Here is a 56,553-nt window from a genome sequence, read left to right on the forward strand (position 1 = left end):
CAAAATTTTTCCGGTACTATTTTTCGGTAACGTCTCGCGTTGAATAATGCGACGTGGACATTTATAACGTACGAGTTTTTGCGCGCAATACGCCTGTAGCTTCACTTCATCTAACGGTTGTGCGCTAACGACGTACGCGACGACTTCTTCTTCCATCGACTGCCCCATTTTCCCGACGACTGCCACTTCTTGGACACCTGGATATGTATAGAGCACTTCTTCGACTTCTTTCGGATACACGTTGTAACCACCTACGAGAATTAAATCTTTTTTCCGATCAATAATCGTCACATAACCATCTTCATCTATCATCGCTAAATCCCCTGTACGTAAATAACCGTTCGCAAATGCATCTGCGGTTGCTTGTTCATTTTTGTAGTACCCTGTCATCACATTCGGTCCACGAACGACAAGTTCTCCGATGCGTTTTGGTACTAACACATTTAACCCTTCATCGATAATCATTAATTCCACATTCGGAATACGCGTCCCGACAGTACCAATTTTTTCAGCACCTGGTGGATTAAAACACGTAACAGGTGATGCTTCTGATAAACCGTACCCTTCAGAAATCGATACGCCAAACCTTTCATAAAACAGTGTATGAATTGCGCGCGGTAACGGTGAACCACCAGAAATGGCTAATCGTAATGACGACAAATTAGCCGCTTCTTGAAGTTGCGTCATATGGTTGTACATTAGTGGTACCCCTGCAAACAATGTGACGCGATGCAGCGCGATATCGTGCAATACCGCCTTCGGACTAAAACGGCGGTGTAATACGAGCGTCGCACCGACGAAAAGTGGTGCGTTGACAGCGACCGTTAATGCAAATACGTGAAACATTGGAAGCGTCACAAGCATTTTATCGTTCGGTTCGTATAAGAAAAATGTCGCAACATCACGTGCATTGCTATATAAGTTGCCATGGCTTAACATCGCGCCTTTTGGTTGACCAGTCGTACCTGATGTATATAAAATGAGCGCCGTATCATCGCTTGCTAGTGGATGATGGTCGCAACTTGTCGGACGAATCGCTTCAAGTTGTGAAGCGATAACGTACGGCACTTCTAACGGTTGTTCACTAATTGCAAACACGACATCGCCATCTCGCAATATAAATGCGCGCTCCGTTTCGGTGTAATCTGGATTAATCGGTATCGCTACTGCACCAATCGTCCAAATCGCATATAAACTTTCAATAAACAACCGATCATTATGCATACATAAAGCGACATGCGTATGCGGTTGAATGCCGCGCGTCACTAAATAAGATGCAATCGCTTCAATCCGCGCGTGCATCGCTCCATATGTTACAACTTTCCCCTCATCAATTAACGCAGTACGCTCTACACGTTGCGAAAATAACTGTTGTCGTAAATTCACAATCCGTCACCCCTTTTGTTGTATTATACAAAAAAAGGAATCGTTATAACAAAAAAAGACGACCTTATGATAGGCCGTCTTATGTTCGTTATTTTAAATGCGCTAAATAACGCCAACGAATCATATAAAAATAGAGCAGTTGTAAGCCGGTCATCACACAGAACACCATAATCAATGTTTGCGCAATCGACATATCGGCAACACCTTCCCAAAATACTTGTAAACCGATAAAAGCAAAACTACTATTGATGACAGCAACGCCCCACGGCAAGAAAAATTGAGGAATTAATTGACGATTGACGAGATGACGAATTTCACGATCCGTCACCCCCATACGACGTAACGTTGCATATTGTCGTTGGTCACCGTCTAAGTTCGCATACAATTTAAAGTAAATAAAACTACCCGCAGCCATAAAGAATACCGATGATGCGAGAATACCAATAAACAAAATTAACGCAAATGTTGAACGTAGCACTTCGTAATCGATACCGGTGTTTTTATAATAAAACGGCAATACATTTTCGCTTCCAGAAATGAATGATTCCGTCATCAAGCGGTCTAACGACTGACCGACGTATTGTGTGTCTGTCCAATCTTCTAACGTGAAAGCAAACATTTTATCGACACGTCCATTGACATGATAACCGTCTTTATTGTAATACAGCTGATTGAAATCCTCCGTATCGACAATGATCGCATTAACGCCGAGTTCATCTTTCGAGAAAAATGTATTCGGATAGGCGCCTTTAATGCGAATGTCTACCCCATTTTCAACGAGCGTCGTTTGCACATCTTTGTTTTTTAACGACTCATATGAATCGTACGAGTACGGTAAAAAGATCGCTTGCCCTCGTTTCAACTTCACCGTTTCTTCATCGAGCGCTTTCGCTAAGTCGTTAAATTGCGCCTCACTTAGCACTTGAACGGCTTTATTTGTAGCTGATGACGTTTGTGGTTTCACGACGAGCGTTGTCATTTTGTACTCTAAACTTTTTTTATTCAACTCGCGCTGTAAACTAATAATATGTTGTCGTTCATAGCTGTTCCCGAGCTTACTAATGTAGAGCATATTCACTGGATTCAGTTGATGATATTGATGCGTAAATGCTGACATCGAACCGAGTGTACCAATCGCTAAAAATGCGAGCGTCGACACGACAGACGATAAGAAAAACATTTTCGAATTTGCTTTTAACATTTTCGCATATTCAGACCATGCGAGTAAGTGATATTTACGCCAATATAAAAACTTCATTTTGCGTAGCAAGTCCACAATCATCAACGTCGAGTCAATGAAGAAAAAGTATGTCCCGACCGTCATAATGGGCGGTACGGCGAGCGATAAAAATAGTAAATTGTTTTTATCGACGTTTAACATCATATAATACGTCAAACCGAGCAATAAAAAACCTGTTAGTGCAGCTAGTTTTGAATAGTCTTCTGTCTGTTCTTCTTTCTCGGTACCTCGTAAAAGATGAATGAGCGCTTGGTCTTTAATCGTCCAAACGCTTAATTGTGACACGACGATAAAGAGCGTCGTAAACGTCATAATCGTCAGCGCAAACGGCTTCCATGAAAAATAAATCGGCAATGCGGAAATTTGTAAAATTTCACGAATGACCATAAAGAAAAATTTCGAAAATGCAAAACCGAATAAAATCCCAACGAACGTTGACGCCATTCCAATTAACATCGTTTCAAACGTGACGAGTTTATTAAGCTGTTGTTTTTCCATGCCGAGTTGCATTAAAATACCGAACTCTTTCGATCGCGCTTCTAAAAACGCTCGCATCGAATAAAATAAGAAAAATAACATGAACAGCACTAAAATAATTTGGGCAATATACATACCGCGAAACGCGATATCAATCATAAATTCATTTTCAACGCGTGGATGATACATGAGCATTGAATAAATGAAAAATACCATGACCGATGATACACTCGCTAAAAAAAATGCTGCATAAATACGATAATTTCGGACAACATTACGATAAGCGAACTGACGAAAAGTCACCGACATGACCTCCTAAAAGGCTCAACACATTTAAAATGCGTTGGAAAAACGTTTGACGATGATCTTCGCGATAAATTTCATTGAAATATTCACCATCTTTAATAAATAACACGCGGTCACAATAACTTGCCGCAATCGGATCATGCGTCACCATTACAATCGTCGTATGGTCACGCTTATTAATTTTCCCGAGCAGTTCTAACACATCCTTAGATGAATTAGAATCTAAATTCCCGGTCGGCTCATCTGCTAAAATGAGCGATGGCTTATGAATAAGAGCGCGACCAATAGCCGTTTTTTGCGCTTGCCCGCCTGAAATTTCGTTCGGCAAGCGGTGTAAAATTGAGTCTAAGCCGAGATGTTGTGCAAGTTCTTTCACACGCGCTTGCATCTCTTTCACATTCATATTGTCTAACGTTAATGGCAACACCATATTTTCTTCAACATTTAGCGTTTGCAATAAATTAAAATCTTGAAAAATAAAGCCGAGCTGACGACGACGGAAAAAGGCCAAATCATTTTTCTTTAAACTATGTGGATTGACGCCGTCGACTAAAATCTCGCCAGCTGTCGGACGATCGACCGTCGAAATCATATTCAGTAACGTCGTCTTTCCAGAACCAGAAGGCCCCATGACAGCGATAAACTCGCCCTTTTCAACTTCAAAACTTAATTGATTGACCGCACGATGTGTCACTTTACCTTCATATACTTTCGTTACATCATTAATCGTTAAAATCGCCATGAAAAGTCCTCCTTCCTATGACAGATTGAACGTCACCGTCACCGTTGTACCGACATCGACTGTCGATGAAATCGTTAACGCATGACCGAGTTTTTGACAAATTTCATCTGCTAAATATAAGCCCATACCTGTTGATTCACCAGATTTACGCCCATTTTCTCCTGTGAAAAATGCTTTCGTGACGCGTTTTAAATCTGTCGGTGGAATGCCAATCCCTTCATCACGCACGCTTAGCGATACTGTATCGGCTGTGACATCCGCCGTAATATATACTTTCTTCCCACTATCAAATGTGTATTTCACTGCGTTCGTAATAAACTGTCCGATAATAAATTTCATCCATTTTGAGTCCGTCGTCACCATTAAATTTTCTGGCAACGTCACACTCGGAAAGACACGATGCGTAATAAACAGTCGCTTATGTTGATTGACGACTGACATGACGAGTTGTTGCAAGTCGACTTTTTCGATATGCATATCTTCTTCGAACGTATCAAGACGCGCATTCATGAGTACCATTTCTAAGCCATGCTTCAGACGTTCGACTTCTTCTTGTACCCCTTTTTTATCAAGCGGTTCGTCATCTTGTAACATCAATTCTAATACTGAAAGTGGTGTTTTCATTTGATGTACCCATTGATTCATAAATTGTAAATGACGATTTTGCGCTGCATAGAGCTCTTGCGCTTCTAATTGATAAATACGATACAGCTCATGAATGTATTCCTCGCTTTGGACATGTTCTGGAGATTTCCCTGTCGATTGCAAAGCGTCTTCCATCTTTTGAGGGACATTCGTAATTTTTTTATAATATTGCTTGCGAATGACGTAACGCACAATTAAAAACGTACCTGTTAATACGAGCGTAATGAGCATCGAATAAATAGCGGTATTCATATCGCGGAAACCGTCTAACCAATAGAGCAATAAAATAAACATGACGACAAATACTTCAAAAAAGACGATTGGTAAATGTTCACGAATAAAGAGCATCATAATTTGCATGACTACACTTCCTCGCTACTCAATACAAAACGGTACCCAGCGCCACGAACGGTTTCAATCGTCGACTGTACGTGATAATCGGCCAACTTTTTACGCACGCGCGTCATATTAACATTCAGCGTATTTTCATCAACAAACGCTTGATCATCCCATAGTTCTTCTAATAAGCGTTCACGAGAAACGACTTTCGGTGAAGCGCCCATGAGCAATTCTAAAATGACACATTCTTTTTTCTGTAGTGCAATGTGGTCGGTTTTCGTATGCAATTCCATTCGCTCTAAATAAAGCGTTAGTTGGCCTTGCTTAATCGTACGCTCTTCTTGCTTCGCCGCGTATTCTCCGTACGTACGACGCAGCTGACTTTTAATTTTCGCGAGCACAATTTCATAATGAAATGGCTTCATAATAAAGTCATCGCCACCATTTTCAAGCGCAAAAATTTGATCCATCTCGCCCGAACGTGCCGAAATATAAATAATTGGTACCGTCGTAAACTGACGTAGTTGACGGCACCAATAAAATCCATCATACGATGGCAAGTTTATATCTAATAAGACGAGGTGAGGATCGAACGCTTTAAACGTTTCGATAATTTGATCGAAATGCTCCACTGTTTTTACTTCGTAATGATATTTGCGCAGCGTATCCGCAAGCATCGAAGCAATTTTTATATCGTCTTCAACGATTAAAATACGGTGGGTGTTCATCATTTCCCCTCCTAGTTGTTAATACAATAAATTAACGAAATCTTCGAGTGATGTTCCGCCGAAGTAGCGTGGGACGTCAATCGGTTTTAACGCCTCTATAATCGCTTCTTTTTCATAGCGCACACCAGTCAGTACTGTTTCAATGTCTACCATATCACCAATACCGAAGAAGTCGCCAAAAATATGAACGTTTTGCATGATGCCTTTGTTCACAGTTAAGCGTAAATCAATAAATCCTGAAGCGAATTTTTTCGAACGTTGAATGTTGAACTTCGGTGATTTACCATAGTTCCACTCCCATTTTTGATAACGTTCTTCTGAAATTTTGTGGATATTCGCCCAATCTTCTTCTGTTAAATCGTAATATTGAACGTTTTCTAAGCCACCGAAAATTGATTTTAAAATTTCTAAACGAAAATCTTCAACGGTCATCGATTGGTCTGCTAACATTTCTTTAACATTTGTGACGCGTGAACGCACAGATTTGATACCTTTAGATTCGATTTTTTCTTTTTTCGGACGTAACGCATTTACAACTTCATCAATATTCGCGTCGAACATTAATGTGCCGTGGCTAAACATACGACCATTTTTTGAAAACATCGCATTCCCTGAAATTTTACGACCGTTCGCTAAAATATCGTTACGACCTGATAGTTCTGAATCGATGCCCATATTTTTGAGTGCATCTACTACTGGTTGCGTGAACTTTTTAAAGTTTTGGAAGTTGTCGCCTTCGTCTTTCGTTAAGAAACTAAAGTTTAAGTTTCCTAAATCATGGTACACCGCACCACCACCTGATAAGCGACGTACGACGATAATGCCGTTTTCATCTACGTAGTCGGTATTGATTTCTTCAACGGTATTTTGATTGCGACCGATGATGATAGATGGTTGATTAATGTAAAACAGTAATAACCCTTCATCTACATTTAAATGGTTGAGTGCATATTCCTCAATCGCTAAATTAATGCGTGGATCGTGAATGCCTTTGTTGTCGATAAATAACATGGAAAAAATCCTCCCTTTTTCAATCTATAAATATTTTAACTTAATTTTGAATTTTTGTATTGACTTTTAATCTACTGTTATAATACAATTAGTTACATCAAATCAGTAATATAACAGAATTGAAGGAGGAGAAGTAATATGTTAGAAAACGTAGTAGAATTTTTCAAGAACTTACCAGAAAAGCATTGTGCAGAATGTGGTGAAAAAATTGAGGAACAAAGCGAGTGCTACGCTAACACTTGTGAAAAATGCAACTCTCTATAACCCTCAGACACTGATATTACTGCATTAATCGCTATCTTAATAGCTTTTAATATGCGCTCGTTCATAAACAGTTTGGACCATTGTTTATGAGTCTATAAGTAAATTGCTTAACAAAAACGGACACGCCCCCAACGTGTCCGTTTTTCTTTTTATACTAATACAGTTATGAAAAAGTAATACACTTTCTAATAATTTTTTGATTGAATCCACCTGTTATATTACATTATTTAAATCATTTCTAATAGTGGTAAATACACCGTTACCGTCGTGCCTTGTCCAACTGTACTATCAATCGTCCAATGACCATGATGTGCTGCGACTAATTGGGCCACAATGGATAATCCTAAGCCACTACCACCATCGCTCCGACTACGCGCTTTATTGACGCGATAAAATCGCTCCGCTACGTGCGGTAAATCCTCTGTCGGAATACCGATTCCATGATCTCGAACGATAATTTCAGCAAATGCACCGCTTTCTGTCGCACGTAACTCAATCGTGTGATGCGGTTCTGAATAGCGAATCGCATTTTCAATTAAATTGACGATAATTTGTTTCAACTTCTCATCATCTGCTTCTACGATCAACGATTCATCAAGCTGTACATCAAAAGTCATTTGACGGTCATGCGCACGCTGTGTCGCAATGGCAACCGATTCACGTAACGCTTCGGCTAGTACGAGTGGCTGTTTGTCGAGCTGTTCGATTCGTTCTGCACGCGATAGCTGTAATAGCTCTGTCGTTAATTTTTCCATACGCGTCGCTTCTTTTGAAATGAGCATCAATTTTTCTGTGCATTGTTCTTTCGGAATCATCCCTTTTGCGAGCGCTTCACTATAGCCTTTCACATAACTAATCGGCGTGCGCAATTCGTGAGAGACGTTTGCTAAAAACTGCTTCTGTTGTTCATCGCTCCGTTGAATAGAGGCTGCCATTTCGTTAAACGTTTTGGATAACTCGCCAATTTCATCTTGGGCGGTAATAGCGACGCGCGTATCATAATTTCCTTGTGCCATTTTGTGCGATGCTTGTTGAAGCTTTTTCAATGGCTTCATAATGACGTTAATTCCTTTCATCGTCAGCACAGTCATTAACGCTAAAAACGATAACGCTAACACAACAATGATTAAAATATCTTTCGCGGCGAGCTCTGTAATTTTCTCCAGCGGATAATACAAATAAATAATACCTTCTAAACGATTTTGATCGACGAGTGGTACGACGACAGAAATCACTTGGCGGTCAAAACGTTTTTCATATCCTTGCTTCGTTACCGTTTTCCCACTTAACAATTGCTTCCGTTCCTCAGAACCAATCAACGTATCATAATCGATATCAAACGGCACACAAGCACTAAGCTCACGTGGGTTACGAACCGCAAACACATTCATATTCGAATACATGTTGTAGCGATCTACATCATCTACAAACGTATCGGTTACTTTCCCACCTTCATACGTACCCGCTAGTTTCGTTCCGACTTCAATCATTGCACTTTCCGTATCTTCTACGTATAGACGTTCATACAAATAGTGCGTCATCCCATACATAAAGCACACTGTAAATACTAAAAAGGCGACGACGAGCAACCAAATTTTCGTCGACAGTTTCCGCATTATTGACCACGTCCAAATCGATAGCCAATGCCCCAAACAGTTTGAATATAGCTACTTACGTCTTTTCCTAACTTTAAACGCAACGTTTTAATGTGCGTGTCGACCGTACGCGTACCGCCTGCATAATCACCTGACCAAACTTGCTCTAGCAACTGGTCACGTGTGTAAACGATGTTCGGATGCTTCATAAACAAATGTAACAGTTCAAATTCTTTCATCGTCAATGTCACTTTTTCATCACGTACCGTTACGTTACGACCAATTTCATCTAATGCAATTTCGTCATACGTCAACATTTGTTGTTGCGGCATCATTTGTGTCGTCCGACGTAACACTGCTTCGATACGTGCAATTAATTCTTCTCCACTAAACGGTTTAACGATATAATCGTCACCACCGATACGAAGTCCATGCACTTTGTCTTCATCCGCATCTTTCGCCGTTAAAAAAATGATCGGTACATTTGATGTTTGACGCAGCTCTGCACAAACGGTAAATCCGTCTTTTTCAGGCATCATCACATCGAGTAAAACGAGGTCGATATCGAGTTGCGCCATTAAATCTAGCGCTTCTTGTCCGTTTGATGCTTCATACGTGTGAATTTGTTGTTGCGCTAACATAATGCGAATCAATTCGCGCATCGGTTGTTCATCATCTACGATTAAAATAGTTGTCATCATTTTTCCCTCACTAACAATTGAAATGGCCCTTCTCCAACATCCTGACTTTTTTCAACTTTCATCTGTTTCGTCCAATATATTTTATGATCGTCATATCCTGCAACAATAATGCTTCCCGCGAAACTTGCGAGCGCAAATGGATTCGATGCGACTTCTACTTTCGCCACGCGTTTGCCGTCATTACCGAGTTGATGCAACACATTTTCACCATGGCTTAATACATATACGTGCTGTTGCTGTTTTAAAAAAGCAATCGGCATCATCGGCAACGTTAATTTCGCCATTTTTTCACCGTTATGAATGTTAAGGCGTTCTACGGTGTCGTTCGGTTTACTTCCGCTACCGTGCCCACCAATCCATAATTCATCACCAACGACGATTAATCCGTTTGATGATTTCGGAATCTTCCATTCATCTTTCAAAGCGAGCGTCTGCGCATCTAATACGCTTAGCGTCGTATCTTTAAAATTGACGACGAATAATTGCCCATCATACGTCAACATCGACATCGGATAAATGCCCGTTTTACGCGTTTGTTGCTGCTGTCCATCTTCGTCGTATGCAGTGACGTTATTCGTCCAACTATTTGCTACGTAAACGCGTCTCGTTTTCGTATCATAAATGGCATTCGTCGTCCCTTCACCTGTTTCTATTTTGGCAACGTGCTTCCCGTTACTTAATTGCACAAGGTCAGCATGATCCATATTGTGACCGTACAGCAATATACGGTCGTCCCCGACTAGCGTCGCACCGCTATAAGATTCAGATAACGGCCATACTGCGAGCTGTTTGCCATTTCTATCAATAAAATCAATCGACGGTTCTTCAATGTTGACAGATGCTACAAAATCGGTTGATTTATCAATCGGTTCATAAGCTGTATGATTGCAAGCTGCAAGTAAAAAACTCATCACTATTAGCCCTAATATCGTCGTTCGCACAATGATCACTCCTTACGTTTATTGTACAAAATGTATGTGAAATGTGTGTGAAATCTGAATGGCATTAAAAAGAAGCCGCCCTATTGGACGACTTCTTGCGTTGAAAACAATTGCGCTAGTATTTCCTCGGCGTTGTTAAACCCTTGTTCAATACAATTTGCGAGTGAAATACCTTCATATGAATTTCCTGCTAAACGAACGGTCGGAAACGCTCCGTGTAAATTCGCTTTTGCGCGCTTCACACGTTCAATATGTCCAATCGTATATTGTGGCATCGAATCTTTCCAACGCGATACAATCGTTTCTATAGGTTGTACGTTTAGTCCACTCAGCTGATGTAAATCTTCAAGTAATATTTTTTCAATTTCGGAATCGGACAATTCAACAATCGACGCATCACCTGTACGACCGATATAGCAATTGACTAATGCATAGCCTTCCGGTGCAATGTGCGACCATTTTTTATGCTCATACGTCAGTGACGTTAATGAATAATCGCTATTACGCGACATAAAAATATCCGTTCCATCAAATGACGGTAAATCCGCCTCTTTAAAAATCATCGATACCGTCGCAACGGTATTCGATGGAATGTCTTTTAAATCTTCTAATAAATGATCTTCAAACAACGTACGTGCCGATTGATGTGGAATCGCCACAACGACGCCATCTACTGCTAACGTCGATTTATTGTTTAACGATAAACAAACTTGTTGTTCGTACGACGTGATTGATTGTACGCGTACGCCTTTCATCAATTGACACGTCAGATGTGTTGCGAGCGCGTCCACCAACATATCCATCCCTTTGGCAAAAGTTTGCATGTTAAACGCATTATATTCTTTTGTAAATGCACGCCCTTCAATCGATGTTAATTCACGTCGAATACCTCGCATTAAGCTACTCGACTGCTGTTCATAGTCGCGTAAAATTGGTAATGTTGCTTCCAAACTTAACTCGTCAATATCTCCTGAAAAAACACCCGATAAAAAAGGTTCAATAACATTTTGTACAAACTCTTCGCCGAAACGTCGACGCACAAATTTCCCAAGCGATTGATCCCCATCAACGCGACTTGGTGGCAGTATCCAATCTGCCGTAGCTCTTACTTTTCCGCTCCACGACACCAAGCTTGATGCCATAAATGGTTTGATTTGTGTTGGAATCCCTAGAATGTTACTCGTTGGGACTGGCTGTAATTCTTTATTGTTAATCGCAATATACGTTTTCGCATGCGCCGTCTTGATCATATCATGATCAATGCCAATCTTTGTCGCTAATGACGAAATGATACCACGACGGTCAATGAAAGAATCTGGCCCGCGTTCAATTATAAAACCATCCTTGCGCAGCGTTTGAAGCTTCCCGCCTAAGCGATGAGAAGATTCGAGTAATACGATTTCTAATGGATAGTGATGTAATTTCGCCTGTTCCTGCAAATAGAACGCCGCCGCAAGACCGGTGATTCCGCCACCGATTACGGCTACCCTTCGCTTTTTGTCAGTCACATGTATCATCACTTTCTATATTATTTAGCGAATGCCTTTTGTACCGCATCAGCCATCGCATCGATGAATAATGGATTGTCATTTGGCATTGCTGGGCGGTGATAGTTTGCACCTAGTTCTTCACAAACTGTTTTACATTCGTAGTCGTTATCGTAAAGCACTTCTAAATGCTCTGCGACGAAACCGACTGGTACGTATGTGAATGAACGATAACCTTTTTCGTTGTAAAGGTCGCGTGTTAAATCTTGTACGTCTGGTCCTAACCAAGGATCTTTCGTTTGACCTGCTGATTGCCAACCGAATTCAACGTTTTTCACGCCTGTACGTGCTTGTAGTAAATCTTTCGTTTCAAAAAGTTGTTCCGCGTATGGGTCACCCATTTTAATAATTTTTTCTGGTAATGAGTGCGCACAAACGACAAGACATGCTGTTTCGCGTTCTTCATCTGACATGCCATCAAATTCAGCATTAATTTTTTCAGTCCAGTACTGTAAGAATTTTTCTTCTTTGTACCAGCTATCGATGCCTGTAAATTTGAAATCTGGATCGATTTTTTGCGCTGTTTCAGCCGCACGTGTATGATACGCTTTCGTTGAGAATAATGAGAAGTGTGGCGCTAACACGATACCAATTGCTTCTTTAATGCCGTCGTTGATCATTTGTTCAACCGCATCTTCAATAAATGGCGCGATATGTTTTAAACCGATATACACTTTGTATTCCACTTCATCTTGTACTTCGTTTAAACGGGCACCTAATGCGTGTGCTTGTTTTTCAGTCGTTGCCGCAAGTGGTGAAATACCACCGATTGATTGGTAGCGGCTACGTAAGTCTTCGATTTGTTCGTCAGTTGGACGGTGTCCGTGGCGAATATGTGTGTAGTAAGGAATTAAATCTTCATCTTTTTGTGGTGTGCCGTATGCCATCACTAATAAACCAATTTGTTTTTTCATTATTTGTCACCTCAAAGATTATTTTGCAGCGATTTGTTCGCGGCTGTAGTCGTGGATTAATGCTGTTAAACGTTTTAAAACGTCAGGATCAACTTCTGGGAAGACACCGTGACCTAAGTTGAAAATGTGACCTGGTACTTCAAGACCTTGGTCAATGATTTCTTTCGTACGCGCTTCAAGTACAGACCAATCTGCTAGTAAAAGCGTTGGGTCTAAGTTTCCTTGTACAGGTTTATGAATACCCATTTGACGTGCCTGTTTAACAGGTAAGCGCCAATCAAGGCCGACAACGTCAATCGGTAACTCTTGCCAATCTAATACTAAGTGGCTTGCACCAACACCGAACATAATCATCGGTACGTTTTCACCTTTTAATTCAGTGAAGATACGATCCATCACTGGTTTAATAAAGATTCTATAATCTGCTTCGCTTAATGCGCCAACCCATGAATCAAAAATTTGGAACGCTTTTGCGCCCGCTTGAATTTGTGCTTTTAAGTCAACGACGATCATATCCGCCAGTTTATCCATTAATTTGAACCAAGCTTGTGGATGTGACACCATAAATGCTTTCGTTTTTGCATAGTTTTTAGACGGGCCACCTTCAATCATGTAGCTCGCTAACGTAAATGGTGCCCCTGCAAAACCGATTAATGGCACATTTAATTGTTCTGTCGTTAATAATTTAATCGTCTCTAACACGAATGGTACGTGTTCTTGCGGATTAAATTCACGTAAGTTATCAATATCTTTTTCCGAGCGAATCGGATTTGAAATGACAGGACCTACGCCTGCTTTAATTTTGACATCAACGCCCATTCCAGGAAGAGGCGTTACGATGTCTTTGTAAAGAATGGCGGCATCCACATCATAGTTTTGTACAGGTAAATGTGTCACGTATGCACAAAGCTCTGGTTGGTGCGTAATTTCCTCTAATGAATATTTCTCTTTAATTTTACGGTATTCTGGTTGTGAACGGCCTGCTTGTCGCATGTACCACACCGGTGTATAATCTGTGCGCTCCCCACGTGCTGCACGTAATAAAGTATCGTTAAAAACTGTCATTCTTTTTGTCTTCCCTTCTCTCATCTATAAAGTTAATATAAGAAATCCGACATTCGTATCCATCATTTACTATAGTCCTTTGAATAATGAAAAGTATAGTTTTCAGCTCATTTTGTCATACAAAGTTCTGAAAACGTGACAGAATTTTGTCAGTTTCGTTTTATCGATTGTTTTTAAGGTAATATGTAAACAAATAGATATTAAAGGAGTCGTTTTTCATGACTAATTTGTACATTGCCCTTGGCACACCTAATTTTATGCAAACGTTAAAAGCAAAATATAAAAAAGAAAATATGATTGTCGCTTTTAATGAAGTAAATACCATCTTAATTCATGAAACGGAAAAGAAAACAAAATTTGCTGCACCGAAAAAATATGAAGTCGTCGCACAAGAAGGTACACTTCAAGAACATGGCTATTTTGCGCTCATTTACGTGTCCATTATGGCCGAGCAACACCGCGTATTTGAAGATCGTTTCGAACAACGCAAACATGGCATTAAAAATGAGCCTGGGTTCGTCGCTTTCCGCTTATTACGCCCTATCAATGATACGGATTATTTAGTATTAACGGAATGGACTGGCGCCGCATCATTTGAAGCATGGAAATTAACAGACGACTACAAAGATGCCATCGCAAGTTACCAAGAAGCTGGCACAATGAATATGAATAGCCAAATGTTTGAACCAACGTTATTTACGAAAACGTATACGACAAACATTGATGACGTTGAGTTCCCAGATGAGGACGAAGAGCGCCGCTAATACATGAAGCTGTCGATGAGGCAGCTTTTTTTTACACATATAAAAGGTGGGGATAACGATGAACGTTTACGAAGATCTTGCAAAAGTTTTTACCGAGATGCAACAAACGCGCCGCTATTTACATATGCACCCAGAATTATCATTTCAAGAACAGCAAACAGCCGCGTTTATTGCCGCACAGTACGACGCATTAGGCATTCCATACGAAACGAATGTCGGCGGTGGATACGGTATCGTCGCCCGCGTAACCGGCGCAAAACCCGGAAAAGTCGTAGCGTTACGTGCTGACTTTGATGCATTACCGATTCAAGACCAAAAGGACGTCCCTTATCGCTCACAAGTCGACAATGTGAGTCACGCATGTGGACACGATGGGCATACCGCGATGTTGCTCGCAATTGCACGCGTTTTAAAGCAACATGAAGCAACGCTCGCTGGTGAATATGTACTCATTCATCAACCTGCAGAAGAACATCCACCAGGTGGCGCGAAAGATATGATTGAAGCCGGTTGTTTAGATGGTGTCGATGTGATTTTTACGACACATTTATGGTCATTATTCGAAAGTGGTCACGTCTACGTAGCAAAAGGCCCGATTATGGCTGCCGCTTCTAATTTTGATATGACGATTACCGGTGCTGGCGGTCACGGTGGTGCACCCCATACGTCGATTGATGCCATTTCTTTATCTGCAACGGTCATCTCGCAGTTACAACAAATCGTTGCGCGCCGACTAGACCCACTTGCGCCTGCTGTATTATCAATTGGTGCCATTCAAGCTGGCGAAACGTACAATATTATCGCCGAGCAAGCGCATATAAAAGGAACGGTACGCGCCTTCGATACGACCGTACGCGATCAAATTTATGAAGAAATTGACCGCGTCTTAAAAGGGATTTGTTTCAGTGCCAATGCTGATTATACGTTTCACATGATCGACGGTTATCCCCCAGTCGTTAACGACGATGAGTACGCGGCCTTTTTATATGATGTCGCACAAACGATTCCTGCTGTTAAAGGCCACCATTGGGTTGCACCGATGATGATTGGCGAAGACTTCGCCTACTATTTAGAACGCGTCCCTGGCGTATTTTTCTTAACAGGTGCAAAACCTATAAACGGTGAACCGTATCCACATCATCACGCGAAGTTCGATTTCGATGAACGAGCGATGCTTACAGGCGCACAAACGTTATTAGGTGCCGCCCTTGCCTATCAACAGCAATAAAAAAAGAACGCCCCCTACTCGGGACGTTCTTTTTATTTTGATAAACGTAATGTCACTTCACCGACGATGACAATAATCAATGCATATGCCCAGCAATAAGGATGCATAATGCTCGCAAGTAATACGACGATGGCCTGCGCAATAATAAAGTAGCGAACGACGTGCACCGCTGCTTTTTTACGCGCATTTTCTGGCAATGGGTATAACATACTCATCGTAAATTCATGTGTCGACGCAATTGCCTGTTTTAATTGTAAAGCGACCGCAAAACCGAGTGCCGCACACATTACCATTGCCGCAATAGCAATATCGACGAAACCGACAACGAGTGCATTAATGAAGACGAGACGTAACCATAAATAAAAATGGTCATCGGTACGAATGACGCTACGGAATAAATAGTATTCAAACGTTTTCGCATGTTTTTTCGGAATAAGCTTATACAATACATCGGCATATTTACGGCGCTTAATGCTGCCATGTACTTGTGGCACGTCCGTAAAGTAGTTCGCAAAACGATAAATACCCATCATACGATTTTCTTCTAATGCGACGAAATGTTCGTACGGGAACGGTTGACCTTGAATATATGTTTTAATCCACGCTGTATGGACGACAAAAATAATAATCGCCAGCGTGGCTACGTACGGCATATTTTCAAGTACTGCCCAAATGACTGCGGCGCTTAGTACGTAACGAATCGTATAATCAAGCGCCATCCATCGACGGTCTCCTTCACGAAGCCAACGATACGTAAACTCTGCATGTACGTTCATATATTTCAAGAAAAATACTGCAACGAGACCGGCAACAATATGTGGCACTGACAATTCAGCGACTTGGCGTAGCGTCGGCCACATGACGATGTAAATGACCGCTGCAATTATGATTTGCGTGACGTATGTAAAGCGCAGCGCATGTTTAAAATACACATCAAGCTTTGTTTCAAGTGGCAATAAATATACTTCATCAGGCTTTTTTAACAACGTGACCGGTCGGCTTAACGTAATGAAAATGGCGACGATGAGTGCGGTAATGATTGCAACAGGCACGTCACTATTGCCATGGTTGGCATCTAGCCAATGACTATATTGATATCCACCTGCACCGAGTAAAAAGACGATGACGAGCGCCATATGCCCAGTAAAAACGAAGCGCATATACTTTTGGAGTTCTTCGGTATAATGCGCGGCACGTTTACGCCAAACGTCTTCTAAACTACGCATCGACTTGCTCCTTCGTCATTTGAATGTATAAATCATCAAGTGTAGCGTTTGGCATGTTGAATGATTGGCGTAGATCATCCATCGTACCGAATGCACGAATACGACCGTCGTGTAACAATAAAATTTTATCGCAATGTTGTTCAGCAGTTGCGAGCACGTGCGTTGACATTAAAATCGCAGCACCATCTTTTTTCTTTTCATCCATTTGTTCTAGCAATAAACTAATCGCTAAAGGATCAAGCCCTAAAAATGGCTCATCAATGATGTAAAGTGACGGATTCACTAAAAAGGCGCACATAATCATCACCTTTTGACGCATCCCTTTTGAGAAATGAGACGGGAACCAATTTAAACGTTTTTCCATGCGGAATTCTTTTAATAATGGGTTCACACGTTCTTCCATGACGTCGAATGGAATGTTATACGCCATCGCCGTCATTTCTAAATGTTCGCGTAACGTTAATTCGTCATACAACACAGGTGTTTCAGGAATGTATGAAAACGACGTACGATAACCATCCATATTGTCTTTCATCGTTTGACCGTTAATCCGAATACTGCCTTTTTGTGGCGTCATCATGCCAATAATATGTTTAATCGTCGTACTTTTACCGGCACCATTTAGGCCGATTAAACCGACTAACTCCCCTGGCTGTAATGCAAAATTCAAGTCGTGGATGACAGGTTTACGCGTATAGCCACCTGTTAAATCTGTTACTTCTAAAATCGTCATTTCTTTCACTCCATTTCGAGTTATGCTCCGAGAAGCTTTCCTTATTAGTTTAGCAAAAATCGCTCGGTGTCGCAGTTGTCATATGGTAAAATGGAAACAAATTGTTGAAAGGTGTGTGTCATATGTCAGATTGTCTATTTTGTAAAATTATTGCCGGTGATATTCCGAGCACGAAAATTTATGAGGATGAACACGTATTTGCCTTTATGGATATCGGTCCACTTACGAAAGGTCATACATTATTAATTCCGAAAGAACACGCAGCAAACGTTTTTGAAATGTCAGAAGAAGTCGCAAGCCACTTATTCTCTGTTGCCCCAAAAATTGCGAATGCAATCAAAACAGCGTTCAACCCAGTAGGTATGAACCTTTTAAACAACAACGGTGAAGCAGCAGGTCAAAGTGTATTCCACTTCCACTTACACTTCATTCCACGCTACGATGAAACAGATGGCTTCAAAGCGACTTGGAATACGAAACAAGACGAATTTACACCTGAATTGTTAGCGAAACTTTCAGAAGAAATTAAAGCAAATCTTTAACCGACGAACCATAGGCTAAAACCATGAAAAACGCATCATTTTCTATATTAGAATGATGCGTTTTTGCTTTAAAAATGCGCGAATGGGCGCTATCCTTGTTGATTATATTAATGTTTCCACACGAAAATATTTAAAAATGCGGTGCTGTATTTTCTAAATGTTCTTACTTTTAAAAGTGAATGACCTTGCTTTTACATATGAACACTTGTAGAATCATGGTAAGTTTCGCTAATGCTCACGAGGAGACATTAGGAGACAAAGACTAGTTTAGCTTAGGAGAGATGAGATTATGAAAACGAAAAATTTAGTGTTAATGGCACTACTTGTTGGGGTTGGATGCGCATTGTATCTAGTTATCCCTGGCATTATGGGTGGGATGAAACCGGACTTCATGTTAACGATGATGTTCGTCGGTATTTTGCTATTCCCAAATACGCGTGATGTCTTTTTATTAGCGTTAACGACTGGTATTTTATCTGGTCTATTTTCTACGTTCCCTGGAGGCTTCGTGCCAAACATTATCGATAAATTCGTCACAGCGTTTATTTTCTTTGCATTGATTGTCGTACTGAAAAAAGGTACACAAAAAATCGCGGTTAGCGCTGTGCTTGTCGGTATCGGTACAGCGATTTCAGGTACCGTCTTTTTAGGATCAGCCATCGTACTACTTGGCGCAGACATTCCATTTGCGGCATTACTTGCTTCTGTCGTACTACCAGCAATCGCCATTAATATCGTCGCGTTTGTGATTATTTATCCGATTATCACAAACCTTGTCAAACGTTCAAACTTTGACACAGCTATTTCTCACGCGTAAATAGCTTTGAAGAGACTAGGGCTTCCCTAGTCTCTTTTCTTATGCATTTTCTGACTTTCAATAGCTTTATATTGTAATAATATGTTTTAATAGAGTAAATCAAGGCAATAATATGATTGAAAGGGGTCGTGACAATGAATATGAAATCATCACTTTTAGGGCTAGCAGTCGGAATCGTTGGAGGAGCTACAGCAATGCTACTATCAACGCCCCAATCAGGTAAAAACGTCCGCCAATCGCTTAAATCGACGAAGGAAGCTAGCCAAGAAGTTGGAAGTGAACTCCAACAACGTTTTTCTAGTATAAAAGATGCTGTCAATATGATTAAACAAGAGACACAAACAACTGTGCCAAATATCGTGACAGACGTAAAAGGTTCTGTGCAAAAGTTCCAACAAGAAACAGCGCCGATTCAACAACGTTTAAAAGGTAATATCGATGCGATGAGCCAATCAGCAAATGAATTAGGTCAAGCAGCGAGCGAAATGACGACAGAAGTAGAAAAATTAGTCAACCGTTTAACATTCAAAAAACAACCGAAAGTGTAATACTTTTTATAATGACATTTATTGTTTCTCGATAAATGTCAATCACCTTAAATATTTAGATTATTCGTATTTTTATCAAAAGCCGGTTGTATACTTTTGGGAAATAATGTTATAATATAAAGAAAATTTCGAAAGTGGTGATAGCTATGTCTGAAGAAGTAAACGCGGCAAAGGAAGCCATGATTTATACTCAACGCATCGCTCATCTTTCAAAGGCCCTTTGGAAAGCGGTCGAAAAAGATTGGCAAGCGTGGATCAAGCCATTTGATTTGAACATTAACGAGCATCATGTGTTAAGCATCGCAGCGAATTTACAAGGAGCTTCGATTTCTGATATTGCCAAGTTTGGTGTTATGCATGTTTCGACAGCCTTCAATTTCTCCAAAAATTTAGAGGAACGAGGATTGCTATCATTCTCAAAACGTGATGATGACAAACGTAATACATATGTGGAAATTACGGATAAAGGTCAATCTCTTTTAAAAGAGATCGACAGCAACTTTAATTCAACCGACCACGCTGTATTAGAAGGTTCTCTTCCATTAAAGGAAATGTACGGAAAGTTTCCTCAGTATCTTGAACTGATGGCCGTTATTCGTAACATTTACGGTGATGATTTTATGGACATTTTCGAGAAGACGTTCCGAAGTATGGAAAACAACTAAACATTCATACAAAAAGAAGCTACAAAGGGTGATAAAACACCTATTTTCGTAGCTTCTTTTTTTGTACATTTGCGCAATTTTTCTTAATGAAAGCGTTTCCCCGCTTTCACGACAAAAAGTGCTTGATTTTCAATATGAAAAACATTAATGTTAAGTATCGAGAATTTGAAAATGAATTGGAGATGCTTATCTTGCATTGCTGGAAAACCATTAATGTACAGAAACAGTATGGGCATGATCGTATCGTCTTACTATCGATCCTAAGTATGCTTGCTGTGTTTTCTGTGTTTTATATTGCATTAAATGTATTCCGCCATGGACCGGTGTCAGACCGCCTGTTCCCACTGTTCGTCATTGTATTATTGATGATCTATCCGGCGCACAAGTTGCTACATTTCTTGCCATTATTTAAAGTGAAGCACAATCTTCGCTTTTCAATAAAATATTATTGTAAAGTTGTACCGACTGTTAAACTACACGTTGCAGAGCCGGTACTTAAATCACGCTATATCACATCGCTCGTCATTCCGTTTATTGTTATTAATACGGTATTGATGGTCGGTGCGATGAGCTTCCCGAGTTTCCGTCATTATTTTGCACTTTTATTAGCGTTTCATAGTGGTTTATGTTTAATTGACCTATTATACGTGAAACATTTAATAAAAGCCCCTAAAAAAGCATTAATTGAAGAAAATGACAAAGGGTTCCAAATCTTAGTACCGTTGCATTAATGTTGTGCTGTGACATATTCTTTTGTTATGCTTGTAAATAGTATGAGAGAGGAGGAATGGACATGATCGTTTTATTCGTGATTTTATTCTCTGTCTTCTATTTATTCCAAATTAATAGAATGACGGCGACTCTATGTGCACGTAAAGAAATTCCTGAAGAAAAACAACCAAAAGTGTACAAAACGATAAACATTTTAATTACGATCTTGCTCGTTTCTTTCTATATTGAAGTGACGATGACATAATCATGAAAGAGGCTGGATGACCAGTCTTTTTTTTATGCCCTTTTTACCGCGCAAACCTTTGGAAACATAGAGAAACACTAACATGTACCTGAACTTTAGGGAACCTTTTCCTTTTTCAAACGTTTGTGTTATAGTTACAAAAGCAGATATATATTGAAGTAAAGTTGGGAGAGAATTTAAAGTTATGAACATTAAAAAAGGTATTTTAGCAGCAACTCTTGCAACATCAGTCCTTGCTCTTGCAGCATGCGGCGATGGCGGCATGGATGAGAAAGTAGTCACTTCAAAAGTTGGCGACATCACAGTCCAAAACTTATACGATGAAATGAAAGAATCAGCTGGTAGCAACGCTGTTCAATTAATCATGATCGAAAAAGTGTTAGAAGATAAATATAAAGTTGACGATAAAGCTATCAAAGCAAAAGTTGACGACCAAAAGAAACAAATCGAAGAGCAAGGTACTGACTTCAAACAATACTTAGCATCACAAGGTATGACTGAAGATACATTCAAACGTTACGCAAAACTTCAATTATTACAAGAAGCTGCACAACGCGATGGTATCAAAGTTTCTGACGACGAAGTAAAAGCTTACTACGATCGTTTAGGTAAAGAAGTAAAAGCGAGCCACATTTTAGTAGCTGACGAAAAAACAGCGAAAAAATTGAAAAAACAAATCGACGACGGTGCTGATTTCGCAAAATTAGCGAAGAAAAACTCTACTGATACATCATCAGCAGAAAACGGCGGCGAACTTGGTTGGTTCGGTCCTGACGAAATGGTTGGCGCATTCACAGATGCAGCTTACGACATGAAAAAAGGCGAAATTTCTGACCCTGTGAAATCTGACTACGGTTACCACATCATCAAAGTTGAAGATACACGCGACAAAAAAGTTGACGGTACTTTAGACGAGAAAAAAGATGAAATTAAAGAAACACTTCAATTAGCGAAAGCGAAAGAAGAAGATCCAAACCAAACAAAACTACAAGAAAAAATTTCAAAAATGATGAAAGATGCTGACATCAAAATTGAAGATAAAGATTTAAAAGACGCTTTATCTAGCTTCTTAGGCTCTTCATCAGACGATAAATAATATATAAAAGGGAACGCCTCGGCGTTCCCTTTTTTTGTGCAAAAAAAGCCAGTTGCATCACGCAGCTGGCTTTTTCTATTAATCAATTGTTGGTTTGTAGAATGAACGGTTATCAAGTGCAAATAGACGCTCTGTAAATTCACCAGGCTCTGTTTTGCTCATTGCACGTTTTAACATGTTCATTTTCGCATCGATATTATCGATGTAATAAAGCATTTCTGCTTCTTGTAACATCGGTTTTTTCGGGCTACCGTATTCTTCTTTACCGTGGTGAGACAGTACCATATGTTCTAATAACATCACTTCTTCACCATCGATTTCAAGTTCAGCAGCGGCTTTTTCAACTTCTGCGACCATAATGTTAATGTGGCCTAGTAAGTTCCCTTTCGCTGTATAAACTGTTGATACAGGGCCTGATAATTCAATTACTTTACCGATATCATGTAAAATAACACCTGCATATAATAAGTCACGATTTAACGTTGGGTATAAATCGCAAATTGATTTTGCAAGACGTAGCATTGACGTTTCATGTTCTAATAAACCAGAAGCGTATTCGTGGTGATTTTTTGTCGCTGCTGGGAATGTCATTAATTGTTCTTGGAATTTTTTCACGACGTGACGTGTAATGCGTGAAATGTTTGGATTTTTAATTTCAAAGAAAAATTGGCTAAATTCTTCGTATAATTCTTCTTTCGGTGTTTCCGAAGATTGAATTAAATCCGATACGCTAATTTGTTCGTCATTGGCTGGACGAATTTGTTTAATACGCAGCTGCATCTTGCCACGGTAATCTTGGATTTCACCGCCGATATGAACGATGCCACCCGCAGGATATAGGCGTACTTGCTCGTCGCCTGCATCCCAAAGTTTAGCCTCAATGCTGCCACTTTTATCTTGTAAAATAAGGGTCATAAATGGTTTACCCATTGTTGTAACACCTTTTGTTGATTGTTTAATCAATAAATATTGATCGACTGAATCTCCTACTTTTAACGTTGCAATACCGTTCATGTGGAGTTCGTCCCCCTTCATCTTCAGTTTGCCGAAATACTTGGCTTCACTAATTTTATTTACCGCTTTTATTGTACCATTTCAGACGTTTTAGCGACATCAAAATGACCAGAGACAAGTTTTTTGATGAATTATTTTCCAGTTTTTTGTATAATGAATATGTATTCATTTAAAATTTTAAACAATTAGGGGTGTTACATATGGCAACTTACCGTTTTACAGCATTTGAAGCGACTGGCGAGTCATTATTTGATGAGGATTGGGAGTTTGAATCGGACGACGCTGCAAAAGAGCAAGGTGGTCAAAAAATCGAAGAACTTGGACTTTCTGAGAAAACGCACCGTTTAGTCAATAACAAAGGAAAACTGATTTTATTCCATGTTTAATGGATGAAACATACGATGGACACAGGTATTCAACATGGATGCCTGTTTTTTTATTCTCATTTGTTATATTTAGGACAAATGATTTAGGTGACAGATGAATTTTCTTCTTTTCAAATATGTAAATAGTTTACATTAATTATATAAAAAACCATATTATAGGGTATTCATATTGCTAGGAGTGTGAAAAACACCCATCAGAAAGGAAGATGACAAATGAAGCGATTAAAATTAGCAACGGCAGTAACGGCAAGCGCATTACTATTTAGCTTTGCTACACCAGGCGTACAAGCACAAGAGACGGCAGTAACGACGAGCGTGGCGACGAAAGCAGTCACACAATTACCGATTAACGGGAAAATACGTACATCGTTAGCATCAAGCAAAACACATACTTATGCGATTCAAGTGAAAAATAATGAGTTAATTGAATTAAGCGCAACACTTTATGACAGTCAAACAGGCGATGATTTTTTAATTATGCCGGATGAAGGCGCATCATTCGTCTTAAAAAATGATAAAGGTGAAGTCGTACAGCAAAGTAAATTCGGTGATTTAGTCGGCGATTCATCATATGCATTATTCATTACAGCAGAGGCAATGAAACCCGGTAACTATACGATTGAATTTACACCAGCCTTTAACGATTCTAAATCGTTTATCGAATTTAAATACTTATTCCAAGCTGGATTAGAAATGGATGAGGAACCGATTGCGCCGCCAATCACAACGACTCCTTCTACACCTGGCCAAACGACGCCTTCTACACCAGCTCCTTCTACACCAGCTCCTTCTACACCTGATCAAACGACGCCTTCTACACCAGCTCCTTCTACGCCAGAAACAACACCATCGACCGATGCACCGGCCACAACGCCAGAAACAACACCTACAGAATCTGAAACACCAACGCCTGCACCTTATAAAAAAGCTTCTAATTTAATGGTCAAATTGAGCAAAGCGAAAGTGAAGCCAAAAGCGAAAGTAACCGTGACGAATAAAGCAAAAGGTACGTCGATTAAATATAAAGTTGCCATTAAAGAAAAAGGCGGCAAAAATAAAATCATTCAAAACTATTCAACAAAGAAAAAGACAACGTTTAAAGCACCAACGAAAAAAGGAACGTATACGGTCACAGTATATGCGAAGTCATCAAAAGGCGGCAAAGTGATTCATAAAACGAAGAAGCTTACTGTTAAATGATAAAAAGGAGTTCGCAGTTGCGAACTCCTTTTATTATTGCCCTTTAAATACAGGCTGACGTTTTTCGACGAACGCTTGAATGCCTTCTATATGATCTTTCGTCTGACGCATTTGAGGCTGCACACGGCCTTCAAACGATAAGTACTGTGTCAGTTGTTCGAGCTGCGCACCATTTAATAACTTTTTCGTTTCAATTTTAGCAAGTAACGGTGTTTGCAGTTGCTGTGCTACGAATGCAGCGGTCGCTTGACGAATGTCGCCATTTTCTACCGCAATATCTGCAAGTTGTAACGAAACAGCCTCTTCCCCTGTGACCATACGCCCTTCCCAAATCATCTGTTTCGCTTTGACGTTTCCGACACGTTCTTTCATAAAGAAGTGTCCGCCACCATCTGGAATCAGGCCGATACCGATAAAGTTCATCGCAAGCTTCGCATTTTTTTCGGTTAATACGTAATCACATGCAAGTGCTAAACTTAATCCAAACCCCGCGGCTGCTCCGTGTACTGCTGCAATCGTGATCGCTGGTAGTGTATACCAAGCTTTCACCGCACGTGTAATCGACGCCATCACACCGGCCATATCGAATTGTTCATCTCCTGTGCCGAGCATCGCTTTAATATCGCCGCCTGCTGAAAATACTTTTTCTGCACCTTGTAACACGACAATTTGCGCATTTGTGTCATGTAGTGCTTCGAAACATTCCGCTAAATCTGTTGCCATTTGTTCGTTTAATGTATTCATCGCTTGTGGACGATTTAATGTGACCGTTGCAACACGATCGTTTACTTCGCACACGATTGTTTCATAGTTCATGTAAACACCTCTTTATGAATAGTCATTCACTCTTCTTACTATATTCGTGACATCATGTAGAAAATCCTTCCTTTATTTTAGAATTTTCTAACTTTTCTAAATAAAAAACATGATACAATAAATGACAGATAAAACTGTTATTTACCTCTTTTTCAATTAAACTAATACAGTTAAAAAGCACGTAGCAAAACAGCTTATCGCATGCACTGTCCTTTCTAAAAGAACGAACATTAATTATATAAATGTTATTTTATATTCGTATTTAAACAAAATAATCGGTAATATTTAGACTATTTAAATTTATTTTTCAAATTATTATTGACAATGCTGAATAATACCTTTAATATTGTGTTAAATTCAAATCACGCAAAAATACGTTGAAAGAGACATGCTTATACTTTGAAAGCCTCACAGCGAGCTGATGGTCGGTGCAAATCAGTGGTTTCATTTATAAGTTCCACTCTCGAGTAGATCTCCCGAAATCCAAAAGTAAGGAGATTCGTCCCATGCACGTTACGCATATAGCAAAGCCTAGTTCTTTTTAGTTGAACAGGAAAATTAGGGTGGTACCGCGTTACTAAATGATGTTTATTTAGCCTTTCGCCCCTACATTCAAAGACACTCGTCTGCGATTGTAAGGGATGGAAGGCTTTTATATTTCACTTTGAGAGGAGCTTTCGAATTATGTTACAAGATTACCAAGTGTTACGTATTCCAGGTCCAACTCCGGTTCCACCTAGTGTGAATCGCGCAATGACGCAAGCAATGACTGGGCACCATTCGCCGAATACTTATCAAATTATTCAAAATATTAAGCCTAGACTGAAAAAATTCTTCGGTACGACGCAAGATATTTTAATGGTTGCCGGTAGTGGTACATCAAGTTTAGAAGCCGCCGTTGTCAACGTCGCTTCTAAAGGAGATGCCGTACTCGTCGTCTCGACAGGCGTGTTCGGTCATCGCTTCACCGAAATTTGCGAAAGCTATGAATTAGACGTACACGAAATCGCTGTTGAATGGGGCCAAGCCTTTAACACAGATGAAGTCGTTAATTACGTCAAACAACATCCAGAGATCAAAGCAGTTTATGCCACACTGTGCGAAACATCAACAGGCGTTTTAAATCCAGTCGGTGAACTAGCACAAGCACTGCACGCGTTGAACGATCAACTGATTGTCATTGCGGACGGTGTTTCTGCCATCGCCTGTGCTGAAACGAAGATGGATGAATGGGGCTTAGATATCGTCGTAACAGGTTCTCAAAAAGGATTTATGTTACCGACAGGCCTCGCATTTATCGCTGTGAGTGAGCGCGCATGGCAAGCAATTGAAGCAAATCCTTCACGAGGCTACTACTTAGATTTAACGAAGCACCGAGATGCCCTTGAAAAAGGCAATACCCCTTTCACACCAGCACTTGGCCTATTTTACGGGCTAGATGCAGTACTAGATCAACTAGAAAACGAAGGCGTAAGCGAAGTATATAAGCGTCACCTTCTCATGCGAGATATGACGCGTGCAGCATTTAAGGCACTCGATGTGAATTTACTTGTAGATGATGCACATGCATCTCCTTCTGTTACTGCTGTAAAGCCGACAGATTTTGATGCAACAAAGTTCCGCCAAGTGCTCAAAGCAGATTTCAACATTGACGTTGCCAGTGGATTAGAAGCTTTCACCGATACGATTTTCCGCGTCGGTCATATGGGCTACTGTTCACCGGCTGATGTCCTTCAATATATTAGTGCATTTGAAATTGCCTTAACGAAAGTTGGAAAACAAATTGAGCTTGGCGCTGGTACACGCGCTGCTCAACAAATTTACTTACAAAAAACTATATCAACTGTGACACAATAAGGAGAGAATTTAACGATGGCTATTAACATTTTAATCAGTGACCCACTAAGCGAAGACGGTATTTACCCATTACGTCAGGAGACAGAACTTGATCTAAACATTGACATTAAAACTGGCCTTCAACCAGAAGAATTAAAAGCAATTATTGCAAATTACGACGTATTATTAGTTCGTTCTCAAACGAAAGTAACACGCGAAATTATCGAAGCTGCAGATAATTTAAAACTAATCGGTCGTGCAGGTGTCGGTGTCGATAACATCGACTTAGAAGCTGCAACTGAAAAAGGGATTATCGTTGTCAACGCACCAGACGGTAACACAAACTCTGCTGCTGAGCATACAACTGCAATGATTTTCGCATTATCTCGCCACATTCCACAAGCGTTCGTTTCTTTAAAAGAAGGTCGCTGGGATCGTAAAAAATACGTTGGTGTTGAGTTGAAAAACAAAACATTAGGCGTTATCGGCTTCGGTCGTATCGGTCAAGAAGTGGCACACCGTGCAAAAGGTAACCGTATGAACGTAATCGCGTACGACCCATTCTTAACTGCTGAAAAAGCTGAAAAAGCGGGCGTTGATTACGGTTCAGTAGAAGACGTTGCAAAAGTAGCAGACTTCATTACGGTACACACACCACTTTTAGATTCTACACGTCACATGATTAACGAAGATATCTTCAATGTCATGAAAGACGGCGTACGTATTGTGAACTGTGCACGCGGTGGTATTATCGATGAGGACGCACTATACAATGCGATCGAATCTGGTAAAGTAGCGGGCGCTGCATTAGACGTTATGGAAGAAGAACCATTCGTAGGTAACCGCCTATTAGATCTTCCACAAGTCATCGCCACTCCTCACTTAGGTGCATCTACAATTGAAGCACAAGAATCAGTTGCAGTAGACGTAAGTAACGACATTTTATCTTACTTCAAAGTCGGTACTGTTCAAAACCCAGTGAACATGCCTTCTGTACCGAAAGATGTTGTCGCAAAAGTTGAACCATTCTTCGATTTAGGTGAAAAAATCGGCGCATTCGTCACAAACTTATCAGACGAAGCAATTACTGAAATTAACGTCTACTACTCTGGCGACGTTGCAAACTATGACGTACGTCCATTAACAAACAATACTGTTAAAGGTGTATTGACTCGTCACTTAGGCAACCACGTAAACAACGTAAATGCTCGCTACCTTGCTGACCGTAATGGCATCAAAATCAACGAGCAAAAATCTACGCAAGCACGTGCTTTCTTAAGCTCAATTACAGTTGAAATCGTTACTGAAAACGATAAACATTCTGTAAAAGGTACATTACTAAACGGTCTTGGCGCACGTATCGTACAAGTTGACCAATACGTAGTAGACGTTGTTCCTGAAGGCAACTTACTATTCATCAAACATACAGACAAACCAGGCGTTATCGGTCGTGTCGGTACTTCTTTAGCAGAACAAAACGTCAACATCGCGACAATGCAAGTAGGTCGTGCAGATGAAGGCGGCGATGCAATCATGATGTTAGCAATCGACAATACTGTTGAAAGCTTAGATTTCGTTATCGCAACTGAAGGCGTATTTGACGCAAAAGAAATCAAACTATAATCCAATACATTTAAAAAGCTGCGCATAATGCGCAGCTTTTTTTGTCTCATTTATCAAAAAAACAGCCCGCATGATGCGAGCTGTTTTTTCATGTTTGATATATACGGTACAGTACGACTGCACATGTAATCATGAGCGCAACCAGTACAGTAGACATTTTTTTCGTGATGTTGAACATAATGATGACCCCTTCACCTATCAAACGTTTTTGATTGTGGAAAAGTTCTATAATGTTTCGATTAATGGTTTTAGTTTCGTTAGCGTATCAATTTCATAGCTCGGTGTTACGACGTCACTAGGTGCTTTTTCTTCGCGGTTAATCCATACGTTGCGCATATTGACACGTGATGAGCCTAAAATGTCTGTCATTAAATTATCGCCGACCATAATACATTCATCTGCATTGCCTTTTGTGAACGTTAATACGTGTTCAAAAATTGACTTATCTGGCTTCCCGATACCGAAATCACCAGAAATAATAATTTGATCGAAGTAAGGAACTAATTCTGGCGTAATTTCTAATTTTTTATTTTGTAAGCTCGGTGCCCCGTTCGTTAATAAAATAAGTTGATATTGCGCTTTTAATTCATCTAATACAGCATACGTTTCATCGTAAACACATGGGCTTTCGATGCGGAATGCGATAAATTGTTCACCAAGTTCAGCGCCAAATGTTGCATCGTCAATGCCGTATTTCGCTAAACCTTGCGTCCATGCGTCACGACGATATTGTGGCACGATTGCTTTCATTTGTTGGAAACCATCTGTCGGATCGTCAAAATGACCCCATAGTCCTTCAAATGGGTTGATACCGATTTGTACCGTGTAGTCGTACGTTTCATAGCTTTCATACAATGCACGCGCTGCTTCACGAACGTATTGTTCTAACGTTGCTGGCTCGATTTGCGGATATTTCCCAGCCGCATACTGACACGTCTTCGCAAACGCATCTGCAATACTTTTCTTATCCCATAAAAGTGTATCGTCTAAATCAAAAATTACCGTTTTAATTGTCACAACAGACAGCCCCTTTAATCAATATGTATACGAGTATCGTATCATAGTTCTTTTTTTAAAAGTCTGAAATTTCAAAGAACGACGAAATTCGCGCATAAAAAAGAGGCATGTCTAACACATGCCTCTTCCATTTCGTACTCATGTTAATTTCACTTTTTTGCCGGTGTACCAACGCCCGATTTGTTCAGCTGTTCCATAAACAAAATGACCGTCGAATACTTCGTGAAGCGTTTGTTCCCCTGAAAACTCTTCCTCTTTGTATGGGATACGTTTACGCGTCGCTTCTGATAATGGGTCTGGTAATGGGATCGCTGATAGTAACGACTTCGTATACGGATGAACGGGATAATTGTAAATATCATCGGCCGTACCAATTTCAACGATTTTACCAGCACGCATGACAGCGATACGATCTGAAATATATTTGACCATCGATAAATCATGGGCGATAAACAAATACGTCAGGCCACGCTCCTTTTGCAACTGTTTTAACAAATTGACGACTTGCGCCTGAATCGACACATCTAATGCAGAAATCGGTTCATCAGCAATAATGAACGATGGCTCTAAGCTAAGTGCACGCGCAATGCCGATACGTTGACGTTGTCCGCCTGAGAATTCATGCGCATAACGGTTTGCATGTTCGCGGTTTAATCCGACTGCCTCAAGCAACATGCCGATACGTTCACGACGTTCCTTTTTATTTTTATAAAGGCCGTGAATATCAAAGCCTTCTGCGATGATTTCTCCAGCAGTCATACGTGGATTTAACGATGCGTACGGATCTTGGAAAATCATTTGCATTTCTTTATTAAACGTTCGTAAGTCTTTCGCATTTTTCTTATCATGTACCGGTCGACCGTTAAAAATAATCTCACCGTCCGTCACATCATATAGTCGAATGATTGAGCGTCCTGTCGTTGATTTTCCACAGCCAGATTCCCCAACAAGCCCGAGCGTTTCGCCTTTATAAACGTCAAAACTAATGCCATCAACTGCTTTAATCGAACCGAAATATTGCTTTAAATTTTTCACTTCTAAAATTTTTTCAGCCATATTATTCGCCCACCTTTCCAAGTTCAATACCTGCCGCTGCATTCGCTTCTAAATATCCTTCGATGCGCTTGCGTACTTCTTCAGGCACTGGTACGTGCGGTGCATCTGGATGTAGGAGCCACGTTTTCGCAAAATGCGTATCGCTCACTTGGAACATTGGTGGCTCTTGCTCGTAATCAATTTGCATTGCATATTCATTACGCGCCGCAAAAGCGTCTCCTTTTGGTGGGTGTATTAAGTCCGGTGGTGAACCTGGAATCGTTCGTAACAATTCGTCAGCATCGTTATCTAAATCAGGCATCGAACCGAGTAAGCCCCACGTGTACGGATGCTTCGGATTGTAAAAAATATCATTTGCTGTTCCATACTCGACGATTTGACCCGCATACATAACAGCAACCGTATCGGCAACATTTGCGACGACCCCTAAATCGTGCGTAATGAAAATAATCGATGTTTCACTCGTCTGTTGGATTTTTTTCATCAACTCTAAAATTTGTGCTTGAATCGTCACATCGAGCGCTGTCGTCGGCTCATCGGCAATTAAAATTTTCGGCTGTGCTGCAAGTGCAATCGCAATGACGACACGTTGGCGCATCCCGCCAGAAAATTCGTGTGGATATTGTTTAAAACGCTTTTCTGGATAAGGAATGCCGACTTCGTTTAATAGTTCAATCGCACGCGTTTTCGCCGCGTCTTTCGATACGGAACTATCGTGCTTTAAAATGACTTCCATGATTTGTTTTCCTACGCGCATCGTCGGATTGAGTGCGGTCATCGGATCTTGGAAAATCATCGCAATATCATTCCCGCGAATGTGTGTCATTTCTTTTTCTGTCGCCTTTACGAGGTCGCGTCCTTCAAATAAAATTTGACCTTCCGCATAAATAGCTGGTGGTTGTGGAATTAACTTCATAATCGCATTGCTCGTCACGGACTTCCCTGAACCTGACTCCCCTACGATGGCGAGTGTTTTTCCTTTTTCTAACGAAAAGTTCACTCCGCGGACGGCTTGGACAAGGCCCGCATACGTTTTAAAATTAATTTTTAAATCTTTCACTTCTAAAATCGTTTCACCCATTGTCGTCACCTCTATTTTCGTAGTTTTGGATCAAGTGCATCGCGAAGACCGTCACCAACTGCATTAAATGCGAAGATCGTTAAAGAAATTAATACTGCTGGGAAAATCAATCGCCATGGCGCTGTATCAATCGCGTTGTTACCGTCGGACGCCATCGTTCCCCATGATGCCATCGGTTGCGGTACACCAAGGCCTAAGAAACTTAAAAATGCTTCGGTAAAAATTGCACTCGGAATCGTTAATGTCATCGTTACTAAAATGGCACCTAACGCATTCGGAATTAAATGCTTTTTAATAATATGGCCAGTGCTTGCACCGAGCGTACGAGAAGCGAGTACGTACTCTTGATTTTTAATCGACAACACTTCCCCACGAACGATACGCGCCATGTTGACCCAACCTGTAATCGACAGCGCGATAATGATCGGAATTAAACCTGGCTTTAAAACGACAAGTAAGATAATGACTACTAATAAATACGGTACAGCCGTTAAAACGTCTGCAATACGCATCATAATATCATCGACACGACCACCGACAAGACCTGAAATAGAACCCCATAATACGCCGATAATTAAATCGATGACAGCGGCTGTAATCCCGATAAACAGCGAAATACGCGCGCCCATCCATGCACGAACGAAAACGTCTCGACCGAGGTCATCTGTGCCGAACCAATGTTTCGCAGACGGTGGTGCATTGTATACGCCAAGCTGTTCACGATAGCTATAAGGAGAAAAAATCGGCACGAAAATTGCCATTAATACGACGATTGCTAAAATAAATACACCGACGATTGCAAGTTTATTATGTCCGAAGCGCAACCACACTTCTTTCCAAAATGATACGGATTTGGTGGCAAGTTGTTCTGTCTTTTCGTGATTGCCACCGACGACAGTAAATTTTTCTTTCGGAATTTGTGTCATGCTTTTTTACCTCCTTTAAGCTTAATACGCGGATCGATAAAGCCGTATAAAATATCGACGACGAGCACAGCGAGTAATAAAATGATCGCGTAGAATACGGTCGTTCCCATAATAACGGTGTAGTCACGATTCGTAATACTCGTGACGAAATATTTACCGAGTCCTGGAATCGCAAAAATTTGCTCGACGATGAAACTACCAGTAATAACCCCAGCAAATAGCGGTCCTAAATACGTTACAACCGGTAATAAAGCGTTTCGTAGTGAGTGCTTAAATAGCACGCCCCATTTCGATAAACCTTTTGCGCGAGCCATTTTCACGTACTCACTATTGTTTTGCTCAAGCATCGACGAGCGCACGAGTTTCGCAATGAAGCCCATATGCGTAATGGCGATCGCAGTTGCCGGCAAAATACTATAAATAAAACCGTTCCAACCCCCGATTGGGAATAGCGATAGTTTGAGTCCTAAGAAATATTGCAGTAGTCCCGCTAAAATGAACGATGGTACAGAAATTCCTAGTACGGCAATCGTCGTTACGATGTAGTCGATGCCACGATTGTGATACAGTGCTGCGACGGCCCCGAAAAGCACACCGAGCCCTACCGCAATTAACATCGCTTCAACACCGAGCGTTAATGAAATCGGAAAACTTTCAGCAATCATATCATTCGTTGAACGCCCTTTAAATTTCATAGACTCCCCGAAATCAAATTGAGCTGTTGATACTAAATAATCTTTGTATTGGATATACCACGGATTATCTAATCCATATTCCGCGTTTAATTGTGCTTCGATTTCTGGCGGGAAGCTTTTCTCAGATGCAAACGGACTACCTGGTGCTAACCGCATTAAAAAGAATGTAATCGAGACGATGAGAAACAGTGCGACAAAAATATAGACGAACCGCTTCAAAATATACTTCAACATATAAATCCTCCATTCTATTACGTATCCCAAATCGGAGTGGCGGACAAAAGGTGCAATTCTGAACAAAGAAAAGCTGTTCATAATCATTGATTACAAACAGCTTTCTTGTTTGATTATGGATGCATAATCATGAAATTATTTTTCGATGTCTACTTCTTTTAAGCTTACGTTACCAAGTTTATCTGGTGCCATGTTTTTCACATAGTCTTTTGCAACGTATTCGTTAGAGTAGAAGTAAATTGGAATAACAGGCATCTCGTCTGCTAATACTTTTTGAGCATCTTTTAAATATGTTGTACGTTTTGCTTCATCAACTTCTTTTACTGCTTTTTCTAATAAAGATTTGTACTCTTTATTTTCCCAGCCAGTATCGTTGTTACCGTTTTTCGCTGTGTCATAACGCTCTAAGAATGTGTAAGCGTCATTGTAGTCAGCGATCCAACCCATACGAGCTACTTGGTAATCAAGTGCAGATACTTTGTCTAGGTAAACTTGCCATTCAGAGTTATCGATTGAAGATTCGATACCTAAGTTTTTCTTCCAACCTTCTTGAATGAACTGCGCGATTGCTGCGTGTGCTTCAGAAGTGTTGATAGAGATGTTGATTTTTAAATCTTTTGCGTCTTTAATACCAAGCTCTTTCATACCTTTTTCAAGATATTTTTTCGCTTCGTCAACGTTGTTGCCTTCGAATAAGTTGTTATCGTTTTCGTAACCTTCGATTGCCACTGGTACATCAGCCATAGCTGGTGTTTGGCCACCTTTTAGTACGTTTTTAATTAAAGCTTCGCGGTCGATTGACATCGCTAATGCTTTACGGATATTTTTGTTTTTCGTTGGACCTTCAGTTGTGTTTAATTTGTACTCATACACAGCTGCGTAAGGCTCTGATTTTAAAATACCTTGGTCTTTGTAAGTGTTCATTTTATCAAGAGATACAACTTGATATGGAGAACCTAAGTAGTCTAAGTCGCCACTATCGAACATACGGTTCGCAGTTGCTTCAGACTCAACCATTTGTACGTTTACTGTAGAAAGTGCTACGTTATCTGCATCCCAGTAGTCTGCATTTTTCTTCATTGTAATTGAATCATTATGTTTCCATTCAGCTAATGTGAAAGGACCGTTTGTTACGTATTTGTCGCCTGCTTCAGCAGCCCAGTTTTTCTCACCAGATACAACTTTTTCGTTAACAGGCATGTAAGTGTAGAATGCTGTTAATTCTAAGAAGTAAGGTGTTGGGTTTTCAAGTGTAACTTCTAATGTTTTTTCGTCAACGACTTTAATACCTAGGTCGTCAGCTTTGCCTTTACCTTCGTTGAACGCTTGTGCGCCTTTGATTGGGTAAAGAATTGATGCATACTCAGATGCATTTTTTGGATCTAATGCATATTTCCATGCGTAAGCGAAGTCGCCTGCTACGACTGCATCGCCGTTAGACCATTTTGCATCGCGTAGTGTGAACGTATAAGTTAATTTATCGTCGCTAACTTTTACGTCTTCAGCAGCTGCCATTTGAACTTCACCTTTGTTGTCCACACGTGTTAAACCTTCGAACACGTTTTTGATAATTGCGCCAGATGTGCTATCTGTTGCAAGTTGTGGATTTAATGATGGTGGCTCAGAAGTAACTGATAAGTTCAATGTTTTGTCTGATGATTTGTCGCCGCCGTCAGATGATCCTGAATCAGAATCGTCTCCGCCGCCAAATCCACATGCTGCCAATACTAGCATGATTGCTGCTAATAAAGTAAGTAATGAGAACTTTTTCTTCATAATTATCCCCCTGTCTGTTCAAGACGTTTTTTCCGTTACGACTTCGTCAGTAACTATTACTACTATACCAAAAACCTTTTCAGAAAAAAACAAATATATAAATTTTTCAGAAAATTATCTTCTTTATCCATTAAACAGCTATTTCGCTGGCACTTAAAGATATAGTGGAATAATTTGGTTTTCGGAATATTCATACAATTATGCGTATAAAAAAGGTGCTTCAACAATGATTGAAACACCTTTTATTCAACATTATACAATTAATGTTTGTACCACTTTTTAATTTGCGCATCTGTGCCGTAAACGAAGTGTCCTGGAAATACTTCATGACTTGAAGCATCGTCTCCTACTTCTTCGTGTTCATACGGAATACGTGTACGCGTTGATTCTGAAATCGGGTCTGGTAGCGGAATCGCTGATAACAATGACTTCGTATACGGATGTACAGGATGATTGTAAATATCTTCTGCTGTTCCGAGTTCAACGATTTTACCGCGACGCATTACCGCGATACGATCTGAAATGTATTTGACCATTGATAAATCATGGGCGATAAATAAGTACGTCAGACCGCGTTCTTTTTGTAATTGTTTTAATAAGTTCACGACTTGCGCTTGAATCGATACGTCGAGCGCTGAGATTGGTTCGTCGGCAATAATGAATGATGGATCTAGACTTAATGCACGTGCAATACCGATACGTTGACGTTGACCACCAGAGAATTCGTGGGCGTAACGGTTCGCATGCTCGCGGTTTAAACCGACCGCTTCTAACAATGAACCAATTTTTTCGCGACGTTCTTTTTTGTTGCGATATAAGCCATGAATATCAAAACCTTCTGCGATGATTTCTCCAGCAGTCATACGTGGGTTTAACGAAGCGTATGGATCTTGGAAAATCATTTGCATATCACGATTAAATTGCTTTAGCTCTTTTTTGCTCTTTTTGCCATGGATGTCTTTACCTTGGAATATAATTTGACCGTCTGTAATGTCATATAGGCGAATAATTGAGCGACCAGTCGTAGATTTACCACAGCCTGATTCACCTACTAAGCCAAGTGTTTCGCCTTCGTATACGTCAAAGCTAATCCCATCGACCGCTTTAATTGAACCGAAGTGCTGTTTTAATCCTTTTACTTCTAAAATTTTTTCTGGCATCTTATTCACCTACCTTTCCAAGATCAAGTCCTGCTGCTTTGTTTTTTTCAATATAACCTTCGATACGTTTACGTACAGCATCTGGCACTGGTACGTGCGGCGCATCTGGGTGTAGTAACCACGTTTTTGCGAAGTGCGTGTCACTTACTTTAAACATCGGTGGGTCTTGTTCGTAATCAATTTGCATCGCATATTCATTACGTGGTGCGAATGCATCCCCGATTGGTGGATGAATTAAATCCGGTGGTGATCCTGGAATCGTGCGTAGTAATTCATCCGCATCGTTATCAAGGTCTGGCATCGAACCGAGTAAGCCCCATGTGTATGGATGTTTTGGATTGTAGAAAATTTCATTTACTGTACCGTATTCAACAATTTGCCCCGCGTACATAACAGCAACGCGGTCTGCGATATTCGCAACGACACCTAAATCATGCGTAATGAAAATAATCGACGTATTACTTTTACGTTGAATGTCTTTCATTAACTCAATAATTTGTGCTTGAATCGTTACATCAAGCGCTGTCGTTGGCTCATCGGCAATCAATAACTTCGGATCTGCCGCAAGTGCAATCGCAATGACGATACGTTGACGCATACCACCTGAAAATTCATGTGGATATTGTTTAAAACGTTGCTCAGGGAATGGAATACCGACTTGATCAATCAACTCAATCGCACGTTTTTTCGCATCCGCCTTCGAAGCGTTTTTATTATGTTTTAAAATAACTTCCATAATTTGTTTCCCGATACGCATCGTTGGATTCAATGCTGTCATCGGATCTTGGAAAATCATCGCGATTTCATTCCCGCGAATTTTCGTCATTTCTTTTTCACTCATCGGTACGAGATCACGACCGTCAAATAAAATTTGACCTTCTGCATAAATGCCAGGTGGTTGAGGAATGAGCTTCATTAAAGCATTACTCGTTACCGATTTACCTGAACCAGATTCACCGACGATACAAAGTGTCTCGCCTTGTTTTAATTCAAAATTGACGCCGCGTACTGCTTGTACGACACCCGCATATGTTTTGAAGTTGATTTTTAAATTTTTGACTTCTAATAAATGTTCACTCATTTGCTCACCTACTTTATCGATTACTTACGAAGTTTTGGATCTAGTGCATCGCGTAAGCCATCGCCTACAGCATTAAATGCGAAGATCGTTAATGAAATTAATACCGCTGGGAAAATTAAACGCCAAGGTGCAGTATCTAAAGCGTTGTTCCCTTCAGATGCCATCGTACCCCATGATGCCATCGGTTGTGGAACACCTAAACCAAGGTAACTTAAAAATGATTCTGTAAAGATTGCACTTGGAATTGTTAATGTCATTGTGACTAAAATAGCACCTAATGCGTTTGGTACTAAATGTTTCATAATAATATGTCCTGTGCTTGCGCCAAGTGTTCTTGCTGCTAACACATATTCACGACTCTTAATAGAAAGTACTTCACCACGTACGATACGTGCCATGTTTACCCAACCTGTAATTGACAGTGCAATAATCATTGGTAATAAACCTGGTTGTAATACAACTAATAAGATAATAACGACTAATAAATAAGGAACAGCTGTTAATACGTCGGCAATACGCATCATAATGTCATCGACACGACCACCTAGTAAACCAGCAATTGAACCCCATAACACACCGATAATTAAATCGATCACAGCTGCTGTTAAACCGATGAATAAAGAAATTCGAGCACCGACCCAAACGCGGACGAATATGTCACGACCGAGGTCATCTGTACCGAACCAATGTTTTGCAGAAGGAGGTGAATTGTATACCCCTAGTTGTTCACGATAGCTATAAGGAGATAGCCATGGCACGAAGATTGCAAGTAGCGCCACGACGATTAAAATAATGAAGCCAGCAATCGCTAATTTGTTATGCATAAAGCGTAAGCGTACTTCTTTCCAAAATGATACCGACGTCGCTGCAAGCTTTTCGGTATCGGCATGATTCCCACCGACGATCGTAAATTTTTCTTTCGAAATTTTTGATAATGTTGGTTTTTGCTGTTCCATTATTTTTTGCCTCCTTTCAAGTTAATACGAGGATCTACGAAACCGTAAATAATATCGACGATTAATACCGCGAATAATAAGATGATTGAGTAGAATACTGTCGTACCCATGATGACTGTGTAGTCACGGTTTGTAATACTTGTGACGAAATATTTACCAAGGCCAGGAATCGCAAAGATTTGCTCAACGATGAAACTACCTGTAATAACCCCTGCAAATAGTGGTCCTAAATACGTGATAACTGGTAGTAATGCATTACGTAACGTATGCTTAAATACCGTTGTCCATTTGCCAAGACCTTTCGCACGCGCCATTTTTACATATTCACTACTGTTTTGTTCAAGCATTGATGAACGAACGAGTTTGGCGATAAAGCCCATATGCGTAATCGCGATTGCGAGCGCTGGCATAATACTGTAAATAAAACCGTTCCAACCACCGATCGGTAATAACTGCATTTTTAAACCGACGAAGTATTGTAATAAACCGGCTAAGATGAAGGACGGTACCGAAATACCAAGCACCGCAATTGTTGTACCGATATAATCGGGCGTTTTGTTGTGATAAAGCGCTGTAACGACACCGACTAAAATGCCGAGTCCGACCGCTATAATCATCGCTTCAATACCGAGCGTTAATGAAATTGGGAAACTCTCTGCGATCATATCGTTCGTTGAGCGCCCTTTAAATTTCATTGATTCACCAAAATCGAATTGTGCCGTAGAAACTAAATAATCTTTGTATTGGATATACCATGGATTGTCTAAGCCATATTCTTCTTGCAATGCTGCCTCGATTTCTGGCGGTAAGCTCTTTTCAGAAGCAAACGGGCTACCAGGGGCAATTCTCATTAGGAAGAATGTTAATGTGACGATGACGAATAATGCAGCAACAATATACATTAAACGTTTCAAAATATACTTCAGCATTGTTCCAGCCTCCTTAACCTCTTAATAGAATAAGAGGACTGCTAGTACCAGCAGTCCAATGTGTGTCATGACAAATTATTTTGAGATCGTTACGTCCTTTAAGTTGATGTTGCCAAGAACATCTGGATCCATACCTGATACGCCATCTTTTACGACTGATAATGTTGTGTAGTCGTAAATTGGTGCTGCAGGATAATCAGCCATAAATAAAGCTTCAGCTTGTTGTAAGTAACCGAGACGTTTGTCGTCATCTGTTTCTTTTTGTGCTTTCGCCATTAAATCTTGATATTTTTTACTTTCCCAACCAGTTTGGTTGTTACCGTTATCGGCAGTTGTGTATAAGTCTAAGAATGAAGTCGCATCATTGTAGTCAGCTGTCCAACCCATACGAGCTACTTGGAAATCACCGCTATCGACTTTATCTAAGTACACTTGCCATTCAGAGTTATCGATTGTTGTATCGATACCTAAGTTTTTCTTCCAACCTTCTTGAACGAATTGCGCGATTGCTGCGTGTCCTTCGTCTGTGTTAATTGAAAGGTTAATTTTGATATCAGAAGCGTTTTTAATACCAAGTTCTTTCATACCTTGTGCAAGTGCTTTTTTCGCACCGGCGATATCGTTGTCTTTGAAGAATGTTTGTTGTGTATCCCAACCATTGATTGATTTAGGAACGATACCGTTTGCTGGTTTTTGTTCACCTTTTGTCACATTGTCGATTAAACCTTGACGGTCGATCGCTAATGTTAATGCTTTACGAATGTTGACGTTTTTCATAACGTCATCTTTCGTATTGAATTTGTATAAGTATACTGATGCGATATCAGTAATGTTTAAAGATTTATCCGCTTTATATGTATCAATTTTATCAAGTGATACTGATTGGAATGGTGCGCCTAAGAAATCTAAGTCACCACTTTGGAATAAACGATCTGCAGTTGCAGCTGATTCAACCATTTGAATGTTGATTGTATCAAGATCTACATTGCCTTTATCCCAGTAGTTGTCTGATTTTGCTAATGTAACTGACGCATTATGTTTCCAATCTTTTAATGTGAATGGACCGTTTGTTACGTAGTTATCGCCAGCTTCAGCGAACCATTTGTCATTTTGCTCAGCAACTTTTTGGTTAACTGGCATGTAAGAATAAAATGCTGTTAATTCTAAGAAGTAAGGTGTTGGGTTGTTTAATTTCACTTCTAATGTTTTATCATCAAGTGCTTTCACGCCAACTTTATCTGCTGAACCTTTACCTAAGTTGTAAGCTTCAGCGCCTTCAATTGCATAAAAGATGTATGCATATTGAGAAGCATTTTTCGGGTTTAACGCCCATTTCCAAGCGTACTCGAAGTCGCCTGCTACTACTTGGTCACCGTTTGACCATTTTGCATCACGTAGTGTGAAAGTATACGTTAACTTGTCATCGCTCACTTTTACATCTTCCGCCATTGCATTCTCAACGTTTCCTTTTTCATCAACACGCGTTAAACCTTCGAATACCGCGTTTAAAATTGAACCAGATTGAGAATCTGTTGCAAGTTGTGGATTTAAGCTAGGTGGCTCAGAAGCAATCGCTAAGTTCAATGATTTTTCGCCAGCTGCTTTGCTGTCTTCATCACTGCCCCCACCGAAGCCACAAGCGCCTAACACAAGTGTAAGAGCTGCAAGGATTGTTAACCATACGAAATTCTTTTTCATCCGTAAAATCCCCTTTGTTGCAATTCATTTTCGAGCTATATTTATAGCATATGAATACTATATCAAACAAATAAATAGAAGAAAAGGAGTATTCCGAAAATTTTAAAATCACACACGATTTGTTTAATTTAAAAATCACTTTATTTTTCTGAATATTTTCGACAATGATGAATTTTTATGAATTCATCCACTTAAATTATGTTTTTAAACGTATTTTTATTATATTTTTCTAATAAAAATAAATTTCTGAATAAACTGATATTGTTCACATTTTCAAAAATTTTTTTCTAAATTGTTTATTCTCATCTCTTTTTTATGTCCTATGTCTATTTTTTTAGTGTACTTCTAACTGTTATTACATAAAAAAGCTATTGCAATAATATTTTTTCTGAATTTTTAAACAATTATCCAAATATCAGACGTCATATTTTCCCAAAGTTTTATACAATATATTTTCATTATTTTAATATATTAAAATGCATAAAAAAACAGTGTGGTGCTTATGCTATCCACACTGTTTAAGTCATATTTTTTGTAATTTTAATAAGCAATGATCAATGCTTTTTAAAAGTGTATGATGGGTGTTTTTACGGTATATAAACGTATGAAAAACGTATAAAAAACTCGTAATGTTTTTATGCAAATACATCTGTTGTTCAGAGGTTACTTTTGCTGTTTGCGCTGCGATAAATTTCGGAACACGTACAAAAAAGTCTTCAATCACTTTTTCATCCAAACTTATTTTTAGTAACTGGACAATCATTTTTGATAGTACCTCTTGTTCATCTCCAAGATACAACACTTGATGACAAGCAATTTTATTCGCCAACATGCGGAATATTTTCGCCGTATCTTCTGGATGGAATCGTTCGTCATGCAAAAGATGTTCGAGTGCATCGACTGCATGCGCGACAGGTTGCAAGCGACCGCCCTCTTTTCCGTAGCTACGCACATCTTCTTCTAGTTGAATGTATAACAATACGGCACGATAAATTTCATCGTACGCATCATCTGTTAAAAATGGCACCATTTCATGTGCTGCAAGTAACTCACTTAGTACAGCCATACTATAAGAACGTTTATAAACATCTTCACTCGCTTGCTTGCCCATATTGTAAAATAAATAGTCATCGTCAATGAGCGCCAGCATGATCGACTGTTTACGTGCAGGCGTAATGCGATCGTGATGGGCAAAGCGTGTTAATAACGTTACAACTTGTTGTCGCAAATCACTATTTAAAGTAGCTAGTGTCGGTAATACTTGCCCGATGAGCTCCGAATCACTTATGCGATGTAAAGTGACATCTTGCGACAATAATTCCTCGACGCGTTGTAGGTTGATCGCCATTGGACTTCACTCCAGTTCTATTACGTATATTCAAGGTTATTGTAGCAAATTATTCATCAAACGCTCAAAGGCCGTACACCCTAATTCAAAAAAAACTGCAACGACAGTCTTCATGCCTTTACAGTATTTGTTCCCTTATTTCTGTACCTTTTTACCATATAATTCATTTAAAATTTCAATTTTTTTCTCAATCGCATCTTCGTACGTCATAATGTACGCGGCTGGTTCTTTCGGATTGTGGTGTTGGGTAATGCGACCTGTTTTTGCATCAACGAATTTACTAGACGCACCACAACCGATACCGATAATCGTTTGTACTTCTTCCATAATGACGATGTTATAAATACTTTCCTCACCTGGTTTTGAATACCCGACATTTTCTAAGTTCCCTAAAATATTCTTTTGGCGGTATAAGTAGTACGGTGTGTACCCATGTTCATCTGTCCATTCATGTGCACGATGCATCATCGCTTCTGCTGTTTTACGGTCTGCAACTTTATATTTATCACGGTTATGTGTCATTTCTGACGCACGCTTGAATGATAGTGTATGGACTGTTAAAGATTCTGGCATCATTTTTTCAGATTCTGCTAATGAATGCTCAAATTCTTCGATACCTTCATTTGGTAAGCCGATAATTAAATCCATATTAATGTTGTTCATACCTTCTTCACGTGCTAACCAAAATTTATCAATCGTTTCTTGAACAGTATGATGACGACCGATTGCTTTTAACGTTTCATCTGTATACGACTGTGGATTGACGCTAATGCGATCGATGCCCCATTTGCGTAATACCGCTAATTTTTCAGACGTAATCGTATCCGGACGACCTGCCTCGACGGTTACTTCGCGAATCGTTTCTGGGTGTGGGAATGCTTTGTACATCGTTTCATAAAGCGCATCCATTTCATCTGCTTCGATTGACGTCGGTGTACCGCCACCCCAATAAATCGACGTAATTTTCATATCGTTTTCTGTTAGCCACGCGCCCATACGTTCTAGTTCGATGTGTAAACCATCTAAAAACGTATTGACGCGACCTTGTTTACGGTTACTTTGGATCGCATATGCTGGGAATGTACAATAAGCACATTTCGTCGGACAGAACGGAATACCGATATAAATACTTACTTCTTCTCCGATCGTATCTAAATCAGGAATCGTACGTAATTGCACAGCGACGATTCTTTCTAATAAATCGATTTTTTCATGTGACAGACGGAATTCTGTTACGAGCTTTTCACGAATTGCTTCTTTTGAAAGCCCTTCTTTACGGAATTTATGGTATAGCTTCGTCGGACGAATCCCCGTTAAAATGCCCCATTTTTGATGCATATCCGTTAATTGTTCTAACGCTTCTAATAAGACGTATGATACGGCGCGTTTTAAGCGAATATTTTGCTCACGCGGTGTTCCTTCTGTGTCGTAAGCTTGGTCGAATGACGTATGGAATGTTGCACCTGTCGCTACATCGATTAGCTCGCATGTCGCGTGTACACCATAAGACGTATCCGTTTGATATGTGAATGTCGCTTTTAAGTCCACTTCTTGTTCTTTTTTCGCAACCTTTGAATCTTCAAAAAATAAATTGGCAATATGCGTGATTGTGCGCACCCAGTCTTGTGGATACTGCTCATTTAACGCGATCAGTTTCATATTTGTTAAGTCAACTTCTTTCATTTTTGTTTGAATTAATAAAAATATAGGTATAAGTAAATAAAATTATGAAAAAAGGTGGTTTTTTATTATGTTCTTTCTCACAAAGAAAAGACCTACGATAGATGATTCTATGGAACTCCATATTGAGGTCGAAATACCCAATGTAACGATCGCTTCGAATTTACAACGTGATATTTATACACAAATCGAAATGATCGATTTAACAACACGTGAGCTAGCAATTTTGCGTGTGATGCGTCCCGTCTTAAAAGAAAATTTAGCAACACTCGTTGAAAATTTCTACGGAAACTTACAAAAAGAACCAGCCTTACAACGCATTATTCAAGACAATAGTACGTTCGATCGTCTCAAACAAACATTATCAAAACATGTCGGTGAAATGTTTGATGGCGTTATTGATGAATCATTTGTCAATAAACGGCAGCGCATTGCGTCCGTTCATGCACGTATCGGTCTAGCACCTAAATGGTATATGTGTGCTTTCCAAGATTTATTGAACAGCTTTTTTCATATCGTCGAAAACATTCCGTACTCAGTCGGCGAGCGCTTCAACATTTTAAAAGCAATTTCTAAAATTTTAAATTTAGAGCAACAAATCGTACTCGAACTGTATGAAAATGAATACGAACGTGCACTCATGCAAAAAACAGAAGCGCAAACGACGATCGTTCAGTCGGTTCGAACGAATTCCTCTGCGCTCAGCGAAGTAGCCGCCGAAACAAACGATGCGATCGTATCGATTGCCGACGTATTAGAAGCACTCAAAAAAATGTCAGACCATAACAACGCTTTATCGAACGAAGTTGTACAATCTGCCAATGAAGAGCAACAACGATTATTAACTACTGAAGAAAATAGTACAGAACTTCAACAAACGATGCAACTAGTTAAGCAAGATATCGATGAATTAAATGACTTAAATCATCAAATTAATGACATCGCTAGTTTAATCGCAAATATTGCGAGTGAAACGAATTTATTATCGCTCAACGCGTCAATTGAAGCAGCAAGGGCTGGTGAACACGGTAAAGGATTTGCCGTTGTCGCCAGTGAAGTGCGGAAGTTATCCGAAAGTACGACGAAAGCAGTCGCTACCGTTAATGAAATCGTCTCTAAAAGTATTCATAAAACGAAGCATATCGCCGAAGCATCGTCTTCATTAAGCGCGCTCGTCGAAACATCGAATGAAGATATTCGCACGACAGCAACGTCTTTCGAAACGATTGCAAAACGTATGGAAGCATTACGCCAAAGTAGCGATACGTTATTTAATAGCGTAGACGACTTAAACGCGAACATCACAGCGATTCAACAAAACACTGACCGTATTCATACCGCTTCTGTCAATTTAGTGGCGGAATGTCAGTAATGAAAAATTTTACATTTCATTTAGGAGGCTGGGACAAAACCCTAGCTAAAGAAAGGACTTCGGCATTTTCATTTGCCGAAGTCCTTTTTATCTGTAATTTTTTTGTCTTTGTATAGAATAAAAAGAACTCCTTTTGATAAAATTAAGTTACCACACCAAACCACCCAAAACGAGACTCTTTATGTATAAAAATTATAACATGAATCAACTAATATTACCGCTAGATTTAGAAGTGAGATTACAAAAAAATGATATTGCCTTTCATATTCACCATCTCGTAGAAAGTATTCCGAGAGAAGCTTTCGCTCCTTTTTATCAAGAAAATGGCTGTCCGTCCTATCATCCCAAAATGATGCTTAAAATTATACTGAGTGGTTATACGCAATCGGTCTTTTCAGGCCGACGTATTGAAGACTTAACAAAAGATAGTATTCGCATGAAGTGGTTAGCACAAGGTTATGAACCAAGTTATCGCACAATCAATCGTTTCCGAATCCATCCACAGATGCAAGAATTACTGCGCCAATGTTTTATCCAATTCCGTTGTCAGCTTGTCGAAGAAAAGCTAATTGATCAACAAGCGATTTTTGTTGATGGTACAAAAATTGAGGCGAATGCCAATAAGTTCACTTTTAAATGGAAAAAATAGAAGAAACTCATATTAAATATTTTTATTAAGAATGTATAACACGTCCTGAGGCTTTATGAAATAGTGTTTGATAGGCAATGACCTTACTCGATTCGTCTCAGCTATCATTATTCAAAATAAATGAATGTAACGTATCATTCAGTGTATAATAAATAAGAAAAGGAGACATTATGGACAGCTCTTCAAGCAACCAGCGTAGTTCCTGTTGCGTTAAGTTCCGCACTTGTTCCTCATCCTTTGGCCATTGCAGTCGACCGTGGTCTAATCGTTTATACAGTAAAGCAAATCCATCACAGTCAAAATATAAACATTTATAACGATCGTATTTCCAACCTGAAAAGAGGAAAACTGCTTCACTATACGGATTAAATTTGAATGTATCTTGCACAAGTGCTGCTAACCCATCAATCCCTTTTGGCATGTCCGTTCGACCGCATATGATATAGATTTGTTTTAACGGTGCTCGGTCCGTTGAAGGTTTGGATGGAGTTGACTCCAGGTGCACTGGAACAATCTATACTTTGATGGTTGGCACAAGAAACACACCTCCTTTGAGTTGATACATCTATCGTACCGGGAGGTGCGTTTGGAAAATATGCGTTATTTGATTATGGGGTTGCGTTTAATTTGACAATTCAAGACACAAAAATAGTGCAGCACTCTGTACAAATTCTTTGACTAGTCTACACTTTTATATTGCAATAAACATACGCAACTAATTAATAGTAGGATTCCCACTATAATGACTTTAAAATTAAATTTTTTTTCTATTTTTTCTATCGTTTGCGTCGTATGAACTACGTTAATGTTGCCCTCTTCGTCCGCAACATTTTTTTCTACTCTTTCTCCATAAACCATTAACCGCTCCGTACCAATTAAATAAGGTGTACATGTAAATAATGTTACTAAATCTTTACCTGGCTGAATTTTTAATGATGCTGTATTATTGGGCTCATTCACTTTCATATCGTATATTTGATAATGAAGTTCACCGCTGAAAGTTGTTATTAAAAAAACATCTCCTACTTCAAGCTTATCAAAATGCTGAAACATTTCCTTCGTCGCCATACCACGGTGTCCAGCTAAAACTGTGTGATTCCCTTTTTCCCCTACTGGAATTGATGACCCTTCTAGCATCCCTACGCCAATGCCTAATTGAGCTTCGGAAGTTCCAAAGTATATTGGCTCCACTAACTCCAGTTTCGGGATCGACAATATTCCGATGACTTCATCACCAAAAATATTTTTCTCACAAGACTCTTCTACAAAGTTTAACGCTCTTGACTCGAAGGGATCCTCTAAATATTTATTTTGCTTTGTAATCGATTCGTTACACTTTTTAATACTGTCCATCTGTTGTTCTGCATCAGATGGAACATTGTCCTTTTCTTGATACGCCAAATATTCCTTTGATATTTTGATAGCATCTATTTTATTCACTTCTCTAACAGCGTAAGGATACAATATAAAACAAATACCTACTATTAAAATCAATCCGCCAACAATATTACGCATCTTGTTTGTTCCTTCTTTTACGTCGATATTTCATATACAGTAAAATACCGAGAATAATTACGATTAGTGCTAGTAAAAGTCCCCATTTCATGAACGATGCATTATCTTTTACAGTTTCTTCTTCCTGTACTTCAGGTGGTTTTTCTTCGGCTGTAAATGGAGTTCTTTCTCCTTTAACTAATAATCGATGCGTATTGATCATGTATGGATCGCACGTAACAAGAGTAATCAAATCCTTGCCCTCTTCTACCGTTAGTGTACTTGTTTCATTTGGCAGAACCCTTACAATATCGATTACTTTATAGGCTAACACTTCATCTAATACATGTATGTAAAACGTATCCCCTTGGGCCACCTTGTCTAAATGACGGAACATTTCTGCTGATGGTAATCCTCTATGTGCCGATAAAATAGCATGCGTACTCTTTCCGCCTACTGGTAACGATGAATTTTCTAAATGTCCTACCCCTTTAGATAAAGACTCCTCTGATGCTGATGGATAAATAGGCAATTCGATATCAATAACAGGAATTTCAATTGAACCGATAATTTCACCAACATTTAACGTACTATAAAAACCCGAATTATCGCTCGCATTTTCAGTTGTACTAAATGGATCCCCTACCATTAAAGCTTTATCAACATTTTCACTATTATACTTCTTAGCGTTTTCTTTCATTTCATTAAGCTCTTGTTCTGTTTTTTCACTAATTTTTTGTTCATACTCATTAATAATCGTTGCTTGAGTGCCTGACATATATATATTACTTATTATAGGATACAAAAATATTGTTAAACCTATTAAGAAAATACAAACCGTCATTACATTACGTTTCATTTTTGCATCCTCCTGCAAATATTACACTTCAATCATTATTTTACGATACCGAGATAATAGGTTTCACTATCATGAAAACTACGCCTGTAAAACTAAAAATGTGAAATCACATATGTAACTTCACATCCCTAACAATTTTCGCTTGCAATAATCTATATTTTTAAGCTTTAATGCTATAAAGCTAATTTTAGGTACATTAATTTTCGATAATAAGTCTAAGTAAAGCTTACAGTTATTTAAGGAAAGTAGCTGCGATAAGCCAATCGTTACCTCTTTCACATCAACTTTGCTGAATTCAAATGATTTTTTTATATTTTTATATTTACGTCTTTTTGTATTAAAGACCCGTCAAGATTTAAATCGAAATTCATCTCATTTTTACTTTCGTAAAAATATTTATTTTCAACGAACTTAATGTCTTTTAATGTCACTGAAATTATATTTGTTACACGAACATTACTAATTTCATATAATAAGTAGTCCATTTAAAACTGTCTCCTATATATATAAGGAGATTCCTTCAACATAGAATCTCCTACATATGTCACAAAAATATCTTCTAGCAATTATCGACTTGCTTTATTTTTACGAGCCGTCAAAATTATAGCCATTAAAATGAACAGCGCCCCTACTAAGTAGAAAATAAGTGTACCTAGACCGCCTGCTTCAGGTAAATACCAACTATTTTTTTCATTTTCAACTGTAATACTCACCTTATCAGTTGTTAATACATCGACTTTAATAGGTTCTTGTAACAGCTTATAGCCATCCGGTGATTTTACCTCTACAATTTCATAATGACCTAAGGGTAAATTAGTAAACGTAATTTCACCATTTTCGTCTGTCACTACTTTTGTAATCGGTAATGCATCGTCACATCTTTCATAGACTTGATCGGCATTTTTACATGTTAACGGATAAATTTCGAACTCAGCACCTTGTAACAGTTGTCCTGTTTCCTTGTCTATTTTTAAAAGCTCTATATCCGATGTATGACTTTCAAGTACAACACCTACACGATTAGGCTCTACTGGTAGTAAACCGTTTGCTGTTACAGCAAAGGAATTCCACGCAGCACGTTCTGCTGCTGGCACACTTTCATTTAATAAAGCACTATCATATGCTACATTTTCAGCTTTGGCGTGAACTTCAAAGGTAATATCTTGCCCTTCAAGCCATTTGATGCCTTCCTTCATAACGACCTTAAAGCTATGAATGGTAGACCAGTCAGTAATTTGATTTTCAGTTAGCCAAGTGGCTGTCTCTGCACCTGCCGGATCACTATAAGGTGAGCTACCTGTTGGATAGTCAACTAAACTGTATAACTCGCTGCGACTAGGGTTTTTAGACGTACTATACAGCACATCTACTTGATTTTGCCACTTCGTTCCTACAAATGTAATCGGTCCTTTTAAAGTCACCTCAAATTGACTATCTCTATTCACATTATCAGTAATCCCTAAATCACCGACAGTAGGTAAAACATCTAATAGCATAAATTCATGAATAACGTTGCCAGAAATGTTTGTTAAGTTAAAACGATAGCTTACGTCGCTTCCTGGCTTTGTACGCCCAAAATAAGAATAGCCTTGATCTAGTACACCTTTCACTTCTTTGACAATTTGGATATTGTCGTTTTTAATAATGGCATACTGATTGCCCGATTGTACACGAGATTCTGTACTATTACCGTTATTATTTAAGTCTGAATCGTCTACAAAAATTTTACTGTTAGTAACAACATCATTATCTGATATCTCGGTAGTGAAATTCGGATTGGCAGCATATCCATTTACTTCTAAATTAATGATACCATGTGCTTCCTTCAAGACCTCTACACCGAAGCTCGCTGCAAAGTACGCATTAGGACTTAAATTATTCTCATCAAACGTAACTTTAATATATTGCTTTCCATCTTTAATACCTAAAACTTCTATAGAACCAGATTGACTGTTTCCTAAAAACATTTCTTTTGGATTGTCTAATATACGAACGCCTTCTGGTAATACAGCGACTAGCTCGACAGGTCCTTTTACATGCTCTAACGAGGAAACTATGTTATCAAATCTAACTTGAACTCTATTTTTTCCTCTAGAAATATTCGAGTTGTTATAATCCTGTTCATCATCATCGACAAATTTTATGCTCGTACTAACCGTTGGATTCATTTCCGTAAACTCTACAATGTCAATATGTCTATCCTTTACGGTAATACTCCCAGAATCTAAATTATTATCATTTATAGGTCGCCATGAAATTAGCTTTCCATTATTTAATTCCATATCCACTTTTATACTATTAGTAGCTCTTCCTAATGACCCTTCATATATTGAGAAATGAGGATAAATATGCGTAGCCATTTCTCCTGAGGCATTTTCATAAGTAACTCTATATTCCTGTACATGATCATTAGTTTTTTTACCATAGTTACTTAAATCTAATTGCGCATAACTTTTCACATAAGGTTCCGTTACTTTATATTTCTTTTGCCATACACCATTAATTTTTAATTGAATATATGTGTCTGGTAATTCATCAAAGAAATACATCGTTTTCTCATAGTCATAATCAGAATATGGCATACCTAATGTAATACTTTCTAAATTTAATTTAGTATCAATTGTTTGCGTAATGGTAAGATGCTTATAACCATAATTCAGTACATCTGGATATGGATAACCTCTCTCATTATTAGGTATAAAATAGTCAGAGTTGTCAATACTTACATAATATCCTGCTGGAGCAATCATATAGTAAATATCATTCTTGATTTTGGCAGCATCTGTTACGACAGGAATCGTTCCTAAATTATTTCTCCAGTAGTCTTGCGTACCGTTAAAACCATCTAAAGCGCCACCAAAATAACCATATAGATAGCTACCACTTGACTCCTCAGTTTCTGGAACTGGTATAGCAATCAATGTCGCATCATAACTTTCAGCAGTCTTTATCGTTGGATTTAAGTCCGTTGATCCTAAAGTTTCTACATAAGCCTTACCATCATTTTTCACATACATAGAGTCATTCGTTAAACCTTTTTTGACTTTTAAAATAATCGTTAGCTCTTTTTCAAATAAATATTCACTGGTATTATTTATTTGTTGTTCAAGCGTTGGTGCATCAAATAACCAAGTGACTTTATTATTCGTAGTATCATATTGTCCTGTAAAGCCAGCAGGTTGAATGTTATAGTCGAATTCAAATTCTTTCGGTAGTAAATCTTCTACTTTAATTTGACTGTTTTCTTTAATATATGTTAAACCGGCTGAAGTTTTAGGGACTGATACATGTAACTTCCAAACTGTCAGTGAACCTATAGTAGCTATATCTGAACTAATAGTCGCTTCCCCATTCACATTCTTTTGTACCCCTACATATTGTTTCGCTAAATGAATAGGCAAATCAGAAATGACCTTCGTTTTAGCGTCTACAGTACTAGCCTCTTCAGAGCTGTTTTTATCGAGTACAGTAGCACTTGCCGTCATGAAATTTTCACGATCAGCTACGATAGGTGTCAATCCATTCACCGGTACTGCATTCACAATAACTTTATATGATTGTCCAGCTGGTAATGAATCAAATGTGTAAACTAACGTGTTTTGTTGTGTATCATAAACTGGTTTTACACCATTAATGTTCAATGTATCGTCCACAACACCGTTTGAAATTTGTGGATAGTCAATCGGAAAATCTTTACTTTGAGGTAAATTTACAGTTAACTGAATGTCTGAATAACTTACTCTTGAACCTGTTACTTTAAAATCTAGCCTGAAATTAGCTGCTTTCCCAGATATAACTTTTTGTTGTAATGCTTCCATATAAATTTCTAAATTCGGTCCTGATAACTTGCCATCTTGATCCGTAATATCATCCATCGTTGTTAACGATGCTTGAACATCCGCTGTACTACTAGCCTTTTCTACAACTTCAGCTTGTTCACTTACTTCAACGTCACTATTAGCTTCCGTTTCCTCTGAAAGTTGAATTGTGTCATGATTTAAGTTGCTCATAATAAGCGCATTCGATGTTACTTGTTCTCCATTTATAAATCCTATCGCTTGTAGCGTATATGAATCTATATTTTGATCATTTATAAATTCAAATGAAACTTTTCCATTTAACGTGTTTAAAGCGACAATTTCAATAAGACGAGACGTTTCATCGTACGTTATATTTATATCTTCCATTTCGGATATAGCATCTGAATTAAATGAAATATTATTTGGTACTTTCATTTGAATTTTTTCAAAATGGACATTAGCCTTCCATTCTAAAAAAACAGTATTATTGTCGTCAGATGAAAGTAAAATAGTATTTTCTTGATTTGTTTCAGCAGCTTTTATGTTTAAACTAACAATAAAAAATTGCTGAAAAGTTAGTAATACGATCATGAATAATATTCCATATTTTTTAAAATTCATGTATCTTCCTCCTTTCGATGAAAATATAACAACATAATTTAAAACAAAGGTATTCGAGTAAAACTTGACATATCTACTTTGTAACAAGGATGCCTAAAACTTTTTCAATTGCTGCTTGCGCAACATATTACTAATTTAATAAAGGTTGTCCCGTAAGATTTCACTTATGGGACAACACCTGATTTATCTATATTAAGCTTGTGTAGTTACTTGTTTACGGCGTTTTAATACGAATAAAGCTAATGCCATTAACGCTAAACCTACAGCTGTAAATAATACAGTACCTAAACCACCAGTTTGAGGTAAGAACCAAAGAGATTTAGAGTTTTCTACTACTACTTCTGTTAAATCTGCTGAGTTCGTAACGTTTACTTCTTTTGGAGCTGTTAATAAACGATACGATTTTGTTTCACCATTTTCATCTACATAAGTAGGCGCTTTCGTTTCATGTAAATAATATGTGCCTTGATTTAAACCTTCGATGATTAACTCACCAGCTTCATTTGTTGCTAAGTTTTCTAAAGATCCTGTAAATGCAGTGCCATTCACTTTAACAGCAGCATTAGCTGTTACTACATTTTCACCAGCTTTATCTGTAGTTAATTTGAACTCTGCACCTTTAAGTTTAATCGTGTTGTCAGAAGCATCTACTTTAATAATTTTCATACCACCTTCAGAAGGTTTAACTGTTACAGGTGGTGTAGTTGGAGGGTCTGTTGGATCCTCTGGGTCTGGATTTTCAGGGTTTGGTGGATTATTTGGATCCACTGGCTTTGTTTCAATGCCGTGATTATTATCGAATTCTAAAATCGCATAGTTAGGAATTGTCTCTACTGCAGTACCTGGTTTAATTTTTGAATCAAATGAAATAACAATTTGTTCAACACCTTTTAATAAAGTTAAATCATTTACTGACCATTGTAATACTTCTTTACCTGCAGCATTTGTACTATGAGTAAATTTAATGTTTGACTCATCTGTACCTTTTACAGTCCAAGAATCTGTAACATATACTAAGCGTTCATCTAAAATATCCGTTACTTTATATTCTTTGTAATCTTGAATGTTAGCTGGTAAATCTAACGTTAAGTTGTACGTATATTCTGTATCACGATTTACGTCATGATGTGTTTTACCTTCTACGTCTTTTTCTATTTTCGGTCTCTCGAAGTTTTGTAAGCCTGTTTTAACAACAGTATCTGTTTTGTTCACTACGCCTTCTTCAACTACTACTGAACCTTTTTCAGCAATTGAAAAGTTAATTTCACTCTTGTCTAGTAAATGACCATCTGGTGCTTTCGTTTCAACGAAGTAATACTCACCATACTCTAAGCCATCTACATAAATTTTACCTTCGGCGTTTGTTACATATACGTCACCGATTTTTACTTCTGGTGTACCTTTTTTATATAGGGCAAATTCCGCACCTTTTAATGCTTCATTTTTTTCACCAGTTTTTGTTAACTCTACAGCACCACGAATTAATTCGTTTTTAGGATTCATTTCAACGTGATAGTTTAAGTTTGAACCTGTTGCATCCGTCATTGGGATATCAACTGTAAATACGTCTTTATTTAAAATTACATTTTTAGGACCATCTGTTTCTTGCACTTCATAGCGACCAAGCTGTAAGTATTCATTTTTTGTAAAAACAATTTTACCGTCAGCATTTGTTACGCCCGTAATAGGTTTAGCATTCGCTACTGCTGTCCATTTATTAGTTGATGGATCGTAAGAGTGTGTTTGTTTTAAAGTAAACTCTACACCAGGTAGTCCTTCATTAGCATATTCACCTTTTGAATCTTGTTTAATTTTATTAATCGTTAAACTGTAGTCGTTCGGACTTCCAGTTACTGTAGCAGCATTTGCCACAGATACGTAAGGTGCAATTAACATCATAACCATCGCTAACATAGCGACTATGTTAATTGATTTTTTGTAAATTAGTTGCATTTATATTCCTCCATTCTTATTGTAGAAGGAATAGTATGTATAAAAATGACTAAAGCTCAAAATTAGGTGATTTCAAATAGCTTTTTTAATACTAACGAAAGCATATTTTTAACTCGCAAAATAATTCATAAGGTAGAATATGTGAGAAAAACAGTTTTTTAGCAATTTTGAATAAACATCCAAAACAAATAAGAACTATTTCACAATCTAAAAACATTAATTTCTATTAAGTATTAAAACTAAATCATAGATACTATTCCTTTTTACTCTCAAAGGTGTGACCCTTTAATAATTTCAATCTTAACAACTCCTACTTTTTTTACACTCCTTTAATTTTATGGGCTAACGGAAAAAAAAATGACTCCTCACACAAGTGACGTATAATGCTCGGCGTTGACGTAGCATTTTAGCACGCTCCCATATGCTTAAAAGTTTACAATCTATTAATTACTTTATTTAATCAAGTGAAAATCGTCGGCACCGTCAATAATTTTGTGTAAATGGCTCAATCCAAAATTGATAGATCGTCACATTTAGCGATCAAACATCGCTTCTAATTCGGCACGTGCTTGGTCAAAACCGAGATGATAACGTGCGAGGAAACGTGTGTTGTAGTCATTTAATTGTGAAACGAGGAAGCGCTCCGGGGATGCTTCGTTCGGAAACTGTTCCTTACGTTTCGTATATTTTTTCAGCTGTTTATTCACCGATTCAATCAAATTCGTTGCGTAAATAATACGGCGAATCGACTGTGGGAAAGCGTAGAACGTTAAAATGGCATCGCCTTTGACCATTTT

General features: G+C 38.9%; 51 protein-coding genes, 1 pseudogene and 1 other annotated feature. Of the genes and pseudogenes, 16 read left to right on the plus strand and 36 right to left on the minus strand.

Annotated features, from left to right (window positions below):
* The 6 genes from KMHG_RS13355 to lplA form a co-directional block, all read right to left on the minus strand.
* Positions 1–1,386: AMP-binding protein (locus KMHG_RS13355; protein ID WP_010290243.1), on the minus strand; the 1,386-nt coding region annotated here is incomplete at its 3' end.
* 88 nt (positions 1,387–1,474) lie between these two features.
* Entirely contained in the window at positions 1,475–3,406 is a 1,932-nt protein-coding gene (locus tag KMHG_RS13360) for an FtsX-like permease family protein (RefSeq protein ID WP_010290245.1), read from the minus strand.
* Positions 3,378–4,151: an ABC transporter ATP-binding protein gene (locus tag KMHG_RS13365; RefSeq protein WP_010290246.1), complete on the minus strand. Its 774-nt coding sequence runs from the start codon at positions 4,149–4,151 to the stop codon at positions 3,378–3,380. The genes KMHG_RS13360 and KMHG_RS13365 overlap by 29 nt, the downstream gene beginning before the upstream one ends.
* Positions 4,152–4,166: 15 nt before the next feature.
* A complete protein-coding gene (locus KMHG_RS13370) occupies positions 4,167–5,156 on the minus strand; it encodes a sensor histidine kinase (RefSeq protein ID WP_010290247.1) in 990 nt (329 codons plus the stop codon).
* 2 nt (positions 5,157–5,158) lie between these two features.
* The gene (locus tag KMHG_RS13375; RefSeq protein WP_010290249.1) at positions 5,159–5,863 is read right to left on the minus strand and encodes a response regulator transcription factor; all 705 of its coding nucleotides are present in this window, start codon (positions 5,861–5,863) and stop codon (positions 5,159–5,161) included.
* A gap of 18 nt (positions 5,864–5,881) precedes the next feature.
* Positions 5,882–6,874, minus strand: coding sequence for a lipoate--protein ligase (gene lplA, locus KMHG_RS13380; RefSeq protein ID WP_010290251.1), 993 nt, complete (start codon positions 6,872–6,874; stop codon positions 5,882–5,884).
* A 138-nt stretch (positions 6,875–7,012) separates the two neighbouring features.
* On the opposite strand from lplA, the gene yhfH reads away from it, so the two are divergent.
* Positions 7,013–7,138 carry a protein YhfH gene (gene yhfH, locus KMHG_RS18870; protein WP_010290253.1) on the plus strand — a complete coding sequence of 42 codons (126 nt, stop codon included), beginning with the start codon at positions 7,013–7,015 and terminating at the stop codon, positions 7,136–7,138.
* Positions 7,139–7,365: 227 nt separating this feature from the next.
* On the opposite strand, the gene KMHG_RS13390 is transcribed toward yhfH, so the two are convergent.
* The 6 genes from KMHG_RS13390 to hemE all read right to left on the minus strand — a co-directional run bounded on the left by KMHG_RS13390 (position 7,366) and on the right by hemE (position 13,901).
* A complete protein-coding gene (locus KMHG_RS13390; RefSeq protein ID WP_010290256.1) occupies positions 7,366–8,754 on the minus strand; it encodes a sensor histidine kinase in 1,389 nt (462 codons plus the stop codon).
* Positions 8,754–9,431: a response regulator transcription factor gene (locus tag KMHG_RS13395; protein ID WP_010290257.1), complete on the minus strand. Its 678-nt coding sequence runs from the start codon at positions 9,429–9,431 to the stop codon at positions 8,754–8,756. The genes KMHG_RS13390 and KMHG_RS13395 overlap by 1 nt, the downstream gene beginning before the upstream one ends.
* Positions 9,431–10,375, minus strand: coding sequence for a YncE family protein (locus KMHG_RS13400; RefSeq protein WP_010290258.1), 945 nt, complete (start codon positions 10,373–10,375; stop codon positions 9,431–9,433). The genes KMHG_RS13395 and KMHG_RS13400 overlap by 1 nt, the downstream gene beginning before the upstream one ends.
* Positions 10,376–10,455: 80 nt before the next feature.
* Positions 10,456–11,883 carry a protoporphyrinogen oxidase gene (hemG, locus tag KMHG_RS13405; RefSeq protein ID WP_010290259.1) on the minus strand — a complete coding sequence of 476 codons (1,428 nt, stop codon included), beginning with the start codon at positions 11,881–11,883 and terminating at the stop codon, positions 10,456–10,458.
* A gap of 20 nt (positions 11,884–11,903) precedes the next feature.
* Positions 11,904–12,836 (minus strand): ferrochelatase, encoded by a 933-nt coding sequence (gene hemH / locus KMHG_RS13410; protein WP_010290260.1) that lies wholly within the window; start codon positions 12,834–12,836, stop codon positions 11,904–11,906.
* A gap of 18 nt (positions 12,837–12,854) precedes the next feature.
* A complete protein-coding gene (gene hemE, locus KMHG_RS13415) occupies positions 12,855–13,901 on the minus strand; it encodes a uroporphyrinogen decarboxylase (protein WP_010290261.1) in 1,047 nt (348 codons plus the stop codon).
* A gap of 218 nt (positions 13,902–14,119) precedes the next feature.
* On the opposite strand from hemE, the gene KMHG_RS13420 reads away from it, so the two are divergent.
* Both KMHG_RS13420 and KMHG_RS13425 read left to right on the plus strand, forming a co-directional pair.
* Entirely contained in the window at positions 14,120–14,665 is a 546-nt protein-coding gene (locus tag KMHG_RS13420) for an antibiotic biosynthesis monooxygenase family protein (RefSeq protein ID WP_010290262.1), read from the plus strand.
* A gap of 58 nt (positions 14,666–14,723) precedes the next feature.
* A complete protein-coding gene (locus KMHG_RS13425) occupies positions 14,724–15,893 on the plus strand; it encodes an amidohydrolase (RefSeq protein ID WP_010290263.1) in 1,170 nt (389 codons plus the stop codon).
* A gap of 32 nt (positions 15,894–15,925) precedes the next feature.
* On the opposite strand, the gene KMHG_RS13430 is transcribed toward KMHG_RS13425, so the two are convergent.
* Together KMHG_RS13430 and KMHG_RS13435 are read right to left on the minus strand one after the other, a co-directional pair.
* A complete protein-coding gene (locus KMHG_RS13430) occupies positions 15,926–17,119 on the minus strand; it encodes an ABC transporter permease (protein WP_010290266.1) in 1,194 nt (397 codons plus the stop codon).
* Positions 17,112–17,852: an ABC transporter ATP-binding protein gene (locus KMHG_RS13435; protein ID WP_010290268.1), complete on the minus strand. Its 741-nt coding sequence runs from the start codon at positions 17,850–17,852 to the stop codon at positions 17,112–17,114. Before KMHG_RS13435 ends, KMHG_RS13430 begins: the two co-directional genes overlap by 8 nt.
* A gap of 122 nt (positions 17,853–17,974) precedes the next feature.
* Here KMHG_RS13435 and KMHG_RS13440 point away from each other — a divergent pair, with 122 nt between their 5' ends.
* The 7 genes from KMHG_RS13440 to KMHG_RS13475 all read left to right on the plus strand — a co-directional run bounded on the left by KMHG_RS13440 (position 17,975) and on the right by KMHG_RS13475 (position 22,496).
* Positions 17,975–18,394, plus strand: a complete 420-nt coding sequence (locus tag KMHG_RS13440) for an HIT family protein (RefSeq protein ID WP_010290271.1) — start codon at positions 17,975–17,977, stop codon at positions 18,392–18,394.
* 289 nt (positions 18,395–18,683) lie between these two features.
* Positions 18,684–19,211, plus strand: a complete 528-nt coding sequence (locus KMHG_RS13445; protein WP_010290272.1) for a tryptophan transporter — start codon at positions 18,684–18,686, stop codon at positions 19,209–19,211.
* A gap of 134 nt (positions 19,212–19,345) precedes the next feature.
* Complete coding sequence (locus KMHG_RS13450; RefSeq protein WP_010290274.1) at positions 19,346–19,759, plus strand: YtxH domain-containing protein; 414 nt, start codon at positions 19,346–19,348, stop codon at positions 19,757–19,759.
* Between the two features lie 140 nt (positions 19,760–19,899).
* A complete protein-coding gene (locus KMHG_RS13455) occupies positions 19,900–20,424 on the plus strand; it encodes an HTH-type transcriptional regulator Hpr (protein ID WP_044504900.1) in 525 nt (174 codons plus the stop codon).
* Positions 20,425–20,606: 182 nt separating this feature from the next.
* Positions 20,607–21,155, plus strand: coding sequence for a DUF3267 domain-containing protein (locus tag KMHG_RS13460; protein WP_238984697.1), 549 nt, complete (start codon positions 20,607–20,609; stop codon positions 21,153–21,155).
* Between the two features lie 62 nt (positions 21,156–21,217).
* The gene (locus tag KMHG_RS13465) at positions 21,218–21,400 is read left to right on the plus strand and encodes a hypothetical protein (RefSeq protein WP_010290277.1); all 183 of its coding nucleotides are present in this window, start codon (positions 21,218–21,220) and stop codon (positions 21,398–21,400) included.
* Between the two features lie 184 nt (positions 21,401–21,584).
* The gene (locus tag KMHG_RS13475) at positions 21,585–22,496 is read left to right on the plus strand and encodes a peptidylprolyl isomerase (protein ID WP_010290278.1); all 912 of its coding nucleotides are present in this window, start codon (positions 21,585–21,587) and stop codon (positions 22,494–22,496) included.
* 78 nt (positions 22,497–22,574) lie between these two features.
* Here KMHG_RS13475 and yhaM read toward each other — a convergent pair whose 3' ends face one another.
* Entirely contained in the window at positions 22,575–23,510 is a 936-nt protein-coding gene (gene yhaM / locus KMHG_RS13480) for a 3'-5' exoribonuclease YhaM (RefSeq protein ID WP_010290279.1), read from the minus strand.
* Between the two features lie 200 nt (positions 23,511–23,710).
* Between yhaM and KMHG_RS13485 the strand changes: the two genes are divergently transcribed.
* Both KMHG_RS13485 and KMHG_RS19365 read left to right on the plus strand, forming a co-directional pair.
* Positions 23,711–23,896 (plus strand): YhzD family protein, encoded by a 186-nt coding sequence (locus tag KMHG_RS13485; protein WP_010290280.1) that lies wholly within the window; start codon positions 23,711–23,713, stop codon positions 23,894–23,896.
* Positions 23,897–24,109: 213 nt separating this feature from the next.
* A complete protein-coding gene (locus KMHG_RS19365; RefSeq protein WP_010290282.1) occupies positions 24,110–25,096 on the plus strand; it encodes a hypothetical protein in 987 nt (328 codons plus the stop codon).
* Positions 25,097–25,129: 33 nt separating this feature from the next.
* On the opposite strand, the gene KMHG_RS13495 is transcribed toward KMHG_RS19365, so the two are convergent.
* Positions 25,130–25,912: an enoyl-CoA hydratase gene (locus tag KMHG_RS13495; RefSeq protein ID WP_010290284.1), complete on the minus strand. Its 783-nt coding sequence runs from the start codon at positions 25,910–25,912 to the stop codon at positions 25,130–25,132.
* 368 nt (positions 25,913–26,280) lie between these two features.
* Positions 26,281–26,523: a binding site (T-box leader), on the plus strand.
* A 73-nt stretch (positions 26,524–26,596) separates the two neighbouring features.
* On the opposite strand from KMHG_RS13495, the gene KMHG_RS13500 reads away from it, so the two are divergent.
* Entirely contained in the window at positions 26,597–27,769 is a 1,173-nt protein-coding gene (locus tag KMHG_RS13500; protein ID WP_010290286.1) for a pyridoxal-phosphate-dependent aminotransferase family protein, read from the plus strand.
* Between the two features lie 15 nt (positions 27,770–27,784).
* On the plus strand, positions 27,785–29,371 hold the full coding sequence (gene serA, locus KMHG_RS13505; protein ID WP_010290288.1) for a phosphoglycerate dehydrogenase: 1,587 nt from the start codon (positions 27,785–27,787) through the stop codon (positions 29,369–29,371).
* 225 nt (positions 29,372–29,596) lie between these two features.
* Here serA and KMHG_RS13515 read toward each other — a convergent pair whose 3' ends face one another.
* From KMHG_RS13515 to KMHG_RS13575, 13 genes are all read right to left on the minus strand, one after another.
* On the minus strand, positions 29,597–30,388 hold the full coding sequence (locus KMHG_RS13515; RefSeq protein ID WP_010290290.1) for an HAD family hydrolase: 792 nt from the start codon (positions 30,386–30,388) through the stop codon (positions 29,597–29,599).
* Positions 30,389–30,526: 138 nt separating this feature from the next.
* Positions 30,527–31,444 carry an ABC transporter ATP-binding protein gene (locus tag KMHG_RS13520; protein WP_010290291.1) on the minus strand — a complete coding sequence of 306 codons (918 nt, stop codon included), beginning with the start codon at positions 31,442–31,444 and terminating at the stop codon, positions 30,527–30,529.
* Between the two features lies 1 nt (position 31,445).
* Positions 31,446–32,525 (minus strand): ABC transporter ATP-binding protein, encoded by a 1,080-nt coding sequence (locus tag KMHG_RS13525; RefSeq protein WP_010290292.1) that lies wholly within the window; start codon positions 32,523–32,525, stop codon positions 31,446–31,448.
* 11 nt (positions 32,526–32,536) lie between these two features.
* Positions 32,537–33,451 carry an ABC transporter permease gene (locus tag KMHG_RS13530; RefSeq protein ID WP_010290293.1) on the minus strand — a complete coding sequence of 305 codons (915 nt, stop codon included), beginning with the start codon at positions 33,449–33,451 and terminating at the stop codon, positions 32,537–32,539.
* Positions 33,448–34,380 (minus strand): ABC transporter permease, encoded by a 933-nt coding sequence (locus KMHG_RS13535; RefSeq protein WP_010290294.1) that lies wholly within the window; start codon positions 34,378–34,380, stop codon positions 33,448–33,450. Before KMHG_RS13535 ends, KMHG_RS13530 begins: the two co-directional genes overlap by 4 nt.
* A gap of 135 nt (positions 34,381–34,515) precedes the next feature.
* Positions 34,516–36,156 (minus strand): peptide ABC transporter substrate-binding protein, encoded by a 1,641-nt coding sequence (locus KMHG_RS13540; RefSeq protein ID WP_010290295.1) that lies wholly within the window; start codon positions 36,154–36,156, stop codon positions 34,516–34,518.
* Between the two features lie 260 nt (positions 36,157–36,416).
* Entirely contained in the window at positions 36,417–37,316 is a 900-nt protein-coding gene (locus KMHG_RS13545) for an ABC transporter ATP-binding protein (RefSeq protein ID WP_010290297.1), read from the minus strand.
* A 1-nt stretch (position 37,317) separates the two neighbouring features.
* On the minus strand, positions 37,318–38,397 hold the full coding sequence (locus KMHG_RS13550) for an ABC transporter ATP-binding protein (protein WP_010290298.1): 1,080 nt from the start codon (positions 38,395–38,397) through the stop codon (positions 37,318–37,320).
* A gap of 20 nt (positions 38,398–38,417) precedes the next feature.
* A complete protein-coding gene (locus KMHG_RS13555) occupies positions 38,418–39,353 on the minus strand; it encodes an ABC transporter permease (RefSeq protein ID WP_010290300.1) in 936 nt (311 codons plus the stop codon).
* Positions 39,353–40,282 (minus strand): ABC transporter permease, encoded by a 930-nt coding sequence (locus tag KMHG_RS13560; RefSeq protein WP_010290302.1) that lies wholly within the window; start codon positions 40,280–40,282, stop codon positions 39,353–39,355. Before KMHG_RS13560 ends, KMHG_RS13555 begins: the two co-directional genes overlap by 1 nt.
* Positions 40,283–40,357: 75 nt before the next feature.
* Entirely contained in the window at positions 40,358–41,980 is a 1,623-nt protein-coding gene (locus KMHG_RS13565; RefSeq protein WP_010290304.1) for a peptide ABC transporter substrate-binding protein, read from the minus strand.
* A 523-nt stretch (positions 41,981–42,503) separates the two neighbouring features.
* Positions 42,504–43,328 (minus strand): DUF2785 domain-containing protein, encoded by an 825-nt coding sequence (locus tag KMHG_RS13570; RefSeq protein WP_010290305.1) that lies wholly within the window; start codon positions 43,326–43,328, stop codon positions 42,504–42,506.
* Between the two features lie 135 nt (positions 43,329–43,463).
* The gene (locus KMHG_RS13575) at positions 43,464–44,987 is read right to left on the minus strand and encodes a coproporphyrinogen III oxidase (RefSeq protein ID WP_010290306.1); all 1,524 of its coding nucleotides are present in this window, start codon (positions 44,985–44,987) and stop codon (positions 43,464–43,466) included.
* A 91-nt stretch (positions 44,988–45,078) separates the two neighbouring features.
* Here KMHG_RS13575 and KMHG_RS13580 point away from each other — a divergent pair, with 91 nt between their 5' ends.
* Both KMHG_RS13580 and KMHG_RS13585 read left to right on the plus strand, forming a co-directional pair.
* Positions 45,079–46,380, plus strand: a complete 1,302-nt coding sequence (locus KMHG_RS13580) for a globin-coupled sensor protein (RefSeq protein WP_010290308.1) — start codon at positions 45,079–45,081, stop codon at positions 46,378–46,380.
* Between the two features lie 181 nt (positions 46,381–46,561).
* Positions 46,562–47,026: pseudogene (locus tag KMHG_RS13585) on the plus strand (transposase); the annotation flags it as partial.
* Positions 47,027–47,126: 100 nt separating this feature from the next.
* Here KMHG_RS13585 and tnpB read toward each other — a convergent pair.
* The 7 genes from tnpB to KMHG_RS13620 form a co-directional block, all read right to left on the minus strand.
* Positions 47,127–47,534 carry an IS66 family insertion sequence element accessory protein TnpB gene (gene tnpB, locus KMHG_RS13590; protein WP_261797382.1) on the minus strand — a complete coding sequence of 136 codons (408 nt, stop codon included), beginning with the start codon at positions 47,532–47,534 and terminating at the stop codon, positions 47,127–47,129.
* A 173-nt stretch (positions 47,535–47,707) separates the two neighbouring features.
* Positions 47,708–48,544 carry a class C sortase gene (locus KMHG_RS18060; protein WP_010290311.1) on the minus strand — a complete coding sequence of 279 codons (837 nt, stop codon included), beginning with the start codon at positions 48,542–48,544 and terminating at the stop codon, positions 47,708–47,710.
* A complete protein-coding gene (locus KMHG_RS13600) occupies positions 48,537–49,382 on the minus strand; it encodes a class C sortase (RefSeq protein ID WP_010290313.1) in 846 nt (281 codons plus the stop codon). The genes KMHG_RS18060 and KMHG_RS13600 overlap by 8 nt, the downstream gene beginning before the upstream one ends.
* A gap of 308 nt (positions 49,383–49,690) precedes the next feature.
* On the minus strand, positions 49,691–49,867 hold the full coding sequence (locus tag KMHG_RS19160; protein WP_154647380.1) for a hypothetical protein: 177 nt from the start codon (positions 49,865–49,867) through the stop codon (positions 49,691–49,693).
* Between the two features lie 81 nt (positions 49,868–49,948).
* The gene (locus KMHG_RS13610) at positions 49,949–53,803 is read right to left on the minus strand and encodes a prealbumin-like fold domain-containing protein (protein WP_010290315.1); all 3,855 of its coding nucleotides are present in this window, start codon (positions 53,801–53,803) and stop codon (positions 49,949–49,951) included.
* 192 nt (positions 53,804–53,995) lie between these two features.
* A complete protein-coding gene (locus KMHG_RS13615) occupies positions 53,996–55,756 on the minus strand; it encodes a SpaH/EbpB family LPXTG-anchored major pilin (protein WP_010290316.1) in 1,761 nt (586 codons plus the stop codon).
* A 533-nt stretch (positions 55,757–56,289) separates the two neighbouring features.
* The coding region (locus tag KMHG_RS13620) for a transposase (RefSeq protein ID WP_010290318.1) at positions 56,290–56,553 on the minus strand (264 nt) is incomplete at its 5' end.

Origin of the sequence: Kurthia massiliensis, assembly GCF_000285555.1 — a bacterium.
Classification (GTDB): domain Bacteria; phylum Bacillota; class Bacilli; order Bacillales_A; family Planococcaceae; genus Kurthia; species Kurthia massiliensis.

Excerpts from the sequence above, each read along its gene's own strand:
- hemH (WP_010290260.1), bottom strand. The coding sequence starts at position 12,836 with ATGAAAAAACAAATTGGTTTATTAGTGATGGCATACGGCACACCACAA.
- KMHG_RS13420 (WP_010290262.1), top strand. The coding sequence starts at position 14,120 with ATGACTAATTTGTACATTGCCCTTGGCACACCTAATTTTATGCAAACG.
- KMHG_RS18060 (WP_010290311.1), bottom strand. The coding sequence starts at position 48,544 with ATGCGTAATATTGTTGGCGGATTGATTTTAATAGTAGGTATTTGTTTT.
- KMHG_RS13525 (WP_010290292.1), bottom strand. The coding sequence starts at position 32,525 with ATGGGTGAAACGATTTTAGAAGTGAAAGATTTAAAAATTAATTTTAAA.
- KMHG_RS13365 (WP_010290246.1), bottom strand. The coding sequence starts at position 4,151 with ATGGCGATTTTAACGATTAATGATGTAACGAAAGTATATGAAGGTAAA.
- KMHG_RS13445 (WP_010290272.1), top strand. The coding sequence starts at position 18,684 with ATGAAAACGAAAAATTTAGTGTTAATGGCACTACTTGTTGGGGTTGGA.
- KMHG_RS13370 (WP_010290247.1), bottom strand. The coding sequence starts at position 5,156 with ATGCAAATTATGATGCTCTTTATTCGTGAACATTTACCAATCGTCTTT.
- serA (WP_010290288.1), top strand. The coding sequence starts at position 27,785 with ATGGCTATTAACATTTTAATCAGTGACCCACTAAGCGAAGACGGTATT.
- KMHG_RS13570 (WP_010290305.1), bottom strand. The coding sequence starts at position 43,328 with ATGGCGATCAACCTACAACGCGTCGAGGAATTATTGTCGCAAGATGTC.
- KMHG_RS13580 (WP_010290308.1), top strand. The coding sequence starts at position 45,079 with ATGTTCTTTCTCACAAAGAAAAGACCTACGATAGATGATTCTATGGAA.
- KMHG_RS13440 (WP_010290271.1), top strand. The coding sequence starts at position 17,975 with ATGTCAGATTGTCTATTTTGTAAAATTATTGCCGGTGATATTCCGAGC.
- KMHG_RS13535 (WP_010290294.1), bottom strand. The coding sequence starts at position 34,380 with ATGTTGAAGTATATTTTGAAGCGGTTCGTCTATATTTTTGTCGCACTG.
- KMHG_RS13520 (WP_010290291.1), bottom strand. The coding sequence starts at position 31,444 with ATGGCTGAAAAAATTTTAGAAGTGAAAAATTTAAAGCAATATTTCGGT.
- KMHG_RS13425 (WP_010290263.1), top strand. The coding sequence starts at position 14,724 with ATGAACGTTTACGAAGATCTTGCAAAAGTTTTTACCGAGATGCAACAA.
- hemE (WP_010290261.1), bottom strand. The coding sequence starts at position 13,901 with ATGACAGTTTTTAACGATACTTTATTACGTGCAGCACGTGGGGAGCGC.
- KMHG_RS13560 (WP_010290302.1), bottom strand. The coding sequence starts at position 40,282 with ATGCTGAAGTATATTTTGAAACGTTTAATGTATATTGTTGCTGCATTA.
- KMHG_RS19160 (WP_154647380.1), bottom strand. The coding sequence starts at position 49,867 with ATGGACTACTTATTATATGAAATTAGTAATGTTCGTGTAACAAATATA.
- KMHG_RS13475 (WP_010290278.1), top strand. The coding sequence starts at position 21,585 with ATGAACATTAAAAAAGGTATTTTAGCAGCAACTCTTGCAACATCAGTC.
- KMHG_RS13565 (WP_010290304.1), bottom strand. The coding sequence starts at position 41,980 with ATGAAAAAGAATTTCGTATGGTTAACAATCCTTGCAGCTCTTACACTT.
- yhfH (WP_010290253.1), top strand. The coding sequence starts at position 7,013 with ATGTTAGAAAACGTAGTAGAATTTTTCAAGAACTTACCAGAAAAGCAT.
- KMHG_RS19365 (WP_010290282.1), top strand. The coding sequence starts at position 24,110 with ATGAAGCGATTAAAATTAGCAACGGCAGTAACGGCAAGCGCATTACTA.
- KMHG_RS13460 (WP_238984697.1), top strand. The coding sequence starts at position 20,607 with ATGCTTATCTTGCATTGCTGGAAAACCATTAATGTACAGAAACAGTAT.
- KMHG_RS13485 (WP_010290280.1), top strand. The coding sequence starts at position 23,711 with ATGGCAACTTACCGTTTTACAGCATTTGAAGCGACTGGCGAGTCATTA.
- KMHG_RS13610 (WP_010290315.1), bottom strand. The coding sequence starts at position 53,803 with ATGAATTTTAAAAAATATGGAATATTATTCATGATCGTATTACTAACT.
- KMHG_RS13530 (WP_010290293.1), bottom strand. The coding sequence starts at position 33,451 with ATGACACAAATTCCGAAAGAAAAATTTACTGTCGTCGGTGGCAATCAC.
- KMHG_RS13495 (WP_010290284.1), bottom strand. The coding sequence starts at position 25,912 with ATGAACTATGAAACAATCGTGTGCGAAGTAAACGATCGTGTTGCAACG.
- lplA (WP_010290251.1), bottom strand. The coding sequence starts at position 6,874 with ATGTTATTTATCGACAACAAAGGCATTCACGATCCACGCATTAATTTA.
- KMHG_RS13615 (WP_010290316.1), bottom strand. The coding sequence starts at position 55,756 with ATGCAACTAATTTACAAAAAATCAATTAACATAGTCGCTATGTTAGCG.
- KMHG_RS13435 (WP_010290268.1), bottom strand. The coding sequence starts at position 17,852 with ATGACGATTTTAGAAGTAACAGATTTAACAGGTGGCTATACGCGTAAA.
- KMHG_RS13465 (WP_010290277.1), top strand. The coding sequence starts at position 21,218 with ATGATCGTTTTATTCGTGATTTTATTCTCTGTCTTCTATTTATTCCAA.
- KMHG_RS13390 (WP_010290256.1), bottom strand. The coding sequence starts at position 8,754 with ATGCGGAAACTGTCGACGAAAATTTGGTTGCTCGTCGTCGCCTTTTTA.
- KMHG_RS13600 (WP_010290313.1), bottom strand. The coding sequence starts at position 49,382 with ATGAAACGTAATGTAATGACGGTTTGTATTTTCTTAATAGGTTTAACA.
- KMHG_RS13375 (WP_010290249.1), bottom strand. The coding sequence starts at position 5,863 with ATGAACACCCACCGTATTTTAATCGTTGAAGACGATATAAAAATTGCT.
- KMHG_RS13500 (WP_010290286.1), top strand. The coding sequence starts at position 26,597 with ATGTTACAAGATTACCAAGTGTTACGTATTCCAGGTCCAACTCCGGTT.
- KMHG_RS13450 (WP_010290274.1), top strand. The coding sequence starts at position 19,346 with ATGAATATGAAATCATCACTTTTAGGGCTAGCAGTCGGAATCGTTGGA.
- yhaM (WP_010290279.1), bottom strand. The coding sequence starts at position 23,510 with ATGAACGGTATTGCAACGTTAAAAGTAGGAGATTCAGTCGATCAATAT.
- KMHG_RS13395 (WP_010290257.1), bottom strand. The coding sequence starts at position 9,431 with ATGACAACTATTTTAATCGTAGATGATGAACAACCGATGCGCGAATTG.
- KMHG_RS13540 (WP_010290295.1), bottom strand. The coding sequence starts at position 36,156 with ATGAAGAAAAAGTTCTCATTACTTACTTTATTAGCAGCAATCATGCTA.
- KMHG_RS13575 (WP_010290306.1), bottom strand. The coding sequence starts at position 44,987 with ATGAAACTGATCGCGTTAAATGAGCAGTATCCACAAGACTGGGTGCGC.
- KMHG_RS13545 (WP_010290297.1), bottom strand. The coding sequence starts at position 37,316 with ATGCCAGAAAAAATTTTAGAAGTAAAAGGATTAAAACAGCACTTCGGT.
- KMHG_RS13430 (WP_010290266.1), bottom strand. The coding sequence starts at position 17,119 with ATGCGTAGTTTAGAAGACGTTTGGCGTAAACGTGCCGCGCATTATACC.
- KMHG_RS13555 (WP_010290300.1), bottom strand. The coding sequence starts at position 39,353 with ATGGAACAGCAAAAACCAACATTATCAAAAATTTCGAAAGAAAAATTT.
- KMHG_RS13550 (WP_010290298.1), bottom strand. The coding sequence starts at position 38,397 with ATGAGTGAACATTTATTAGAAGTCAAAAATTTAAAAATCAACTTCAAA.